Consider the following 57,671-nt stretch of genomic DNA (forward strand, 5'->3'; position numbering starts at 1 on the left):
ACTTTTATTCCATTACAGAATACAAAGTATACTTTGAATAGCAAACTTTTGAGATTTGTTCCAAACGTCAATTAAGTGCTAGGTACCCTTTCTTTTGAATAGGAGTCTGGCAGTCGACTACATGCGACCGCCATGGATGGCGGAAGGTAGAATAACGCAGGAGCAGTTATCGAGATGTAGGAGGTAGAGCGAAGCAGGATGCCAGAGCCGAGTGCGACCTACCTGAATGTAGGAAGTGCAGAAAAATGTCTGGAACATTTTCTGTCTACTCTCGCAGGAGGGAAAAGCGGGATTTTAGCTCCGCTTTTCAATGAGCCACGGATGGCGAGTTTGGTTGCATATCATCAGGGGTTAAATCGAAACTTTCTGGAGCATTGCTCCAGCGGTTTAACTAGCTTGGCATGGATGCCAAGGTTGGGTGCCGATCATCAGGGATGTGTATTTGACGACTTTACGTGATACTCACCCAACCGCCTGAATGAGAGGAGCTCTGCGACTGTCCGGGAATCCACTTCGTGATGGGAAAATGCCGTATTGAGACGAGCGCTGCTCGGCTAGGCATTTTCAATGAGTCATGGATGACGAATTTGGGTGCATCTCATCAGGGGTTAAATCGAGGCTTTCTGGAGCATTGCTCCAGCGGTTTAACAGCTTGGCATGGATGCCAAGGTTGGGTGAGCATCATCAGGGATGTGTGATTGACTACATTAAAAGTATCACAACTTTTCTAAGCTGCGTGTGTGGGAATAATCTGTTTCTTTAGGCACATGCGCCGCCTGATTAGTCATACGTGATACTCACCTAACCGCCTGAACGACAGGAGCTCTGCGACTGTCCGGGAATCCACTTTGTGATGGTTTATTGCTGGGTAGCATTGCGCGAATGCGCTTATACGAAAAAGCCCTGAGCGTTGTATGCTCAGGGCTTTTCGTGTAATTGGGAGTCTGGCAGTGTGCTACTCTCGCATGGGGGGAAGCGGGGTCTTTTAAGAGCGCAGCTCTTACCGCTGTAACGAGTCAAGCTATGCTTGATTCCGGGAATCCACTTCGTGATGGGAAAATGCCGTATTGAGACGAGCACTGCTCGGCTAGGCATTTTCAATGAGTCATGGATGACGAATTTGGGTGCATCTCATCAGGGATGTGTATTTGACTAATCTAAGTGATACAACTTTTCAATCCCCCAAAACGCAAAAAGCCACCTCGTTAAAGGTGGCTTCGTACTTAATTGGGAGTCTGGCAGTGTGCTACTCTCGCATGGGGAAACCCCAAACTACCATCGCCGCTAATGCGTTTCACTTCTGAGTTCGGAATGGGATCAGGTGGGACCGCATCGCTATGGCCGCCAGACATAAACTGTTATTTATCGAGTGTTAACTCAATAAATCAATATGTAAAAGCTGATGCTCTTGTCTCTCTTGTGAGAGGGAGCAAATAATCGAGGCTAAAAAGCTCTTTAGTCTTACTCTAATTTTTATGTCGTATCTTGTCACTCAACACACCAACTGCTTCTTATTCTATCTTTCCACTTTAGCGAGTAGGTAAATTGTCAGGAAGGTTTCCTTCCGTTTAAGCAATTTAACACGACTCGTTCGAAGAACGATTATATAAGGAAGCCACTTGGGCGTTGTATGGTTAAGCCTCACGGGCAATTAGTACAGGTTAGCTCAACGCATTGCTACGCTTCCACACCCTGCCTATCAACGTCGTAGTCTTCAACAACCCTTTAGGTACGTTAAACGTACAGGGATGACTCATCTTGGGGCTCGCTTCCCGCTTAGATGCTTTCAGCGGTTATCGATTCCGAACGTAGCTACCGGGCAATGCCTTTGGCAAAACAACCCGAACACCAGCGGTTCGTCCACTCCGGTCCTCTCGTACTAGGAGCAGCTCCCCTCAATCATCCAACGCCCACACCAGATAGGGACCGAACTGTCTCACGACGTTCTAAACCCAGCTCGCGTACCACTTTAAATGGCGAACAGCCATACCCTTGGGACCGACTTCAGCCCCAGGATGTGATGAGCCGACATCGAGGTGCCAAACACCGCCGTCGATATGAACTCTTGGGCGGTATCAGCCTGTTATCCCCGGAGTACCTTTTATCCGTTGAGCGATGGCCCTTCCATTCAGAACCACCGGATCACTATGACCTACTTTCGTACCTGCTCGACGTGTCTGTCTCGCAGTTAAGCTGGCTTATGCCATTGCACTAACCTCCTGATGTCCGACCAGGATTAGCCAACCTTCGTGCTCCTCCGTTACGCTTTGGGAGGAGACCGCCCCAGTCAAACTACCCACCAGACACTGTCCACATTCCCGATAAGGGAACAATGTTAGAACATCAAACCTACAAGGGTGGTATTTCAAGGTTGACTCCACATCATCTGGCGACAATGCTTCGAAGTCTCCCACCTATCCTACACATGTAGGGTCAATGTTCAGTGCCAAGCTATAGTAAAGGTTCACGGGGTCTTTCCGTCTAGGTGCGGGTACACAGCATCTTCACTGCGATTTCAATTTCACTGAGTCTCGGGTGGAGACAGCGTGGCCATGATTACGCCATTCGTGCAGGTCGGAACTTACCCGACAAGGAATTTCGCTACCTTAGGACCGTTATAGTTACGGCCGCCGTTTACCGGGGCTTCGATCAAGAGCTTCGCCGAAGCTAACCCCATCAATTAACCTTCCGGCACCGGGCAGGCGTCACACCGTATACGTCATCTTTCGATTTAGCACAGTGCTGTGTTTTTAATAAACAGTTCCAGCCACCATTTCACTGCGGCCGCCATTCGCTTAGGGAGTCAATCCCATCACAAACAGCGGCGTACCTTCTCCCGAAGTTACGGTACGATTTTGCCGAGTTCCTTCACCCGAGTTCTCTCAAGCGCCTTAGTATTCTCTACCTGACCACCTGTGTCGGTTTGGGGTACGGTTCGATATATCATAAGTTTAGAGGCTTTTCCTGGAAGCAGAGTATTTGCAACTTCAACACCGTAGTGTCTCGTCTCGTGTCTCGACCAATGTTATCCCGGATTTGCCTAAGATAACGGCCTACGCACTTTCACTCTGGACAACCAACGCCAGGCTTGCATAACTTTCTCCGTCCCCCCTTCACTGATATACCAAGTACGGAAATATTAATCCGTTTCCCATCGACTACGCATTTCTGCCTCGCCTTAGGGGCCGACTTACCCTGCCCTGATTAGCATGGGACAGGAAACCTTGGTCTTCCGGCGTGGGGGTTTTTCACCCCCATTATCGTTACTCATGTCAGCATTCGCACTTGTGATATGTCCAGCAAGCCTCTCAGCTCACCTTCAGCCACTTACACAACGCTCCCCTACCACTTGTACATAAGTACAAGTCCGCAGCTTCGGTATATTACTTAGCCCCGTTACATCTTCCGCGCAGGCCGACTCGACTAGTGAGCTATTACGCTTTCTTTAAAGGGTGGCTGCTTCTAAGCCAACCTCCTAGCTGTCTTAGCCTTCCCACTTCGTTTCCCACTTAGTAATATTTAGGGACCTTAGCTGGCGGTCTGGGTTGTTTCCCTCTTCACGACGGACGTTAGCACCCGCCGTGTGTCTCCCGGATAGTACTCACAGGTATTCGGAGTTTGCAAAGGGTTGGTAAGTCGGGATGACCCCCTAGCCTTAACAGTGCTCTACCCCCTGTGGTATTCGTCCGAGGCGCTACCTAAATAGCTTTCGGGGAGAACCAGCTATCTCCCGGTTTGATTGGCCTTTCACCCCCAGCCACAAGTCATCCGCTAACTTTTCAACGTTAGTCGGTTCGGTCCTCCAGTTGATGTTACTCAACCTTCAACCTGCCCATGGCTAGATCACCGGGTTTCGGGTCTATACCTAGCAACTGAACGCGCAGTTAACACTCGCTTTCGCTACGGCTCCCCTATTCGGTTAACCTCGCTACTAAATATAAGTCGCTGACCCATTATACAAAAGGTACGCAGTCACAGAACAAGTCTGCTCCCACTGCTTGTACGTATACGGTTTCAGGTTCTATTTCACTCCCCTCACAGGGGTTCTTTTCGCCTTTCCCTCACGGTACTGGTTCACTATCGGTCAGTTAGGAGTATTTAGCCTTGGAGGATGGTCCCCCCATCTTCAGTCAAGATAACACGTGTCCCGACCTACTTAATATGGCAATAATGACGCTTTGTGTACGGGGCTATCACCCTGTATCGCGTAGCTTTCCAACTACTTCCACTACTTCATTACTACTCGGCTGCTCCCCGTTCGCTCGCCGCTACTAGGGGAATCTCGTTTGATTTCTTTTCCTAAGGGTACTTAGATGTTTCAGTTCCCCTCGTTCGCCTCTTACCGCTATGTATTCACTGTAAGATAGTCCCTAAGGACTGGGTTTCCCCATTCGGACATCTGTGGATCAAAGCATTTTGTCGGCTCCCCACAGCTTTTCGCAGACTTACACGTCCTTCATCGCCTCTAACTGCCTAGGCATCCACCGTATACGCTTAGTCACTTAACCATACAACCCCAAATGACCTCTTTGTTACCGTAGTAACAACACGTTATGTTTGCTTGGTAGACAGTAACGGCCTCCAATTAACACAACTCGTCTCACCCCTTGGCCTTTTATCCAAGGTTAGGCATAACCTCGCGGTTATCGTTGTATGCGTGACAAGTACTAATCATAAAAATCAGATAGAGTAAGCTCTTAAAGAGTACTCTTTTTGTTTTCGATTACTTTTTTATCAGCTTTCCATATTGTTAAAGAACATTTAAGGTTTAAAAAACCCTAATCAATAAACATACTATTATGCGTATTGATTAAGGCTACTTAATCTTGTTGAGCAAATCACTTCCCAAAGAAAGTGGTGGAGCTAAGCAGGATCGAACTGCTGACCTCCTGCGTGCAAGGCAGGCGCTCTCCCAGCTGAGCTATAGCCCCTCAAATAGCTTGAGAGTGTGTATCTATTACCGTTAACACAACCTTCGTTATGCAATTCGCGTTCAGACAAGGCGAAGTAAGAGGACGTGTGGCTTTTCTACACGACGAATACTTCAACGCAGTATCAATGCGAATTTGGTAGGCTTGGGCAGACTTGAACTGCCGACCTCACCCTTATCAGGGGTGCGCTCTAACCAGCTGAGCTACAAGCCTTTCTTGCTTCTGCTTTTTGCCCTATGCGTCGCCTTTGTTTTTCGCTCACTCGGTTATGTACGACTTGTACACGCCCTCGCTCGCTCAAAAGTCAGCTCGCCTAGAACAAAAATCATCGCAATAAACTCGCGATGACTGCAGCGCTAAGAATTTGCTTGAATAACCCAAGCACTTCTTTTTGCTCTTTCTTATCAACAACAAAACAATCTGTGTGAACACTCAGCAAAGCAAGGCCTGCCGTAATAGTAAGGAGGTGATCCAACCCCAGGTTCCCCTAGGGTTACCTTGTTACGACTTCACCCCAGTCATGAAACACAAAGTGGTAACCGTCCCCCCGAAGGTTAGACTAGCTACTTCTTTTGCATCCCACTCCCATGGTGTGACGGGCGGTGTGTACAAGGCCCGGGAACGTATTCACCGCAACATTCTGATTTGCGATTACTAGCGATTCCGACTTCATGGAGTCGAGTTGCAGACTCCAATCCGGACTACGACGAGCTTTAAGGGATCCGCTTACTCTCACAAGTTCGCTTCCCTCTGTACTCGCCATTGTAGCACGTGTGTAGCCCTACTCGTAAGGGCCATGATGACTTGACGTCGTCCCCACCTTCCTCCGGTTTGTCACCGGCAGTCTCCTTAGAGTGCCCAACTTAAGGCTGGCAACTAAGGACAAGGGTTGCGCTCGTTGCGGGACTTAACCCAACATCTCACGACACGAGCTGACGACAGCCATGCAGCACCTGTATCAGAGTTCCCGAAGGCACCAATTCATCTCTGAAAAGTTCTCTGTATGTCAAGAGTAGGTAAGGTTCTTCGCGTTGCATCGAATTAAACCACATGCTCCACCGCTTGTGCGGGCCCCCGTCAATTCATTTGAGTTTTAACCTTGCGGCCGTACTCCCCAGGCGGTCTACTTATCGCGTTAGCTACGCTACTCACGAGTTAAACTCACAAACAGCTAGTAGACAGCGTTTACGGTGTGGACTACCAGGGTATCTAATCCTGTTCGCTACCCACACTTTCGCACATGAGCGTCAGTCTTTGGCCAGGGAGTCGCCTTCGCCACTGATGTTCCTCCAGATATCTACGCATTTCACCGCTACACCTGGAATTCCACTCCCCTCTCCAAGACTCTAGCCTGCCAGTTCTAAATGCTATTCCCAGGTTGAGCCCGGGGCTTTCACATCTAGCTTAACAAACCGCCTGCGTGCGCTTTACGCCCAGTAATTCCGATTAACGCTCGCACCCTCCGTATTACCGCGGCTGCTGGCACGGAGTTAGCCGGTGCTTCTTCTGTTGCTAACGTCACAGCTAGCAGGTATTAACTACTAACCTTTCCTCACAACTGAAAGTGCTTTACAACCCGAAGGCCTTCTTCACACACGCGGCATGGCTGCATCAGGGTTCCCCCATTGTGCAATATTCCCCACTGCTGCCTCCCGTAGGAGTCTGGACCGTGTCTCAGTTCCAGTGTGGCTGATCTTCCTCTCAGAACAGCTAGAGATCGTCGCCTTGGTGCGCCTTTACCACACCAACTAGCTAATCTCGCTTAGGCCACTCTTTGCGCGGGAGCAAAAGCCCCCTTTGGTCCGAAGACATTATGCGGTATTAGCTATCGTTTCCAATAGTTATCCCCCACACAAAGGCATGTTCCTAAGTATTACTCACCCGTCCGCCACTCGACATCATCTAGCAAGCTAGACATGTTTCCGTTCGACTTGCATGTGTTAGGCCTGCCGCCAGCGTTCAATCTGAGCCATGATCAAACTCTTCAATTAAATATATCGAAAATATGAATTTTTTTTGGTAGACACTCACTTCGTGAATGTCCACACAGATTGTCTTGTTATTAATTGTTAAAGAACAGTGTCATTTACATGACCGCTACCTCAGTAGCTGCTTCCGTAGAAGCGTCGCTTTAGATGCTGCCCGAAGACCCTCTTAAGCGGGAGGCGTATAATACTCGCTTCCGATTCGATGTCAACAAGTTTTTTAATTTAATTTCAAACTAACTAACTCGCTGCATCCCGCTAACCACAACACTCTCAGAGCATCGCAATGACAATATTTACTCTAGGTAAATCCTGTCTCGGTAAGCCGTTTTAAGTGGCCTCCCCGAAGCGAGATGCGCATTATAGAGATAACTTCCCTCACTGCAACCCCTTTTTTCAATTAATTTAAAAAAAGATTATTCTGCTCAAAATTAGCGCTAAAAGTTTAAAATAGCTGTAGTTAATGTAAATTTTTTGTTACGTTTGAACTTTACTGTCTAAAGTTGTCTTAGATCCAATGAGAAAGTTATTAGGTACACGTAGTATGAAGAGCATTTTAACATTGGCATTAGTTGTTAGTACCTTTGCAGCCACAAATAAAGCGTTAGCTGAGGATAGTACAAACAAAAATAGAACAAACCAGATTAATGAAAAATTTGTGCAGATGCAGCTTGAGCAAAATAGCTCCATTGGCCGAGCCATTAAGTCAATAGTAGGTCATTACCCACAACAAGCAGGATCGATAGTTGGTACCGCACTAGATCTCTATCCCGATAAATATAAAGAAATTATTCATTCTGCTATTTCAGCGCAGCCTACTTTGGCAAATGAGGTAGTTACAATAGCAATCGAAAAAGGAATAACCAGTTGTAGTGATATAGTAGAAACGGCAATTAGTGCCGATCCTAGTTATGTAGATTTCGTCGTTACTGCAGCCGCTCATTCAACTCCTGATGAGTTGTTAGAAATAGTTAGAATAGCTGTTATTACTGAACCGGACTCAGCCGATTATATTGTTCAGTCCTTAGCTATTGCTCATCCCAATAAGTTAGTTGAAATATTACAATCAGCAATCGGGGCCGTTCCATTTGTTGGACAATATGCTGTAGAAGCCCTATTAGCTATTTTTCCTAACGATGCAGAGCAGCTAATTTCGGCGGCTGTTCGAGAATCGAAAGCGCAAAGTGAAGATACAAGTAAGATAATACAGACGGCAAAAAACTCTGGAGTAAGTTTGGAGAATATCCAAACATATGCAGTTAGCGGTGGGGCAACAACTGAAGAAGTTGCGTTAGCACTAGACGGGAAATAACCTGAATCCTAGATAAGCCGAACCTCTCGAAAACGTTCTTTTTGTGTCTACTGACGTTCGATTGTTAAGGAATGACACGTTGTTACGTACAACAATCTGCCTTGCTATGCTATACACGAGAATTTCGTTACTGAGTCACACTTAGCTGAGGTTATTTAGACAAAAAGTATTGAATCACTGAACCATATTGATATTGTTTGGCTCAAACGTCTAATCGTGAACTCAGGTTAAATAGCTTTTTACTAGGCATAAAAAAGCCAGACTATTGCCTATGGCTTTTTTTATATCTTTCGATATTTATTCCGCTTCAGCTTCTTCAATCTCTTCGATTGCTTCAACTTCAGGGCGGTCTACTAATTCAACGTAGGCCATTGGAGCTTTATCGCCTGTACGGAAACCACATTTTAAAATGCGAATATATCCACCAGGACGTGCTTCATAGCGAGGACCTAATTCATTGAACAATTTACCAACAACTTCTTTATCACCAGTACGAGCCATAGCTAAACGACGATTAGCTACACTGTCTTGCTTAGCAAGAGTGATAAGAGGCTCTAGTACGCGACGCAATTCTTTCGCCTTTGGAAGAGTTGTTTTAATCAACTCTTGTTTCACCAAAGAACCAGCCATGTTTTTAAACATCGCTTGACGATGACTGCTGTTACGATTTAACTGACGACCACTTTTACGATGGCGCATAGTTTTATCCTTCTTTACAAATCAGTTTATTTAAAAACTAGATTAATCTTTTTCTGCGATTGACTCTGGTGGCCAGTTTTCTAGGCGCATACCTAGAGACAGTCCACGAGAAGCAAGTACATCTTTAATCTCGGTAAGAGATTTTTTACCCAAGTTAGGAGTTTTTAACAACTCGACTTCGGTGCGTTGTACAAGGTCACCAATATATTGTATGGCTTCGGCTTTTAAGCAGTTAGCTGAACGTACAGTTAGCTCTAAGTCATCAACAGGGCGAAGTAGAATCGGATCAAATTCCGGTTTCTCTTCTTTTTCAACTGGCTCTGAAATATCACGAAGTTCAACAAACGCGTCTAATTGTTCAGCTAAAATAGTAGCTGAGCGACGAATTGCCTCTTCTGGATCAATAGTGCCATTTGTTTCCATATCGATAATTAGCTTATCAAGGTCGGTTCTTTGCTCTACTCGAGCAGACTCAACATTGTAAGATATACGATCTACTGGGCTATATGAAGCATCCACCAATAAACGACCAATAGGACGATCATCTTCTTCTGAAGAGCGGCGAGTTGATGCAGGAACATAACCACGACCCATTTCTACTTTAATACGCATGCTGATATCAGCTTCGCCAGTTAGAGTACAAATTAGGTGCTCTGGATTTACAATTTCTACATCGCCATCATGCTGGATATCACCAGCTAATACTGGGCCCGCACCGGATTTCACTAGAGTTAGTGTTGCTTCGGTTTTGCCTTCAAGACACACGGCTAAACCTTTAAGGTTAAGCAATATCTCAATAACATCTTCTTGAACGCCCTCTTTGGTGCTGTATTCGTGTAATACACCATCGATTTCAACTTCTGTTACCGCACATCCTGGCATTGAAGACAATAGAATGCGACGTAACGCGTTACCTAGCGTATGGCCAAATCCACGCTCTAAAGGTTCAAGTGTGACCTTTGCGCGAGTTGACGAGACGTTATCAATTTCAACTAATCTTGGTTTTAAGAATTCAGTTACAGAACCCGACATTGTTTCCTCTCTTCTTTAAGCTTTACTTAGAGTAAAGTTCGACGATCAACTGTTCGTTAATTTCGGCAGATAAATCAGTTCTTTCAGGAACACGTTTAAATGTACCTTCCATTTTCTTACTATCTACTTCAATCCAAGTTGGTTTCTCACGCTGATCTGCAAGTTCAAGTGCAGCAACGATACGTGCTTGTTTTTTCGCTTTTTCGCGAACAGACACAACATCATCAGCAGAAACATTGAAAGAAGGAACGTTAACAACTTTACCGTTTACCAAAATGGCTTTATGGCTTACTAGTTGACGCGCTTCAGCACGAGTACTAGCAAATCCAATACGATATACTACATTGTCTAAACGCTGCTCTAAAAGCTGTAGCAAGTTTTCACCTGTGTTGCCTTTTAAGCGTGCTGCTTCTTTATAATAGTTACGGAATTGCTTTTCAAGAACACCGTACATACGACGAACTTTTTGCTTTTCACGCAATTGAATACCGTAATCAGATAAACGTCCACGACGGGCGCCATGCTGACCAAGGTGCATTATCAATTTTACATTTCGTGTCAATTGCACGAACGCCACTTTTAAGGAACAAATCTGTTCCTTCGCGGCGGCTAAGTTTGAGTTTAGGACCCAAATATCTTGCCATGATCTTTCTCCAACTGTCCGTCGATTAAACGCGACGTTTTTTCGGTGGACGACAACCGTTGTGAGGTATAGGTGTCACATCGGTAATATTAGTGATTTTATAACCTGCAGCGTTCAAAGCTCGGATCGCAGATTCACGACCTAGACATGGACCTTTAACGAACACTTCAATGTTTTTCAAACCGTAATCCTGTGCGGCTGTACCAGCGCGCTCAGCAGCTACTTGTGCAGCAAAAGGGGTAGATTTACGTGAACCACGGAAACCTGAACCACCTGACGTTGCCCAAGACAAAGCGTTGCCTTGACGGTCAGTAATAGTCACTATTGTGTTGTTGAAAGAAGCATGGATATGAGCCATACCATCAGCAACTTGACGTTTTACGCGCTTACGCGTTTTGGTTGGTGCTTTAGCCATAAAGTCTATCCCCCGCTTATCGTTTTATTGCTTTGCGAGGACCCTTACGGGTACGCGCATTAGTCTTAGTGCGCTGACCACGTAGAGGAAGACTACGACGGTGGCGAATACCACGGAAGCAACCTAAGTCCATCAAACGTTTAATACTCATTGATACTTCACGTCGTAGATCACCTTCAACGGTGAATTTAGCTACTTCATCACGCAACTTATCAATCTGTTCTTCATTAAGATCTTTGATCTTAGTATTCTCTGCAACACCAGCTGCTACACAAATGCTTTTCGCACGTGTAGAACCAACACCGTAGATTGCCGATAAAGCAATTACTGTGTGTTTGTGCTCAGGGATGTTAATGCCAGCGATACGGGCCATTAACAGTACTCCTTATAATTAATAGTCATCAGCCTAAAAAGCCCGATAGGATACTTACCCAACGACTAAATTGCAAATAAGGATTGAGGCGCTAGTGTATCTAGACGACCCCCAACCCAATCGATTAACCTTGCCTTTGCTTATGCTTAAGGTCTGAACTGCAGATCACACGCACAACACCGTTGCGCTTAATGACTTTACAGTTACGGCAAATCCGCTTGACGGATGCACGAACTTTCATTTCATCACTCCGTAAATCGCGAGCTTAATGGCTAGGTCTAACGACCATAGCCTTTAAGGTTCGCTTTTTTAAGAACAGACTCATATTGATGTGACATCAAATGGGTCTGCACCTGTGCCATGAAATCCATAATTACCACTACCATAATTAATAGTGATGTACCGCCGAAATAAAATGGAACATTCCAAGCGATAGTCATGAACTCAGGCACTAAACATATAAAGGTTATGTAAAGCGCACCAGCCAAAGTTAGGCGTGTCATTACCTTATCAACATACTTAGATGTTTGTTCATCAGGACGAATACCAGGAACAAAAGCTCCTGACTTTTTCAAGTTATCTGCCGTTTCACGAGGGTTAAACACCAACGCTGTATAGAAGAAACAGAAAAATATAATCGCCGCAGCGTAAAACATCACATACAAAGGTTGTCCAGGAGACAACATCAAAGCAACGTCTTGTAACCAAGACATTGACTCATTCTGACCGAACCACGTTGCAATGGTACTCGGAAACAAAATTATGCTTGAAGCGAAAATAGGAGGAATTACACCCGCCATATTCACTTTTAATGGTAAATGAGTACTTTGTGCAGCAAACACTTTACGACCTTGTTGACGTTTAGCGTAGTTAACAACGATACGTCGTTGTCCACGTTCAACAAATACAACAAAATAAGTAACCGCTACAACAATTAAACCCACTAACAACAAGAACAATAAGTTCAATTCGCCTTGTCTAGCTTGTTCTGCAATATTACCTAAAGCAGAAGGCAAACCAGATACAATACCGGCAAAAATCAGAATAGAGATACCATTACCGATACCTCTCTCTGTAATTTGTTCACCTAGCCACATTAAGAACATAGTTCCCGTTACTAAGCTTACGACTGCTGTAAAGTAAAAACCGAAACCGGGGTTCATTACCAAACCTTGCATTAGGTTAGGTAAATTTGTCGCTATCCCAACTGCTTGGAATGAGGCCAATATCAACGTAAAGTAACGTGTATATTGACTAATTTTACGACGACCCGCTTCACCTTCCTTTTTCAACTCCATCATTGGGGGATGCATAACTGTCAGCAACTGAATAATGATGGAAGCTGTGATATAAGGCATAATGCCTAGGGCTAGAACTGACGCGCGTTCAAGTGCACCACCGGAGAACATGTTAAACATTTCTACAATAGTACCTTTTTGTTGATTGAATAATTCAGCCAACACCGCAGCGTCAATACTAGGAATAGGCACGAACGAACCTAACCTAAATACTATGATCGCACCAAGTACGAACAACAATCTTGATTTAAGCTCGCTCAATCCGCCTTTAGCGCTTGAATCCGATCCTGGTTTAGCCATCTAGCCTATTCCTCTACTTTACCGCCAGCTGCTTGAATCGCTTCAAGGGCGCCTTTAGTTACCTTTAAACCACTAATCGTTACTGCACGTGTAATGTCACCACTTTTCATTACTTTAACGAACAACATTTCTTTCTTAACAAGACCTGCTGCTTTCAAAGTTTCAAGTGAAACCACATCGCCTTCAACCTTAGCAATTTCATTCAACGTCACTTGGTCAGAAACCAAAGATTTACGTGAAGTGAAACCGAACTTAGGTAGACGACGTTGGATTGGCATTTGTCCGCCTTCAAAACCAAGGTTTTACAGAACCGCCTGAGCGAGACTTTTGACCTTTGTGACCACGGCCACCAGTTTTTCCAAGACCAGAGCCCATACCACGACCCACACGTTTACCAGAATTTTTCGCTCCAGGTGCAGGAGCAAGAGTATTAAGTCTCATCTGTTACTCCTCCACTACTTCAACCATGTAAAATACACGGTTGATCATGCCACGGACAGAAGGGGTGTCTTCTAGCTCACGAACATGACCGATACGACGTAAACCTAAACCTGTAAGCGTAGCTTTGTGCTTAGGTAGACGACCGATAGAGCTTTTCGTTTGCTTTACTTTAATCATCTTAGTCATGATCAATTACCCCAAAATCTGCGATACAGACAATCCACGTTTCGCTGCAACTGACTCAGGCGAATTCATTTCTGTCAACGCGTTGATAGTTGCACGAACAACGTTAATTGGATTGGTAGATCCGTAACATTTTGAAAGTACGTTTTGTACACCAGACACTTCAAGTACTGCACGCATCGCACCACCGGCAATAATACCAGTACCTTCAGATGCAGGCTGCATGTAAACTTTAGAGCCTGAGTGACGACCTTTAATCGGGTGCTGTAGCGTGTTGCCATTAAGATCAACAGTCACAAGATTGCGACGTGCTTTTTCCATAGCTTTTTGGATAGCAGCAGGCACTTCACGTGCTTTACCGTAACCAAAACCAACACGACCATTACCGTCACCTACTACTGTCAATGCAGTAAAGCTAAAGATACGACCACCTTTAACTACTTTAGATACACGGTTTACAGCGATTAGTTTTTCCAACAAGTCACCTTGTTGTTGAGCTTCTACTTTAGCCATAATTAACTCCTAGAACTGAAGACCAGCTTCGCGAGCTGCATCAGCCAATGCTTTAACACGACCATGATACTTAAACCCACTACGATCAAAAGCAACTGACTTGATGCCTTTTTCGATAGCGCGTTCTGCGATCGCTTTACCAATAGCTGCTGCTGCCGCTGAATTACCAGTGCCTTTAAGGCTGCTAGCGATTTCAGTTTCAACTGTTGAAGCCGACGCCAATACTTCAGAACCGCTTGGAGCGATTAACTGAGCATAGATGTGACGCGGGGTGCGATTAACAACCAAGCGATGCGCGGCCAATTCACTAATTTTTTTACGTGCACGAGTAGCGCGACGTAAACGAGCTGATTTTTTATCCATCGTACTGACTCCTACTTCTTCTTAGCTTCTTTACGACGCACAACTTCATCTGCGTAACGAACACCTTTACCTTTATAAGGCTCTGGCGGACGGTAAGCGCGAATGTTAGCTGCAACCTGACCTATCAACTGCTTATCAACGCCTTTGACGACGATTTCAGTTTGACTAGGAGTTTCAACAGAAATACCTTCAGGCATTTCATATGCAACAGGATGTGAAAAACCTAATGTTAAATTTAGTTTTTTACCTTGAGCTTGCGCACGGTAACCAACACCATTCAATAATAATTTTTTCTCAAAACCTTCAGCTACACCAACTACCATGTTATTCAACAAAGAGCGTGCTGTACCTGCTTGAGCCCAACCATTTACTGCACCTTCACGAGGAACAACAGTTAATTGTGCGTCAGCTTGTACGACTTCTACAGCTTCGTTAAATACACGAGTTAGCGTGCCGTTTTTACCTTTAACTGTGATCTCTTGACCAGCGATAGTAATTTCTACGCCAGATAAGACATCAACAGGAGCTTTTGCTATACGTGACATTTTATTCCCCTTACGCTACGTAGCCGATGATCTCACCACCCATGCCCGCTTTACGCGCTGCACGGTCAGTCATCACACCTTTAGAGGTAGACACGATAGCTACACCTAAACCACCCATAACTTTTGGCAACTCATCTTTTTTCTTATAGATGCGAAGACCAGGGCGACTTACGCGCTCAATGCTCTCGATTACTTTTTTGCCTTCGAAGTACTTTAACGTCACTTCTAAAACAGGCTTAACGTCACCAGAAACAGCGAAGTCTGCGATATAACCTTCTTCTTTAAGAACAGCTGCAATTGCAACACGAACTTTAGAAGACGGCATAGATACAGATACTTTACTAGCTAACTGGCCGTTACGTACGCGGGTAAACATATCCGCGATTGGATCTTGCATACTCATATCAGCTACCCCTTACCAACTGGCTTTTTTCAAGCCAGGCACTTCACCGCGCATCGCTGCTTCACGCAACTTGATACGACTCATGCCAAACTTGCGTAGGAAACCATGTGGACGACCTGTAATGTTGCAGCGGTTACGCTTACGACTTACAGATGAGTCACGTGGTAGTTGTTGTAGCTTAAGAACAGCGTCCCAACGATCTTCGTCAGAAGAGTTGACATCGCTGATAGTTGCTTTAAGTGCAGCGCGTTTTACCGCGTACTTAGCAACTAGCTTGGCGCGTTTAACTTCGCGCGCTTTCATTGATTCTTTTGCCATAACCCTACACCTTACTTTTTAAACGGGAAGTTGAACGCGCTTAATAAAGCGTGTGCTTCCGCATCGGTTTGTGCGCTGGTAGTGATAGTGATATCCATACCGCGGATCTTATCTACCTTATCGAAATCGATTTCTGGGAAGATAATTTGCTCACGAACGCCCATGCTATAGTTACCACGACCATCGAATGACTTAGGATTTAAGCCACGGAAATCGCGGATACGAGGAATTGCAATTGAAACTAAACGCTCAAGGAATTCCCACATACGTTCACCACGTAGGGTTACTTTACAGCCAATCGGATAACCTTCACGGATTTTAAAACCCGCTACAGATTTACGGGCAACAGTGACAATAGGCTTTTGACCTGCAATTGCTTGCATGTCAGCCGTGGCATTTTCTAATACCTTCTTGTCTGCTACCGCTTCACCTAAACCCATGTTTAGAGTGATTTTATCAATCCGAGGGACTTGCATGACGCTTTTGTAACCGAACTGCTTAGCAAGTTCGGCAACAACTGAGTCTTTATAGAAATCATGCAGTTTCGCCATCGTACTCTCCAATTAATTAAACTAGTTCGCCGTCTGATTTGAAGAAACGTACTTTCTTCTCACCTTCAAGACGGAAACCTACACGATCTGCTTTACCCGTTTTCGAGTTGTAGATCGCTACATTTGATACGTGAATTGATGCTTCTTTCTCAATTACACCGCCCGCTTCACCCAACTGAGGGTTTGGCTTTTGATGCTTCTTGATAAGGTTTACACCTTCAACGATTAGACGGTTAGCCGCAGGAATAACTTTAAGCACTTTGCCTTGTTTTCCTTTGTCTTTACCAGCCAATACGATGATTTCATCATCACGACGAATTTTATTAGCCATATCGTGACTCCTTATAGTACCTCAGGGGCTAACGAGACAATCTTCATGTTATTAACACGAAGCTCACGAGTAACCGGACCAAAGATACGCGTACCAATCGGTTGCTGGTTTGCATTAAGCAAAACAGCCGCGTTGCTGTCAAAACGGATCGAAGATCCATCTGAACGACGTACGCCTTTTCTAGTACGCACCACCACTGCAGTTAGCACATCACCTTTTTTTACTTTACCGCGAGGAATTGCTTCCTTAACAGTAACTTTGATGATGTCGCCAATATGTGCATAACGGCGATGCGAGCCACCAAGAACCTTAATACACTGAACCCTGCGAGCTCCCGAGTTATCGGCAACATCCAGGTTAGTTTGCATTTGGATCATGTTAGTGCTCCGCTGTTAAATTAAGACTCTCACGAGTCGTTTATACTGTAAAAAAACAACACTTTGCTGCTTTTTTATACATACCCCTGTCAAAAGGGCGCGAAATACTAACAGAAAACTAATACGAGGGATAGCTTAATTTCAAAATAAATGAATAATCTCGGCTTTAAATTACAGGTGTCAATTAAATTAAATTTTCCTACAAAAAATTCAATTACTTACATACCGACATTAAACTTGGTCAGCCGAAAACTAGCTGCCTAGCATACTTTTTGTTTTGGACAATTCGTAGGAAGCTTTCAATAAGCTGCTACAAGGAGAAAACCAATGCAACTAGACGCATGCTTATCTTTATCTCGATAAAATGGCTTCGTGTTGTTTTACGGCTTTACAACCATACCTAGTATAAAATTCAGTGCAGGTTATGCATTCGTTGCTAGGATACAAGTTAATCGGCGATATATCGATTAACTTTTTGCCATCTCAAATATTGTGAATGCTTTATTGTCTAGCAATTTTTCCTTCTAACTGGCTATTGATAAACTCAGCATACTTTTCTTCAAGGGTATGCCTTTTTACTTTTAAAGTCGGGGTTAGCAAGCCATTATCTACTGTCCATTCATCTTGCATAATCACCAGTCTATCTAACGCGGCATGACTTTCTATACTGGCATTCACTTGATCTAAGGTTTTTAGAAGCTCTGCCTCGACTTGCTGGGTAGGTGATTTTCGAGCTTCTTCTGAAAGTACAATAAGCGCAATTGGCTGCTTTAATTGCGCGCCAGTTACACAAACTTGTTCAATCATCGAATTAGCCATGAGTTTGGCTTCAATTGGAGCTGGTGTAACATATTTACCTTTCGCTGTTTTAAAAATTTCCTTTAAACGTCCAGTAATTCTGATGTATCCGTCACTATCGATGACGCCTTTGTCACCGGTACGAAAATAGCCATCTTCGGTATGAGCTGCGGCGGTTTTCTCCGGTTCTAAGTAATACTCCTTCATATTACAAACACCTTTAATTTGGATCTCGCCATCATCTTCAGCAATCCGCAAATCGATATTATCGTAAGCTTTCCCAATACTACCAACCTTGTCTAGCCTAAAGGGTACACAGGAAGCCCCATAAGCACAGTTTTCAGTCATCCCCCAGCCCTCAGAAATATTCACGCCAATTTTATTGAACCAAAGAATCGTTGACTCAGAAATAGGCGCTGACCCACTGGCACACAACCGTGCATGCGCTAACCCTAGCTTTGCGCGAATTTTTTTGCTAATCAAGTTACCAACAAAAGGGATGGCCAGAAGAAAACTTAATTTTTCTGGGGCAAACTAGCTAATACGCCCATTTGAAAGCGGGTCCAAAGCCTTGGAGACCGAAATAAATAAGGTCGGCTTGGTATGTATTATGTCACGAGAAAACGTGTCTAATGATTCAACAAATGAAATGTTGCAACCAGAATAAAAACTGGATATTTCTACAAGCACTCGTTCGGTAATATGCGCTAGAGGTAGGTAACTCAATATCCTATCTTTATTATCTATTGATAAGGCACGCAAAAAGTTCGCACCTGAAAAACTTACCGAACGATAATGATGTACTACGCCTTTGGGATTACCTGTACTGCCCGAGGTGTATATAATAGTCATGATAGAATCTAAACTAGGCACTGGCTTGCCCTGATAAGGCTCGATATTCAAAACTTCAGCCCATTGTTTGTCTGCGGGAATATTGGGGTAAGGCATAGCCAAGCTCACTACGCCTTCACCAATCGCTGCCATTTGCTCCTCTGTCTTATCTAACTTACCAACAAATATGACGGGACATTCGGCGTGCTCCAAGACATAACGAATCGTTTCTTTACCGGCTGTAGAATATATAGGCACCGATACATGGCCAGCTAACATTATTGCTAAGTCGGTAATAAACCACTCTGCACAGTTTTTAGATAAAATGGCGATATGACTACCTTGGGGTAGATTCATCGACAAAAGATGAGCTGCGACTTTTCGAGCCAGTTGGGCAACCTGTCCCCATGAGTATTTATCTACTCTTCCATTAACCGGTTGTGTTAAATAATGTGAGTCAGGTGCTTCCTCTTCCCAGTAGTAAAGCATTTCTAGTGGGGTTTTTAATGACATAGATGATCCTAAGTGTGTGAGGATTGACAGATTAGTATTGTTAATAACCTTTGATAATATTACAAGTATTTAACAAGCATGTTGCAAAATCATTGTCACTAAATAACCTGAATCCTAGATAAGTCGAATCTCTCGATAACGCTCTTTTTGTATCTAGCGGCACTGAACTGTTTAGTAATAACACGTTATGACGTACAACGATCCACCTTGCTATACACCAAAAATTTCGTTACCGAGTAACATTTAGCCGAAGTTATGTAGAGAAATAATATATTAAGCCATTGAATTATATTGATATTACTTAGCGCAAACTAGTGTTTCGCTTAAACGATACTTATTCTCTAGAAATCAGGCTAAATACTTTTACCTATGGCATTTGAGTTAGCGTGACAGCTCTAAGATTCTGCGATGCTGGCGTTGCTAGAAGACTTGGAGATAATCTGCACAGCGGCGATGAAATTGCCTAGTACGCTTAATATCAATGTTCGCAAGAATCAAAGCAAAGTCACCATGCTGATAGCGTGATAGTTACAAAACAAATCTACCTGTAGTAGCGCACTAAAGACAGCGTAGTATACACAACTTGATGCTCAAACTAGTTGAGGGATGACTGGCTCATTAATGAATCAAGCATAAGCCCACCTTAATCCTACTACGCAAAGCCCTAGTCTAGTGTTGTGATTGCAACGCCTCAGGCGCTAAGATAGTTTACGAGCTTTGAATTTTCGGCCTTTCAGTTTACCTTCATTGAACTGTTTTAAGGCACGTTTCACGCTACGAGTTTTCACGGCCACATATGTGTGTGTAGCCGTAACGTTGATTTTTCCAACATCATCACCGGCAATATCGGCATCTTTCGTTAATGCACCTAAAATATCATCTGGACGAATTTTAGATTTTTTACCACCATCAATGCAAATAGTCGCGTACTCAGGTTGGACCAACCGATTAGCATGAAAACGAATAGACTGGATGCCCGTCCACTTAATCTTTGCCTTTTGGTAATCTTCTATAGCATTGGCTCTAGGCATTTCTTTTGGGGTACATAAGGTGAGTGCTAAGCCTTTTGCCTCGGCGCGGCCAGTACGACCAATTCGATGAATATGCACTTCAGGATCAGGCGTAATCTGATAACTAATTACGGCATTCACTTCTTTGATATCCAAACCTCGTGAAGCAACGTCTGTGGCAATTAAAACCGACACGCTGCGATTAGCAAAGCGGGTCAATACTTGTGTTCTATCACGCTGCTCTAAGTCACCATGTAAAGCTAGAGCCGATACTCCCAAACGAGTTAGCTCATCAGCCACTTCTTGGCAGGCAATTTTAGTGTTGCAAAACACAATGGCCGACTCAGCTTGATAGTGACTCAACAAGGCCGCTACTGCTTTTATTCTATGAGGTTCTTCGACTTCAAAGAATATTTGTTCAATACTGCTTGTTTCGTGAGTGGCTTCAACACTGACTTCAATCGGGCTACGTTGCACGTCTCGGCTAATTTGCGCAATAGTATCTGGATAGGTCGCAGAAAATAATAAGGTTTGACGATCAAGGGGAACGGCCTCAATTACCTTTGCCATTTCTACTTCAAACCCCATATCTAACATGCGATCGGCTTCGTCTAACACCAAGGTATTCACCTCAGATAAATCTAGCCTTTGCCTAAATAGATGATCCATAATTCGCCCGGGCGTACCAACAATGATGTGGGCTCCATGTTCTAACGAACCAATTTGTGGCCCCATAGGGGTTCCGCCGCATAAAGTCAGAACTTTTATGTTATGAATACCGCGGCCTAATTTGCGGATTTCTAATGCAACTTGCTCGGCAAGTTCACGTGTGGGACACATTACTAAGGCTTGCACACGAAAACGTTGAACATTGAGGTTGTGTAACAGCCCCAAACCAAAAGCTGCGGTTTTACCACTGCCGGTTTTTGCTTTAGCTACCACATCTTTACCGTCGATAATTGCCGGTAAACTCATCGCTTGAATGTCAGTCATCTCCTTAAATCCCATAGATTCTAGGTTATCTAACAACGCATTTTTCAAGCCAAGTGAAGCAAATTCTTTATTCAAAACTATCTCAATATTTATCTAGTTAAAACGCGTTACAATTAACTGGCGTCTTTTAGGATGGATTCATCTAACACTTGCAACAAGGTTGCCCGTGCTTTTAATTTGGTTTGCCTATGTGCTGGCATATCAAGGGTGGTCATAGCTAGCGCAACACCAGTTACCGTGGACAAAAGTTCAGATTCGTCCACTACCTTATCTAAATATCCGGCCGATAGGGCTTGCTCTGGCGATAACATTTCGGCCAACAATACGCAGCGGTTGAAGTACACAGCCGTTAACCTAGACCGCGCTAATTCGATTCCTGCATAGTGCATGGGTATACCAATGGCAACTTCATTCAAACCAATCTTAAAATCACCCGCTATACCAATACGATAATCGGCTGCTAGTAATAAAAAGCTCCTTTTGCCACCGCATGGCCATTGCAGGCGGCCAATATTGGGGTAGGAAAAGCCAACATACGTCGGGTCAATTTTGATCCTTGCTCAACCAATTGCTTAGCCGCTTGCCAACTTTTTCGCATCACCTGCAAGTCGTACCCCGCAGAAAACATGCCCGCATGCCCAGTTAATACTACCACCGCATTATGCTGTTCGGCTTTGTCTAAGGCGAGATTAAGTTGCTCAATGACTGCATGAGAAATAGCGTTAGCCTTACCATTTTGCAAAACGATAGTAGCAATGTTATTTTCAATCTGACAACTTACAAGTTGGCTCATAGTTATTCTCTTTTATCTACAACGATCATCGAACAGTATACTTAACAGGCCCACTATCATACAGAGGAGCAAGCGATAGGCGAATATATTCTAACCTTTTTGTTTGCTTTATCAGTTAACGTTATTGGCTACTAATGAAATTAAATCTAGGGATTGAAAGTTAAGCTAGTTTTCAGCATAGCATCAAGCTCCCCAGAGCGTTTTAACTGAGCAATAACTTGATTCACCTCGGACATTCTTCCCCGCCACTTTTGATTAAACATAAGACTCAAATCAGCGTCTTCAAGAGATAAGTCAGAACGCCAAATTTTGCGTTTCAGATTTAACCGTTGACTCATCCATAGTAACACGATACTCATCGGAGTAAAGTAAGTCACAACGACCTTTTCTAAATAAATTCATCATAGGTGTTTGGCTTGACACCTCTATTGGGTGCGCTATTTTTTTATCAAAAAATGGTTTTAACGAAGGGTATTGATAGTCTTGTCTAACACATACTGATTTATTATCTAACCAGTCAGATATGCCTTTGCTGCTATCAAAAGGTACAAAACTAAATAGAAATTCTCGATGCACTAATATGGGATCAGAAAAAATAAAGTTTGCATCTTGAGTATTTTTCACCCAATTCGGAGATAACCATGTTAAATCTGCCTTGCCTTCTGATATAAGCTCTTCTAGACCATTCCTCGCAGTAGGTACATAAATCAACTGCAACCCCATTTCTCGCCCCAAAGCTTGTGCAACTAATGGATATATACCCTTATATTCCTGATTTTCGTCGGTATAGATATACGGCGGGACTTCAATATGAATCACCGCCAAACGCAGACTTTTATCGGTTGCAGTTGGTTCTTTTGCTAGCGCACTATTCGCTAACAATATTGCCCAGCATAACTGGGCTACAGCAAACATACACTTCACTCTGAAACAAGACGAATTCATATCATAATTTTACACACGGTGCGTGCCAAATAACTTACGCTATTTTCCAATTAACGGTTTGCCCAGCAAAAAAGGGCACAATGGCTTCACCACTTTTTAAACTAACTGAATCAGGTACTTGCCAACTTTCTTTAACTAAAGTTACCGTCCCCGTATTAACCGGTAAGCCATAAAAGTTAGCGCCGTGAAGACTAGCGAAACCTTCCAACTTATCTAATGCATTCAAATCATCAAACACCTGAGTATAAAGCTCTAACGCGCTCCAGGCACTATAACATCCAGCGCAACCACAAGCTGATTCTTTAGCATGTTTTGCGTGAGGCGCAGAATCTGTACCCAAGAAAAACTTAGCCGAACCTGTCGCAACGGCTTGGCGCAAAGCATGTTGATGAATGTCACGTTTTAAAACCGGCAAACAATAATTATGAGGTTTTACTCCCCCAACCAATAAGTCATTTCGATTCAACAATAGATGTTGAGGAGTAATAGTGGCCGCTACAAAATCAGAGCTAGACGTGACAAACTCAGCTGCTTCGCAAGTAGTGATATGCTCAAACACTATCTTCAAACTAGGGAAGGCCGTGACAATTTTACTCAAATACAAATCGATAAATATCTTCTCTCGGTCAAATATATCGATATGAGATTGGGTAACTTCTCCATGAATAAGTAACAGTAGCCCCTGCTTTTCCATCTCTGCAAAAACTGGATACATAGCTTCAATCGCACTAACCGCTTGCTCAGAATTAGTCGTGGCGCCAGCCGGATATAATTTAGCGGCAATTACGCCAGCTTGTTTTGCTTCAGCTATATCTTGAACGCTTGTTTGATTGGTTAAAAACAAGGTCATTAATGGTTCAAACTCACTACCATCTGGTACTGCTGACATAATGCGTTTTTTATAATCTACAGCCATTTTAGCATTGGTAACCGGTGGCACTAGATTAGGCATGACTATCGCTCGGGCAAAACATCTAGCAGTAGCCGGTACTGTTTCGTTCAGTAATTCGCCATCTCTAAAATGTAAATGCCAATCGTCAGGTGTGGTGATAGTAATTTGTTGCATGTGTACCCCTTTAAAAAACGTGTAGCCTAAAGCTAAAGTAATTATTTGTTATTATGCCTCAATTTCCACCACAAAATAACGAGTGCTTGGAGTATTTTTGTATATTTACCTGCAACCCGGATAAGCCGAACCTCTGGATAACGCTCTTTTTGTGTCTAGCGGCGTTGGATTGTTTAGCTTACACGATACTTCTTATCCAAAACAAAGGTCTGCCCATCTAGCAAGCCCAGAGGTAACCGATCCAACATAGTCACCATTCGCAATGGGCACATCCCCAACAACCGATTTAATAGTCTCTCTTACAATAGGCGAGCGAGCCGAACCACCGGTAATAAAAATTTCATCCGGCTGAGTTGCAGCTTGAGCGAGCGTTTCTTTGACAAGCTTTTGTATTTTGCGAACAGGCCAGTAAATCGACTTTTCCATCTGTTGCAAAGAGACAGGAATAGAAAGGCTGTCGGATGGCAATTGGATAGTCGCAGTATAATTACCACAATCTGACAGTGCTATTTTCACTCGTTCGGCTTCAGCCACAATACTGTGACCCAGCGTGTTTTGGTAAACTTCAATCAACCTAGCCAATTTATCAGGTTGCGTTGCCGAGGACTGCATAGCCTTGAGAGTCCGCAAATTTGACCTTGAATAAAATGTTTTTTGCGCTACGACGTCATTAATAGCAATACACTCCCAAAATGGCATATTGGGCATAGGTAATCCTGATTTTGAGTTTGTGTCTTTACCAAATTCAAACATAAAACTCTGGCTTGCAAGGTTGATATCTAGATCGTTGCCGCCCACAAAACTACCTGCATGCCCCAACAAAGACTCCGAGCGTTGTTGTTTTCCTACCCAACTTGGTCCCATTCGAATTAATGAACAGTCAGAGGTTCCTCCACCAATATCGACCACCAGTACGTTTTTGTCAGAGGTTAAGTTGGCCTCGTACTCCAAACCTGCTGCAACTGGTTCAAATTGAAACTCTATATGTTTAAAGCCCGCTCTACTTGCCGCCCTACGTAGAATATTTTCAGCTTGAATATTCGATTCTTCTCCGCCTTTGCTATGGAAATTGATTGGCCTGCCAATCACGGTTTCATCCACTTGTTTATTTAACGACGCTTCAATATTTTGTTTTATATTGGCCATCATGGCACAAACGATATCTTCAAATATCGTATAGCGAATATCATCTAAACCTAGAATTCCCAAGAAAGACTTAGGAGATTTCACATAATAGTAATCGGTAGGATCTTCTAAATACAACGCCGTTGCTTGCCTACCAAATCGAATATCATCTGGGATCAGATCAAGACCTTCCGTTTTGTTTTTGTTGATCGAGCCCCGCAGCAATTTGTCCCCTACTTCACTCATTGGGGAAATATTTAGATGTCGATACAAATATTCTGTTATCGCCTCTCTACTTGGCGCACATAATGTAGAAGGAATAAATATTTCTCCCTCGTTCAAAGCAATAGACCGAACCTTATTTTCTACAACATGTGACACGGAACACGTCGCCGTGCCAAAATCCAATCCAACAGACATTTTAACCTCTTTAATATTTCTGTATTAGCGCTGTTAATTTCAATTTTTATCAACTCGAATGTATACAGGCAATGAAGACTCAAGAATATAAAGCGGGGGATAAACATAAACAGCTAAAGCGTCGTTATATTAACACTTTCCGGTCAATTATTGAATTTTTACTATACTACTGAAATCTTATAAAACAGCTGAGCACTGTGAGAAAGCTGCAGACAACAATAGGAGATAATCCAAATGAGAGTCTTTAACTTCGATTTTCTAATCCTTCAAATTTTTGGTCGCAAACTGTTAGTGACACCTATCAGGTGGGGCTTAATCGTATACATGGCCGCAATCAGCCACTTATCCTCAGCTAAGACCACTGCCGACCTATCAGAACTTATTCAAAATCCGCATTTTGATGTGTTACGTATTGCTGAAAAAGCCAGCATTCCCAGTAGCAAGAAAATCTATGTAAGCCCAGTTGAAGCAAATTTTTCGAGAAGCTGGGAGCGAGAATTTAAGGGCGTCACCACAAAAGCCTATCGAAAAAGAGTGATCCGAGACTACAGTCAAGCACTCGAGGAACGTATTAAACAACAACTAAAAACATCAGGATGGCAAGTATTTGAAAGCCCAGAGGAAGGCATATTAATGCTCTCTGCAAAGATAACTGATTTATATATCTACGGACCGCAAAAACTAAGCAGAGAGCATACCTTAGTTAAACAAATTGGTCAGTCTTCCCTCGACCTCGTACTGCAAGGAACTGATAGCCTTACTATTCTCGAAATTCAAGACATAGGTATTGCAGGCGGCATAGGGAACCATTTCATTGAAACCGACAACGCAATTAACTTCAGTCGCTTTGATCGTCTAATGCAAGCTTGGGCAACCCACTTTGTATCTTATGCCGACATGTTAATTAAAGTGTAATCCCCATTTAGCCCGTCTAACCAAGATGAGTATCAACTAAGCTCAATTGAACTTTATGATACTCATCAAATACAGTATTTTTGCCTTAAGTGGGCAATAAAAAGCTGAATTTCCCTGTCAATTAAAGCAAACTAACAATACTGAATATTTCCGGAAAACGTTTATGCCTGCAGCTATCAGCCTGCTGAATTTAGTACCAAACAATAAAAAGAACCTTTTCAACACTCTATTATTGAAGCTACTGGATCGCATCTTAGCCATTAAAAAACTTGATGATCTTTACACTGAAAACAACTTACATGGGTTAGATCGAACAACTTTTGCTAAACGCCTGTTAGATGGACTCAATATCCAACTCGAAGGCTTAGAAGAATTACAACATAAAATTCCTAAAACGGGGCCTGTAGTGCTCGCTAGCAACCATCCCTTTGGCGGCATTGAAGGCGTAGCATTAGCCTGGGCAATCGAACAAGTTCGGCCAGACATAAAAGTTATGGCCAATAAAGGTTTAAGAATATTTGCAGAACTACAAGACTACTTTATTTTCACCAACCCTTTGTCTGAGAATGATCCTGAAAATGCCCCGTCAATTCGTCAATGCTTAAAACATGTCAAGCAAGGTGGCGCACTACTAATTTTCCCCGCCGGCAGTGTGAGTCACTATCAATCAGACTCCAAGCGCATAGTCGACGAATCTTGGAATCGACTGGTGGCCAGTATTACTAGCCGGGCTCTGGCCAGTTATGTCCCCATTTTCGTTAGTGGTCACAATAGTCTTCTGTTTCATCGATTAGGTCGCATTTATTACCGCTTACGTATGCTGATGTTGCCGCGAGAGTTACTCAATAAGCGCAATGCAAGCGTTACCATTACCGCTGGTTATCCCATTACTGCTAAGCATTATGCAAAAGGTATTGATACAAAAACCCAAACAGAAATATTACGCGCGAATACTTATTTGCTTGCACCAGAATATAAAAGAGATTGGGCCCCAGACCCTGTCACTCATTTACAGCCGCTGGCTCCAGAAGTGAACGGCGAAGTGATTTTGCAAGAAGTCGCACAGCTGCCTACAGAGCAACACCTTCTTGACCATAAAGGTTTGTCTGTATACTTTGGCTTTCAACATCAGCTACCACAAACAGTTAATGAGATTGCTCGGTTAAGAGAACAGGTATTTAGAGAGCACAATGAAGGGAGTGGTGAACCGCTAGACACAGACAAATTTGATGCAACTTACACTCATTTGTTCGTGTTTAAACAAGACACTGGGCAAATTATCGGAGCCTATCGAATGGGCCAAACCGACCGATTATTGGCCGACGGTAAGTTAGAAAACTTATACCTACATAGAATGTTTAATTTTACGGCTGATTTTATCAATCGGCAAAAACCTTGCTTGGAAATGGGCCGGTCTTTTTTAATCCCGGAATATCAAAGAAGCTTTCAAGGTCTATTCTTATTATGGCGAGGCATCGGTGCCTTTGTCTGCAAATTTCCACAATATCGAACACTATATGGCACGGTCTCTATCAGCAAATTATACGATATGCGAAGTGTCGCTATCATCGAAAAAGCAATGATCACCCCGACCAATACAGTAACCTGTCGACACCCGTTCGATTATGACTTCCACCCTGAGTTTACTGATCTAGCCAATAAACATAACCTAAAAGAGCATGTCACTGCATTGCTTAAAAGCCTAGAAGCTGACGGCAAAGATGTACCAATTTTACTAAAGCACTACAACAAGTTGGGAGCGGTGTTCCATAGTTTAGGCTTAGATAGAAACTTTAACGACACACTATAGGCTTGTTACTCAGTGTAGATTTACCTTCCGCTCCAGATAAACTACTCAAACTGTATTTAGCCGAAGGCTGGCAGAAATATAAAGACGCAGTATAGAAACCGGATTATTTGTCACAAGTGAGAGAATGAAGCGAGCATTATTTACACTAATAATACTCGTTTTATCTTAGCTTCTAGCTTCTGAGCAGTCGCTAGAAGCAAGGTGTTGATCCTATACTTTTTTCACAAAGATAGATTTTAATTTCATAGCACCAATACCATCAATTTTACAATCTATGTCGTGATCGCCATCCACTAATCGGATGTTTTTAACTTTAGTGCCCACTTTCACCACTGACGACGAGCCTTTTATTTTCAAATCTTTAATGACTGTAATAGTATCGCCATCTTGCAAAATATTGCCATTTGCGTCCTTAATAACTTTCTCATCTTCATCCAATTCCCCTGATTGTGGCCATTCATGCCCACATTCTGGGCAAATAAACATATCACGATCTTCATAGGTATAGACTGAATCACATTGTGGGCAATGGGGTAAATCACTCATAGGGAGTTTCCTTAGGTAAATCGCAGCAGAGTACGATCGGTAAAGCACAGCAAAATTTTGCCCAGTATTATCTGTTTTTTAACAACAAATTACCAGCCGTCTGCCACCAAACTAGCTAAACGAAGAATTTCGAATAGCTAGAAAATATGGGGGCTAAGCTTGTTTTCGTAGGTATGTAGCTGTGCTTGGCGCGACACCAAATTGGCTATTGGTTTTACTACCAAATATAGAACTCATCACGGCCAGCAAAGAAAAATGATGTATCGCATGGCTTGACACAAATACCAATTCACGAGCAAGCGTTGACTGTGAATGACTATTTTGTGTTTGATTTACCGATGTTTCACAAACAATGGTTAAAGACATATCAGCATTTTCTAAAGCCATATCAGTTAGCCACGCACCTATTTCTTGCCAAGCTTCTAAAGCCGCTTGTGGGCTAGTTTCAATATTAGAGTGACGATGACGTTTATTGTAGTTAACAACATTACTCGCAACGCCATCTTTTAACGCCAAATAGTGGTCAATGATATGTCGCATATGTGCCCCGGCACTACTTGAAAAATGCGGTGCAATGACTGTGTTATATTGCTTTTCATCTAGCGCTAGCAAAAAGCTTTTCGCTTGATCAACTGTTTCTAATAAGCTACTTAGCTCTATGTTATTCTGGGGCATCTGTTACCTGTTTTTACTCATAATTATCATTGCTCTTTGCTAGACCATTTTAACGTCGAATTAATTTCAACTAATTTAACACAAAGCATAACCCCTACATATTACACGATTTAAGTGACAGAACTATTACTTCAAAACAGTTCGTTGTTATCAACTTTTGTAGCGCAACGGCCCCTTTATTCAAAAGTATCCAGAGGTAACTTATCGCTGGCGACAGCACATTTGCTCCCCCTCATGTATTCTGTAACCCCACGGCCCTGCCCCGAATCGTGTGCTAACTCAGGCAATTCACTGCCTATATAATTCACAAATAGTGGTTATATGAAACAGTGTTAGCTACATTAATACCTATCCATACTGTTTGGTATAGGTAAGAGATTTCGTAGAATTGTGGTAAACTACTATCCCTTTATCCCTTAGCGGAGGGCTCACTCTGATGCGCAAGTTGATTATCGTATTTATTTTGTTTTGGCATTTTCCAGTTAACGCCGAAAAGTACATTGTTGCCTCCCAAAATTTCAACTATTACCCTCATTACAATTTTAAGTCCAGCACACATAAGGGCCTGATCCACACTATTTTACAAGAGTTCAGTGCATTCAGTGGACATCAATTTGAATACCGTCCCATGCCTGTTCTTAGGTTACAAAGAGAGTTAGAAAAAGGCCGCATAGATTTAATCTATCCAGACAATCCCTTATTTAATAATCAAGATATTTTTGCCAAAGGAAAATATTATAGTCACACCATAGTACGCACAATAGGCGGTACTATGGTGAATAAAGCTGATTTGAGAAAGGACGCAGCCAATATCAAACGCTTGGGGGTTCTTTGGGTTTTACACCACAACTAGGATGGCAAGACGCCATTGATGCAAATGCACTAACACTGATTCCGGTGGCAACGCTTAAAGCACAATTGCAACTTTTGCTCTTAGGTCGAGTAGATGCCGCTGAAGTTGATTATTATGTCAGCCGTAATCAACAACAAAGCACTCCTGAATTTAATACCTTAGTATTTGACCCAACACTGCCCCACTCAGTAGTTGAATTCAAGTTATCAACCATCAAGCAAATAAAGCTTGTTGAGCAAATTAACCATTTCATACTGACCCACCCTTCTTTAGTCAAAACAATAAAGTTGCGCTATGGATTAACTGAACCAGAAGCGGTTTTACAGCAATTGACCCAAAGCGGAGTTAATAAAAGCTGACTGTTGAATACCTAACGACTTACTACCAGACCGGTTCACAGCTAACTTTTTTGAATGCTCATCCTTAGGACTACGCCTTTTCGTTACTCCATATACCAATTTTATTAAATGTAAAATCTGTGCAATACGCCATATCAGCGATTAGTTGCAAATTTTCATTGACTACCAGCGAATAAAGCCTAAACTTTCAGAAATTACTGAAACTTCAAAAGAAACGTAACTATGACCATGACACCTATGATCGAAACCTTTGTCATGCATTTTGGCGAAATGGGCAGCCGTTGGGGGTTTAACCGTACCGTAGGGCAAATGTATGCATTATTGGTAGTTAGCAAAGCGCCGGTTAGTGCCAATCAAATTGCCGAAGCACTGAGTATTTCTCGCGGCAATGTGAGTATGGGCTTAAAAGAATTACAATCCTTAGCAACTCATACAAACTCATCATAAACCAGCTGATCGTAAAGACTACTATCATACTAGTGGCAGTATTTGGGACATGGCTAACAGAGTATTTGAAGAGCGCCGCAAACGCGAAATGGACCCCACCTTGTCGCTACTCAGAGATATTTTGTTAGATACCCCAGCCAATGAAGATGAGCAACATGCTCAAGCTAAACTACAAGAGGTGCACGACTTACTCGAGGGAATAACCAAATGGTCCAGTGAGTTGCAGCGCCTGAGTCCAGAAAAACTAAATACGCTAATGAAGCTAGGCTCAGGTGTCGGCAAGGTGCTAGATATAAAAGAAAAACTGCTCAAACGAACTAATGAATGATTAGGTAGCCCTGGCTTTACCTTCACCATTCGCAAGCTTACTCAATCTTCTCAAAGAGGTATCACATGGATGACGTTTTTCTGTTGTCTCGCATACAATTTGCAGCCAACATTAGTTTTCACATTTTATTTCCAAGTATCAGTATCGCTTTAGGCTGGTTTTTATTTTACTTTAAAGCGCGCTTCAACCTCAGCGGTCATCCGGTCTGGATGCGAACCTATCGCTTTTGGGTCAAAATATTTGCACTCACCTTTGCCATAGGCGTGGTCAGTGGCATTACTATGTCATTTCAATTTGGCACCAATTGGCCAGGCTATATGGAACGCGTCGGCAATATCGCCGGGCCTCTCCTAGGGTACGAGGTGCTTACTGCATTTTTCTTAGAAGCTACATTTTTAGGGATAATGTTATTTGGTATTCACCGTGTCCCCAACTGGGTGCATACCTTAGCGACATTGCTAGTGGCGGTAGGCACCACCTTGTCAGCGTTTTGGATCCTTGCCTTAAATTCGTGGATGCAAACACCGGCAGGCTATGAGATACATGATGGCATAGTACATGCCAGCAATTGGTGGGATGTTATTTTCAATCCATCATTTCCCTACCGACTAAGCCATGTATTACTGGCCTCTGGACTCACCACAGCTTTTCTAATTGCTGGCGTGTCGGCATACCGCGTACTTCATGGCGACAATAAAAAAGCCCCTCGCTTAGCCTTAAAGACTGCGATTTATGCGGCATCTATTCTAATCCCGCTACAAATATTCGTTGGCGACCTGCACGGTTTAAATACCCTCAAACATCAACCTCAGAAAGTGGCTGCTATGGAAGGAATATGGGACACCAAGCAGGGAGTGCCACTATTGCTATTCGCCATACCCGATGAAAAAACCGGACCAATCATTTTGAACTTGCTCTGCCCAATGTCACCAGCCTAATCTTAACCCACGACCCCGAAGGTGAGGTGCAAGGATTAAATGACTTTGTCGGTGAGCATCCTCCCGTTGCTCCCGTATTTTTTGGCTTTCGGGTGATGGTAGGTATAGGCATCTTAATGTTAGCCGTGGCTTGGTTTACTTGCTATCGCCTCGCTCGGAAAAAACCTCTGCGCAAAGGGCTATTGTACACCTTAGTTGGAATGACATTCTCTGGATGGCTGGCGACACTAGCGGGTTGGTACGTGACAGAAATTGGCCGTCAACCTTACCTAGTATCAGGCATTTTAAAAACTTCAGAAGCAGTCACCGACATCGCACCAGAAAATGTCGTTGTTAGTTTAGTTATGTATTTATCCGTCTATTTCATATTGTTTTGTGCCTATTTACATACCTTATTTTTAATGGCCCGCAAAGCGGTTCAAATTGAAGAAATACAAGATGATGAACACCGAGGAAAATCGCGCCAACAACTTAATCTTGAGCCCCAAACACAAGAAGGAGCATAACAATGTTTGCCGACCAAAGTTTACCTGTTATTTTTGCTGGTCTTATGGCCCTATCTGTTATCGTATACGCCATACTTGATGGTTACGATTTGGGAGTAGGTTTGCTATTGCCATTAGACAATGATCAGCAAGCGGACCAAATGATCGCATCAATAGGCCCATTTTGGGATGCCAACGAAACCTTGGCTTGTACTTGCGATTGGCTTGTTGTTGATTGCCTTTCCTAGCGCCCATAGTGCCATTCTAAAAGTCTTATACATTCCCACTGCAATCATGTTAATTGGACTAATATTGCGCGGTGTAGCTTTTGACTTTAGGGCCAAAGTCGCACTAGTGAATAAACACAGATGGAATCAAATATTTAAGCTCGGATCGTTTATAGCCAGTGCCAGTCAAGGTTATATGCTGGGCTGTTTTGTCATGGGCTTTGAATCCTCACTGACAGCTTATTTGTTTGCCGGATTGAGCGCGCTTGGTGTGACCTGCGCTTATGCCTTGATTGGTAGTTGCTGGTTAATTCTAAAAACCACAGATCAATTGCAATTAAAAGCAATTAGGTGGGCAAAAATAACTGGCAAAGTCAGTTTCTTAGGAATTTTAGCTGTTTGTATCGTCAACCCTTTAATTAACCAATTTGTGTTTTTACGCTGGACTACCGCACCGTTTGCCTATTTTGTCGCGATCATCCCAGTGGTTAGTTTTGCCTTGTTATATCTAGGGCATACAGTACTTAAACAACTGCCGCTAAAAGATGACTCAGGTTGTTGGTTACCGTTCTTAATCATTGTATTTGTTTATATATTTTGTTTCTGCGGATTGGCATTTAGTTTTTACCCCTATGTGGTTCCCGGTAAATTGACTATCTGGCAAGCGGCTAGTGCTCCTGAATCACTGCGCTTTATCTTATATGGAGCGATCATCGTTATTCCATGTATCCTAGCTTATACGGTGTTTTCTTATCGAGTATTCTGGGGCAAAGTAGAAGCTCTCAGATATTACTAACATTATTTTCGCCCAAACTATCTCACGCTCCCCTATACGCGGCCTGAGGTAGTTTAGGCGTTGCAATACACTTTTGTAACAACACATGCATTTTTCCATTTCACTGTCATAAAGCGATCATTTTTATATCACAGAAGTGTCACGCTATTTTCATATGCTGTTCATCAAACTACTATCAGCATGAGGAAATACTTAAGTGACAAAGTTCAATTTTTACCGTAAAACAGCTATTGCGTTAGCAATAAGTTTATCAATTACCGGATGTGCGTTAGAAGGGGATGATGGACAAGACGGAATAGCAGGCGCAAACGGACAAGATGGCGCACAGGGCCCTAGTGGTGCAGACGGACAAGACGCTAACGCCGGTATTAGCTTGAGTATTGTTGGCCGCATTCAACTTAACCCTAGCGACCCTGAAGGGGCCGCAGAAATCGTTCAGTATCACGCTGCTACTAACACCATATACGCTATTAACAGTGCGGCAGATGACCCCACAGTTGAAATAATTGACGCAAGTAATATTAGCCAAGAAGCAATACTCGATCCACTGACAGCAGACAACCTGACCACAACAGCATTAATATTACCCACGGACATTTCCGGGGTCGATTTAGATGGACCGACTAGTATATCTGTGTCTGGAGACTTAATGGCCATAGCCGTGCCAGCCGAAGACAAAGCAAGTAATGGATATGTACTATTTTATGATGGCGTCAATTCTACCACTCCTACTTTTGTCAAAGCGGTTGAAGTAGGAAATTTACCAGACATGGTAACCTTTACTCCCGACGGCAGTAAGGTACTAACGGCTAATGAAGGTGAACCAAGTGGTGACTACAGTATTGACCCAGAAGGATCGGTATCTGTTATTACCATTACTGACGGCACCCCAGCCGATTCGGCCACAGCTATAAGTTTTGCCGCATACAATGGCAAACAAGTAGAACTTGAAGCGCAAGGCATGCACTTTCCCAATCCAAGTGGCCGTACAATTAATGGCAACCTAATTGACACGACAGTAGCCCAAGATCTCGAACCTGAATACATTACCACTACTGATCAAATGGCCTACATTACCCTGCAAGAAAACAACGGTTTAGCCATTGTTAACCTAACTGACAACAGCGTAAAAATTATAGGTTTAGGATACAAGGATTGGAGCAACTATCAAATTGACAGTATGGAAGATGGCGCAGTTAGTTTTGGTCAATACCAAGATTTATACGGTTTGTACATGCCAGATACAATTGCCTCTTTTCAATGGAAAGACGCCAACTTTTTAGTCACAGCTAACGAAGGTGATGCCCGAGAGTACTTTTTCGACACGCTGAATGCCGATGGAGAGCAAGACGAGGATTTATGTGAAGCGGCAGGTGGACAAGACTTCGATGAAGATGATGGTTGTTTGTCATATACAGACGAAACCCAAGCACGAAAGCTTGACTATGCAGCAGGTTCAAATCTAGCTGCGATAGCCGGCGATGACCCGGAAGATTTCGATTTTACCGCCTACCCTCTTGGTCGACTAACGGTCACCAGCGAATTAGGTGACACAGATGATGATGGTGAGTACGAAAGTTTATACGCTTACGGAGCCCGTTCATTCACTATTTGGGATAACAATGGCTTAGTGGTATTTGATTCGGGAGATGACTTCGAACGCATTACTGCTTCTATTCACGGTGATCTATTTAACAATAACAATGACGAAAACGAAGGTGACGCTCGCTCATCAAATAAAGGCCCAGAGCCAGAAGCATTAACTGTGGGTAAAGTTGGCGATAAAACCTATGCATTTATTGGACTTGAGCGAATGGGCGGTATCTTTGTTTATGACATTACCAATCCCTACGATAGCCAATTTGTAGACTACGTGATTAATCGTGATATTACTGAAGGTGGCGATATTATTGGCGACAGCGCACCAGAAGGCATGGCTTTTGTGAGTGCTGAAAATAGTCCTACTGGCGTTGCTTTGTTAGTAGTAGGTAATGAAGTAAGTGGTACGGTTTCTGTATGGCAGGTAACTGAAAAATAATACCCACTTCAATAACTAAAAACGCCGTTACTTTTTAAGTGCATACTTAAGTAAGTAACGGCTTTTTTATATAGTGATATGTTCAACGAGTCACCCGTCGTTTGCTACCCTAGATATCGTATTTGTCTTTCATCAAATAGGCGAACGCTGTATTGAATGCCGTTTCCTGAAACATCTTAAGTCCTGTTTCAGCCATTGGCACATGCACAGGATTACGTTTTAATGATTCTTTTATAGCGGTGGGAGATAACACAATCACCTCAACGTTATCTAATAACTCAATGGCAGCTTCAAGTTTAAATCCCACAGCACCACCAGCAAACTTACCTTTCATTGGACGCTGGCGAATAATGATCTTATCAATTTTATAATCTTCTACTAACTTGGCAAAAGTCGAATAAAAATACTTAAGGTCACCAGCGTCTGCATCTTTCGGATGCGTTAATTTACGCGCACGGCAATCTGGAATTTGAAACACTTCATCTGCCAAAGATAACAAACATATATTTGCATCATTTCCACTTAACTCAACACCACATACACGCATCACATTGCCCTCATAATTAATTGCGCCGATTATAGCGTAAATAGAATTTTCTGTCGGTGCATTTTAACGTAACTTACCTTGCTAAATTCAGCACTATATTTAACCTCGGCCAAAACTTTCTCAGAAGTGCAACAAAGAAAAGGTATATAAAATCATACATACGGATGAATACTCCTTAAAAAATGTCGAAATGATTCATTTAATTGCCATACCATTCTATAAGCTTTTTTAAAACATCAGCTTATGAACAAAGTATGTGTAATTGTTAATATGGAGCGCTTGGTACAAGCGGCATTGGCATTATGCTGTAGTTACAACAGGGTTTACCTGAAAGCCGCTTCGTAAAGATGAGTCATCTCTTTTAACGAACATATAAGGAAATATCATGAGCTTAACGACCAATTCTGAATTTAGTTGTCCTTATTGTATGGAAGTCAATGACATCGAAGTTGACTTAGACAACGACATCAATCAACAACTGATTGTTGATTGCCAAATCTGCTGTTGTCCTATTGAAATAACCATCACCACTGGTTTACACGATCCCATCAACATCATCGCCACCACCGACTCAGAATGACAAATTCCACAGTAACCAGATAAGTGCTATCTTATTTTTTAGATCCACTTATTAGGTTTTTTTCTGTTGGCTAAACAAGTTATTCGGTTAGTAATAGTGCTCACTCTGTTTTGCTGCAACTCGAGCGGCAATGCGAGCCAGCTTGTCTTTAATACGGAAACAAAAAAAGGAGAAATGCTTTTCAACTATCAGTGGCAAGGCCTGCAACAACAGATTCAGCAGCTATCATTTTCATTGCCACTGCAAGAAGTTAATCGTAAGCACCATAAGAAGTTTGTGGCCAACTCGGCCAACCAGTATGTCTATATTGAATTGTACAAAGCAGCACGGAAAATTAACCCCAAAGATGCCAGAGTGAATATTTATCGACAAGGGCAAGATATTGAAGTTCAAGTCACTAGCCGCTCACCCGAGCAGCTTGAAAAATGGCAACGCACTATTCAGCGTAGCTCAAGCGCAAGCGTACCAACAATACTTAGATGACAATTACCTTAGCTATCTGCAAACCCATGTTGGCCAACAATTTATTAAACCCGATCATTTACGCTATATTGAAGAGGGCAAGGCATCACTGTCTCCAGCGGCTCAAGCGTTAAACAAGAAAATTTCAGCCACGAACAATACTCAATCATTCGTCAATCTGTTATTGAGTTGGGTACAAAGTATTCCTTACAACACTTTGCAAGATAGACAAACTACAAATGGTGCAGGATACCTGCCACCATCCTTGGTATTGTCAAACAACCAAGGGGATTGCGATAGTAAGTCTGTCCTAGCGGCGAGTTTAATTCGCTCAGTACTACCCGAGGTTAAAATGGTCATGTTGTATTTACCCAAACATGCTCTTTTGGGTATAAATATTAATAATAACCGTCGCGGACGAAGACTCGACATTGAAGGAATTAACTACACTTTAATGGAACCCACGGGGCCAGCAGAATTAAAACTGGGTAACATTGCCCGCTCTAGTGAACAAGCCATTGCCAGCAAAAAGTACAGCTATGAAATCATTCCATAAGATTGCACCATTTTTGAATTATTTCTCGCAAAGCACGCAAGATTAAGCTATTCCCCACCGCGATTGCATATCTCAAAAACGACCATCCGGTCTAATTTTTTAGCTATGGTGAACATCAGCTATGGTCCACTCGGCTAGAAACATCGAGCGAATAACGATCCATAGCTCCAATACGATTTTTGTTACAAAAACACATTTACATACAAAAGAAAAAGGTGTGGTTATTGCTTTACGTGACTAATCCATTAAAAATAGCATGGTTTGACTACTACTTTAGTCTAATACCAGTGCGTCACCGTTTTATAAATTTAACATCCTAAAAAAGGTTTCTTCATGTCTAAAGGAAAAATACTTTCGCCCATTCTCATTGCGTTGATTTTGGTTAGTGGCTTACTAGTTTATTTATACTTGCCAACAGATGAGCAACAGCAAAAGCAAACGTCGACGACAACGCCTGTCAGAACCTATACCGTTGTAGAGCAGGAATTTCCTGTTACGGTCGAAGCGCTAGGTACCGCAAATGCAAATGAGTCCACTACCATTACGGCACAAACCTCAGACATAGTGCAGAGTATTTATTTTGATGATGGCGATATTGTTAAAAAAGGCCAACTACTTCTAAAGCTGAATGATCGCGAAGAACAAGCAAGACTCAATGAGCTAGACATAAATTTGCAAGAAGCTAAACGCCAATTAAAACGAATCGACAACTTAGCCCAACTCAGCGTAGCCTCAAAACAATTGTTAGACGAACAAGGCGCTAGAGTTAAGGCATTAAAAGCACAACTTGAAGTCGCTAAGACGCAGCTCGACGAGCTTGAACTGCGGGCACCTTTTGGGGGCCTTTTAGGTGTGCGTAATGTCAGTGTGGGAGCCTTAGTTGAACCGGGCGACTTAATTGTCACTTTAGACGATATGAGCTCAATAAAGGTAGATTTTACCATCGCTGAACAACACTTACCTAGCGTACACAGCGGTCAAACAGTATCTGCAACATCCGTCGCTTACCCTGGAGAAACCTTCACCGGCAAAATATCTAATATCGCCTCTAGAGTCGATCCCATCACCCGAGCCATTCAAATTCGTGCCGTGGTTGATAACAAAGACCTAAAATTGCGCCCTGGTATGTTGTTACAACTTAATGTGCAAAAACAAGTTTTGCGTACCTTAGTACTACCAGAAAGTGCCTTAGTACCAATCGAAGATAAACAATTTGTTTTCCTTTTGAAAGACAACATAGCCGAGCAAAGAGAAGTTACAGTAGGGTTACGTAAACCTGGTATTGCGCAAATTACCGAGGGTATAACTGAAAATGACCAAGTAGTAGTCGAAGGCGCATTGCGCTTAAAAAATGGCTCACAAGTTAATGTATTATCTTCAGTCACGATTAAGGATTAGGGGACGTTATGTTGTTATCTGACTTATCCATAAAGCGCCCCGTTTTTGCCTCGGTCATCAATTTACTGTTAGTCGTATTTGGTATAGTGGCAGTAACGATGCTCTCGCTGCGAGAATATCCCGACATTGATCCGCCAATTGTATCAATTAGTACTAACTACACGGGCGCCTCTTCATCAATCGTCGAAACTCGTATCACCCAACTCATTGAAGATCGTATTAGTGGCATTGAAGGTATTAAAAGTATCACTTCTACTAGTAGCAATGGTAGGTCTTCTATCAGCATCGAGTTTCATTTATCGCGAGATATAGACGCGGCTTCTAACGATGTACGCGAGCGTGTCAGTCGAGCACTGAATAACTTACCCGATCAAGCGGATCCTCCTGAAATATCTAAATCTAGCTCAGACGAAGATGTCATCATTTGGTACAACCTACGCAGCGACAGCATGAGCGTTATGGAGCTTACAGACTACGCTGACAGATTTGTAGTTGATAAATTATCGGTAGCAGAAGGCGTGGCCCGTATACGTATAGGCGGAGGCCGAAGTTATGCCATGAAGGTTTGGCTAGATCGCAACGCTATGGCATCTAGAGACATTACCGTAAACGATATCGAACAAGTGATTCGTGCTGAAAATGTAGAATTGCCGGCAGGGGAAGTAGAGTCAACCCAGCGTGACTTTGAAGTACGCGTTGCCCGTAGCTACTTAAACCCTGATGATTTTGCTAAATTAGCGATAAAAATGGGCGCAGATGGTTACCTGGTCAGATTAGGTGATGTTGCTACTGTCGAATTAGGCGCAGAAGACGATCAAAACGAGTTTAGAGGTGACGGAGTAAACATGATTGGCCTTGGTATTATCAAGCAATCCAAAGCCAACACCTTAGAAGTCGCCCGAGCATCTAGAGCCGCCATTGAACAAATAGAAAAAACACTACCAGACAACATTTTCATTGTACCAAGTTATGACTCTTCGCAGTTTATCGAGGCGTCTATTGATGAAGTGTATAACACCTTAGCCATCGCTATGTTAATGGTGGTATTGGTGATCTATATTTTCTTGGGGAACATACGTGCCACCCTCATTCCAGCGATAACCGTGCCTGTTTCTTTAGTGGCAGCCTTCACCATTATGTATGCGTTAGGTTTTTCGATTAACTTGCTAACCCTTTTAGCGATGGTTTTGGCAATTGGCTTAGTAGTAGACGACGCCATAGTAGTATTAGAAAACATATCAAGACGTATCGAAATGGGCGAACCTAAATTACTTGCAGCCTATCGAGGCACCAGAGAAGTGGGTTTTGCCGTTATAGCCACAACCTTAGTGTTAATCGCCGTATTTATGCCTTTGGTTTTTTTACAAGGAAACATAGGCCGTTTATTTACCGAATTTGCCTTAGCCATTGCCGCAGCAGTGGCATTTTCAAGTGTGACCGCTTTAACCCTAACGCCTATGCTCAGCTCTAAACTGCTAAAAAAGAGTGAGCGAAAATCTGGCTTTGGCGCATGGATGGACAAAACCTTCAAAAAACTTGAACATGCTTATTTTAGAGTGCTGGGAAAAACCATTCATCAGCCTATTTTGATGACGTTACTCGTTATTGTCAGCATTGCCGCTTTAGTTAGACTTGCCGAAATCATACCCAGTGAGTTTGTACCTAAAGAAGACAGACGAAATTTCTTTATCATGATGCAGTCTGCCGAAGGCGCTAGCTTCAAAGAAAATAGTAAGCATTTAGCGCAGGTCGAAGAGCTATTACTGCCCTACTTAGAGTCTAATGAAGTGAGCAGAGTACTAGTCAGAACCCCAGGCTTTGGTGGCAGCTCAGGTATTGCCGTAGTGGGCACACCGATTCAAGATGATGGCTTGGAAAACCGCCGTTCATCATTTGAACTAATGAATGAAATTACACAAAAACTCTCGGTTATTCCTGATATTCGCGCCTTTGCGGTAATGCGTAGTGGCATTGGTGGCCGTGGTGTAGGTCGTCCAGTGCAGTTTGTATTACAAGGCGATACTTACGAAGACTTAGTACAATGGCGAGACAAGCTATTGTCAGTTGCCCAAGAAAATCCAAAACTAATAAGACTAGACACCGATTACAAAGAAACTTGGCCACAGCTTTTGGTGGATATTGACACAGAGCGTGCTGCCGACTTAGGCGTGTCAGTTAGTGATATTGGCCGAACCCTAGAAACAATGTTAGGCCAGCGCAAAGTATCAACCTTTTTAGACCGAGGGCAAGAATACGACGTAATATTAGAAGGTTTTAGAGCAGACTATCGCAGTCCACAAAGTATCGATAATTTGTATGTTCGCTCGCAAACCACCGGCAAACTGATCCCAATGGCCAACTTGTTAACCATCAAGGAGCGCGCGACCTCTTCTAAACTCAATAGGTTTAATCGGATGCGCAGTATCACCATTAGCGCTAGCTTAGCCGAAGGGTACACAATCGGCCAAGCACTCGAGTATTTGAATCACATTGTGGATACTGAATTGCCTGATGGCGTATCGGTAGACTACAAAGGTGAGTCACAGCTCTATCAAGAAGCGGGAAATTCGGTACTGTTTATATTTCTAATGGCACTGGCTATTGTCTACCTAATATTAGCTGCCCAGTTTGAAAGCTGGGTACACCCATGGGTGATCATGCTTACCGTACCACTGGCGCTAGTGGGCGCATTTATTGGCTTGTATTTCGCGGGGATGACCCTAAATATATACAGCCAAATAGGCCTAGTTATGTTGATAGGCTTAGCAGCCAAAAATGGTATTTTAATTGTCGAATTTGCCAATCAACTACGAGATGCTGGTACCGAGTTCGAACTAGCGTTGAAAAAGGCCGCCATGTTGCGCTTACGTCCCATAGTCATGACTGGCTTTACCACAGTATTTAGCTCACTACCTTTAGTCTTGGCTACAGGCCCGGGGGCAGAAAGCCGCACAGTAATTGGTATGGTCATTTTTGCAGGAGTTTTAGTATCAGCAATATTAACACTGTTCATCATCCCTACTGCATATTACTGGTTAGCCCGAAACACAGGCTCACCCTTAGCCATTAGCCAAAAACTTGATAAGTTACAAAAAGACATCCCCTACCAAAAAGGAGAAGACTTCTAGGTCTGGCTTAAATAACTATTCAGCATAAGTAGAATGTTAAAGCACCGCAGGAAACTGACGGTGCTTTTTTATTTAACCTGACTCGGGATGATACCTATCGTTTTTATTAAATTTTCATACCATACCGTCGGTTAAGAATACACCAAATTGTATTATGGTAAGGTTTATAAGAGTGCTAGGTCTATTTATGATAGCAAGAAGCTCTATCCGTGAATCACCTAGAAAATATACTTAACAATTTGTATTAGTTCATGGAAGATGCGCCTTAGCAGTGATGAGTTTTGTGGGTGCCTAGATAATTTTTTGGTAATTACGAATAGTAAACTGACTAATAAAACCTAAGTTTTTATAAAGTGGCAAGCCTAGTTCTGAAGCTTGAAGAACCATATATTTATTTCCCCAATCACTACTTAGTTGGATTAACGCTAACATTAAATTTTTAGCAATACCCTGTCCTTGCGCCCTTAGGGTGTACTCCAACTTGATGCACACCAATCACATCAGCAGTTTTAAACAATAAGGCAGTTGCAACGGCTTGCCCACCAAATTTGACTAACAAGATTTGCACATCCTCAGCCCCTATCAACCTTTGAATAACAGTCTCATCAACTTGGTAACCAAAGGCTTCGCTGGTAACCTGAACCCAGAGCTTAAGAGTATGAGTATGTGTGACTTGTTCAATCTCAAATTTACTATTAAATGCGCTCTGTTCTCTCACTTTACCTGATAGAGGTAAATACATAGCCGTTTGCCCAAAACTAAAGTGCCAGTTTTGACTTAGTAAGCTTGCCTCAATTTCGTAAACTTGTTGATTAACCTTTTGAGTTCGAGCTTGGCTAGTCTTTTGACAAATGGGTAAAATAGTTGATACAGGCAAGGTGCTTAACCAAGCTTCATCCAAAGAGCCTTGGATGAGATTTTCAGTCAGTGGCTCTGCCCATGCGCGAAAGGGCCATCTATTATTTAGGTAACATTGCTCCCCCTGATTGGCCATTAAACTCGCACCATATCTTTTCCATAAACGGGTTAAATTATCTAGATTAGCTTTATTCAAGTTCATGGCTCACCTCGTCAACTATCACGGGAGTAGTTTCCGCCGAATGCCAATTAATTAGAAATACCCCACTCACTAGCATTAATAGACCAATACATTTAAACCAATCCAGCTGCTTGATAGGTAACTCAAACCATCCAAAGTGGCTAGCAAATATCGCCACACATAATTGCCCGGTTAGGGCAAAAGACATTACAGCACCCACACCCATCTTAGGGATCAAGAAATAAAACATACCCACTCCAAAAGCCGCTAATGCTCCGCCGCTAAACCACAAATAAAAAGGGACATTGCCTAGATCACTTAATTGAGGATACCTATGAGTAGTGGCGATAGTGACCAACACCGCAAACCCAAAACTCACCATAAAAGCGATACTGGTTGCCAGCATAGAACTTTTTAGCAGCATCCCAAGCTGAGCATTCATACTGGCTTGCAGAGCAATTGCCGCGCCAGCCAGTACAGCTAATAGTGCAAAAACCAACATATTAAAGCTCCAGCACTAACTCATTAAAATCGAAGCGGACCTTGGTCAGAGTAGCTTGGGGATCTTCCTGATCTCGATAACCAATTGGACAAATAACCGAGGAGGTCAAACCTAACTGATCTAAACCTAGTACTTGATCATAACCTTTAGACTCAAACCCTGTCATAGGACAAGTATCAATTTGCATGCTTGCTGCACTAGTTAATAAAGTACCCAGTGCAATATAGGCCTGTTGATGAGCCCATTCTTGTTTTTGCAATAAAGATTTAGCCGCTAAAGCAGACTTCATATGATCTGAAAACTTAGCCAAGTCCTCCACCGGTTTATTGTTAATTTGAGCATACTTTGCAATAAAGCGATCGACCGTTTGATCACCAATTTTCTTCTCTGCCGCCAGTATTATTAGGTGAGAACAATGCACTATTTTTTCCTGACCAAAAGAATAAGGCAAGAGTTGCTCTCGTCGTTTTTTGGCCGACACCACTAAAATTTTATAGGGCTGTAAACCATATGATGAGGCACTTAACCGGGTGGCATTTAATAAATCATCAAGTTGCTGTTGACCAACTTGTCTATCTGAAAAACTCTTCACCGCATAACGCCAATTTAAAGCAGCCAAAATATTCATTTAATTACTCCTATTATTTATCTATACGTCACTAACACTGGCTAGTGACAAACGCAGGATAATTAATCGCAGCAATTAGCTCATTTACATAGGTTGATAAACTACAGTTTTTTTCGAATTCGGCTTAATTGAGTAGGCGTAATACCGAGATGTGAAGCGATATGGTACTGGGGCAAGCGTTCAACTAACTGAGGATACCTCTCAATAAAACTAAGGTACCGCTCAGTGGCTTCTTGTTGCACTATCTGAATTTCCCGCTCGTCCTTTGCCAATAGCCAATTTTGTTCTAAATAATAAATCTGAAATAGTTTTAGATCTTCTTTTTCTAACAATAATTTTCTATAACTAGCAAAGTGGATTTCAACGAAGCTGATATTTTCAATGGCCTCAAAGGCTAGTATAGAGGGCGATGCCTTAAGCAATGCCGTCATGGAGCCAGTGAAACATACCTTCTTCAAAAAAAATTTTGTTGTATTCATTGCCCTTCTCGTCAGACACAAAACAACGAACTAACCCCTTTACTATATAAGAAAATGATTTAGGTATCTCGCCAGCTCGGTATAAAACCGACTGGCTAGGTAACGATTTAAAGGTACAAATTTGCTTAAAAAACTGCCAAGTCTCGTTGCTTAGAGGCGAATAAGTTTCCATAGAGCGACGTAATGCCAAAAAAGCTTGCTCTTGAGTCATGATGTAAGTTCCAAAAACTATGAAGTGTAAGTCAAGATTAAACAAATTAGATAAGTTTGAACTAAATCTGTCAAAAATACTTTATTGGCCTCAGCATCACCCATTCCCGAATAAACTTATCCTACCCAAAAAAGACCCGATAACCAAAGGTTACCGGGTCTAGTTAATTTTCACTGCCTGTATTAAGGGCGCTTATCAGGACACCCTCGTTAACTCTGTAGTTTTATGGGTGTCTCAATTGGGGAAGTTCTACTACGCTTGGATGCTCAACTTTGCAAGAGACCAGCCCTCTGATTGCAAAATTGCGGTCAAAGCCCGTCATTCCTGCATGTAGTTAGCAGGAATCCAGCTTTCGCTTATCAGGACGCTTATCCGCTTATCAGCGCTTATCAGGACACCCATGTTAACTCTGTCGCTTATCAGCGCTTATCAGGACACCCACGTTAACTCTGTAGTTTTATGGGTGTCTCAATTGGGGAGGCGATGTTAGCACTAAGAAGTACGGGGGCAGATCTACATACGGGTTGCCATCTGCTAGTAACAAAAGAGACCCGATAACCAAAGGTTACCGGGTCTAGTTAATTTTCACCGCCTGTATTAACGGCTCCCAAAACTAAACAAGTGGTTGTTCCCTTCCAAATACCGAGCCCAAGGGCAAAAGCCGCTAGGGCATTCCTTTTAGGCGAGTTTTAAATTCGCTTGCTCTGTGTTACTTGAACTCACAAGAACGATGGCTCTTTTTAATAACGAGTTATTCATTCAAACAGCTCAGCCTTGAATAAGCTTATGTAAACCCTCCCTGAGTGGCTACTTATTATTACGTATTGGCATTAGTTGTCTGGCAGGCTAAACACATAGTCTTGCGCGATCTGTATACCACTTTCTGAACGAAATCCTTCTTTTTTCAAAATAATGTCAGTGGATGGCTCATACGAGCTTAGGAACATGGCGAACGTTGTTTTGTCTCGCCATTGAGCTGAAGTAGGTACGTAACTCCCCTCGGTACTGTATCCTTCTTGCATATTTTCTGAAAACTTGACCACCAACACTCCACCACTTGCATCACCAATCATTCTAATGTCAGTTACATAAGGCACATCTTGGCTAACATCTGGCTTAGAATCGGAGTTTGTTTTGTTTGCTAAAAAGGATTTCGCCGCATCATAATCTGTAAGAAAATATTCATTCTTTTTGGTTTTATTGATGTTTTGTAAATCACTTGTCCAAGCTAATTCTAAATAGTCATTGGTTGCCGATACAACGTTGATATATTCAACGCCGTCGCCTTCAAAAGAGTTAAATTGAATGTAGCCCTGAGGTGTTATGCTGTAATTCGTTGAATAAACGGTGTCTGGTTCCCCGTCTACATAAGCTGTCATTTGGTTGCCGTTAAAATTAAAAACGGCCAGTAACCAATTTTCAAGCCCATTTTCGTAATGTACGTTATAAAGTGTACGACCGTTCAAAAAATCATTAGAGAACTTATCCACATCAGCTAACGCAAGGCTAGATTTGGGTCGAATAATAATCTGTATACTATCACTCGACTTTTTACCTTGATTATCGGTGGCAACGGCTATCAGGTCTATTTTCTCAGCGTTACTTACGTCTGGAGCAATAAAGGTAAGGTTTTCACCTTGGCTATCGTAATTAATTGAATGGGAGGGTAAAATGTACCATTCAATACTTACCGAGCCATCTGCATCTGTAGCTATGGCCGATATATCCACTTCTGTTCCGGCACTAAAACTGGTGTGGTGGTTAGCGTCAATGGTAATAGTGGGAGCTAAGTTTAATGCCTCTCTTTTGAGCGAGAGCTTTCTAGTGTTAGTACTCGTTCCTTTGTGCTTAAACTGTATTTGATAATCAATTTCTTGAGCACTTCCGGCATAAGTAAACTCAACATCAATGACACTGACTTCACCACCATATAAATTCACGGCGTTGACCACTCTGTAGGTTAAACCCGATAGATCGTCTTGGCAAAAAAAGCATTTTTTAGGTAATGAACTAATATGAAATTCAGGTTTAAAAGTACTAATATAGTGATCATCCCCTTCCGCTTGCAAAGTGAAACTCAGGACAAAACTTTGGTTAGGTATCGCTGAAACTACAACGTCACTATCGTCCCATTTACTTTCGAAACTAACTTCATTTTGGTTGTCCTGCTGATAAGACTGCATATAGAAGCCATTGACTGGTACTTCAATATTTTCTAGTTCGATGGCGGCATCTAATAATGCCTTTAGACGGGAATTCTGCACATTAGCGCTTTCACTTTTGAGATACAAACCTTCAACCATTTCCCAAAAATTATCGGGTATAGAGCCTGCTGGGGTTAGATCCCCTGCGTAAAACCAGCCATTCACTAATCCTTCACCTGCGTCATCGACAAAGTCACCATTGCGCATCTGTTGCAATAAAAAACTAGAAGAATAATACTGGCGCAGTAAAAAATAAGTTTGAATTTGTTTATTAACAGTTATTGCACTAAAGTCTGATACGATTTGACCGCCAACTGAGAGCAACTTTTCTTTATATAGATTCAATAATTTACTGATTAAATTGGTTTCGCTTATATCCGCAGGAAATCTATCCGAAAAAATACCATTCACTCTGTCACTGGCCTCACCTGCGTTGCCTGATGCACTTTTAAATGCCAGATAAGCCCGGGTTAAAGTTGGGTGTTTGAAGAACTGCTTTTCAGCTTCTTCTAACAACATGTCAAATGGTGACTCAATCATTTTCTGCGCAAAATCCCACTCTGCTAACACACCACCCTGAGGGGTTGCGCTAACACCATACATTTTTTCAAAAGCACCAACATAACCTTGATAGGCTCCTCCCAACACAGTAGAAGATTGTCCATTTCGATCTATTTCACTCTTAATAGCTTCGCCTGTTACTACTGACTGATACGCATCGAACACAGTCAAGGCTGTATCATCACCGCCAACACTGGCAATTTCTGTAGACAAATAATTCAACCAGTCGCTATTCGACAATCCAGAATATTCGCTGGGGAAACGATCTTTGATATCTGTGACAATACTTTTCAAAAGTGGGTCACCATAGCCATCGGTCAGGGCGTCTTCTATGTCTTTATTAATTACCACATAACTGCTGAAATGATCGGTTTCAAAATAAACCAATGATTCTTCTGCATCAAACTTAATTGGGCTTAAGTAATCAATCACGCCATTTTCATCAGTTCGCGCGATGCGCAAGTTGCTTACATCCATTCCATCTACATTTTCAAATACTGGCATGCTAACCGTAACAGCTTGCTCAAATTGCAAACCTGCTGGCTCAAAGGTGATCACAGGACTAGAAACACCTTGTGTACTTGGAATAATAGCAGCACTGTTTTTATTTATGCGAATAGCTTGCTCTGTACACAAAGCACCAGCAGGCACGATGATCTTTGTGCCGGCTAATGTGTCTGGTGCATTATCTAAATCAAGTGCGATAACGCCTCCATCAGTAGCAGTGATAACTTTTTCAGCGACGACTTCAGTACTAGTACGCCACCAAGAGTTTATCGACAGTAGTGACTAACTCATCATCATTGAAAAGCTTAACCGTAAGTAGCTTACTGCCTGCTTCGGTTATTGCTAGCTCACTATCAGGCTCTACCATTTCACCATCTACTAACCATTGGGTCGTCAAAGCTTGTGGGTAATTTGACAACTGTCCTTTTAATGTAAATGGCACTTGCTGAAAAGCGCCACCATCAATAGTTACTGTAGGGGGTAAAAGACTGACTAAATCAAAAAGTTTATGACTTAAGTCAGCACCGTTGTGAATGCTGTCAATGTAGCCATTAAGCAAGTCTGTATAACTCACTTTTACCCTGCTTTGATTTTCTAACGGATTAAATAGTAATAAATCAAGGCTGTTTACAAGCCCATCATTATTAATATCTTGAATTAAACTAGCGGCTATATCATCTAACAACGAAGGTTCGCTCAGCTCATATCCATCAACCTTTGAGGTGACAAAAAGAGCTTGAATATCAGATAATGCCGTGACTCTTATTTGGTTCTCAATCAGTTGATCACCTTTAGCAATCGCGCTGACTTTACCAGCTATATCTATTACTTCACCCTCAACTACCACACCATCGTCATTAGGATCCGTATCTTGGCCACCACTGACCTCAATAAGATAAAAACGCTCATCTCTTATGGCAACGCCATCAAACGTAAATTCCCCATAGGTCTCGCTTAAAATAGACGTGGTTGTTTCTGCCAATTGTAACTTTTCCGGTAGCTCATACAGTTTCACATTTGCTCCCGAAATCAGGCCCAATTGAGCAACGCCAGAAATATTACTGGTTGGGATAAATCTGACACTGACCTCGCAGTGAGTGCTAATACTAGCGGTCACATAGGTACTGCCTGTTAGCGTACCACCACAACCGGTAACGCTGTCTAGCTGGTAGTCACTGTTGGCACTTAAGTTAAAACTTGTCGTATTTCCATCTTCTACACTCACCGTTGTTGGCGATATTGTCCCGCCAGCTGTTACCTCAGTAGTGATGCTAAAGTGAGTCTTTTTGGGGGACGTATCGACGTCTTTGGAACTACCGCCACCTCCGCCACAAGCAGTTAAAAACAAAAGTGTTAGGGTTGATGTGAAAATACGTATGTTTGTCAAAATGAGGGTTCCTATACTGCAGGGTTAGATTGAATTAGAGCATTTATTGCACTTAAAATCTTTTGAAATTTCATTTATTTATTAAAAGATTTTATATTAAACAATGACTTGAGAGTTTATTCCGATAAATATCTAGTGTTGTTGGTGATCTTACTAAGTCCAGTGCAAATAAGGGTCAATCCCTATTGAACGAATATGTGATCATCAAGATACCCACGTTAACTCTGTAGTTTTATGGGTGTCTCGATTGGGAAGGCGCTGATTGTAAAATTACGGTCAAAGCCTGTCATTCCTGCATGTCGTTAGCAAGAATCCAGCTTTTTGATCTAACTGCCGAACTGGCATCCGCCATAGAAAATATATTTCCCTTACTACAGTAATTTTCCAAGCCCCTCTAATTTTTGCGGGCAGGTTTATGACCGTAGGGTAATACACTAAAGGCATGGATTCCGGCTAAAAAGCATACCGGAATGACCAGAGTGATATTAGAGTGTTTTTTAATGAACTATTTCACTTATTGCTTATCAGGACACCCACGTTAACGCTGTTAGTTAAACCCGCAGGTTTTATGGGTGTCTCAATTGGGAAGGCGCTGATTGTAAAATTACGGTCAAAGCCTGTCATTCCTGCATGTCGTTAGCAGGAATCCAGCTTTTTGATCTAACTGCCGAACTGGCATCCGCCATAGAAAATATATTTCCCTGACTACAGTAATTTTCCAAGCCCCTCTAATTTTTGCGGGCAGGTTTATGACCGTAGGGTAATACACTAAAGGCATGGATTCCGGCTAAAAAGCATACCGGAATGACCAGAGTGATATTAGGGTATTTTTTAATGGACTATTTCACTTATTGCTTATCAGTGCTTATCAGGACACCCACGTTAACGCTGTTAGTTAAACCCGCAGGTTTTATGGGTGTCTCAATTGGGAAGGCGCTGCTTATTGCTTATCAGTGCTTATCAGGACACCCACGTTAACGCTGTTAGTTAAACCCGCAGGTTTTATGGGTGTCTCAATTGGGAAGGCGCTGATTGTAAAATTACGGTCAAAGCCTGTCATTCCTGCATGTCGTTAGCAAGAATCCAGCTTTTTGATCTAACTGCCGAACTGGCATCCGCCATAGAAAATATATTTCCCTTACTACAGTAATTTTCCAAGCCCCTCTAATTTTTGCGGGCAGGTTTATGACCGTAGGGTAATACACTAAAGGCATGGATTCCGGCTAAAAAGCATACCGGAATGACCAGAGTGATATTAGAGTGTTTTTTAATGAACTATTTCACTTATTGCTTATCAGGACACCCACGTTAACGCTGTTAGTTAAACCCGCAGGTTTTATGGGTGTCTCAATTGGGAAGGCGCTGATTGTAAAATTACGGTCAAAGCCTGTCATTCCTGCATGTCGTTAGCAGGAATCCAGCTTTTTGATCTAACTGCCGAACTGGCATCCGCCATAGAAAATATATTTCCCTGACTACAGTAATTTTCCAAGCCCCTCTAATTTTTGCGGGCAGGTTTATGACCGTAGGGTAATACACTAAAGGCATGGATTCCGGCTAAAAAGCATACCGGAATGACCAGAGTGATATTAGGGTATTTTTTAATGGACTATTTCACTTATTGCTTATCAGTGCTTATCAGGACACCCACGTTAACTCTGTAGTTTTATGGGTGTCTCAATTGGGGAGGAGATCTTAGCGCTACGATCCAAGAGTTTCACTTATCAGGACTCCCATGTTAACGCTGTTAGTTAACCCGGCAGGTTTTATGGGTGTCTCAATTGGGGAGGCGGAGCCAAAAGTGCTAAGAGCCACGGGGGCAGTTCTGCATGCGGTTTACCATCTGCTAGTAACAAAAAAGACCCGACAACCTGAGGTTATCGAGTCAAAGTGGGGCTAAGGCAATCTTATAAATGATTGCGCTTAATTTTCTAGCAGGTAAACCTAAAAAGCGTAGTTCAAACGAGCGTAGTAGTAACCACCTTGCCAGTCAACCATGTTGCCAGACCAGTAAACAGCACCACAACATTCGTCGCCTTCATCTTCGTCTGGGTAGGTATCAAAGATATTCCTTGCACCGGCCGCAACGCTGATATTATCGCTAACTTGATAGTTCATTTCTAAATCAAATAACACACTTGGGTCATACTCTTGAGTCGAGCTTGCATCAGATGCTATAGCATTCTCGTAAGCCCCGTAGAAATTAGCTCTGATTACCAAGCTCAACATATCGAAGCTGTGTTTTGCTGACAAGACAGAACGCCATTCAGGAATCGCATTTTCAACATCAAATTGTGCTTCACCATTTAACGCATCAGATGCTTTATCGATTTCAGTTGAATTATAATTCACTGATCCGGTTAAGACGGTGTCACCCATAGTGTAGGTGGCCACAAAATCAAAACCTGTGGTCGTAGTATCAAATGCATTTTGGAAATATCTTACGCCACCGATAGTATTCGCCCCCACAACACCAGCTGCATCAAGCGCTAAGTAGTTGTCGTAAGCTTCGCCAGATGTCGGATCGGTAGATACATCTAACGTTGATATCGCATAAAAACGATCTTCCAAAGCGATACTGTACATATCGAAAGTGATATTTAAATCGTCAATATTTCCGGTGAAACCCAGGGTGTAGTTTAGTGACGTTTCAGCTTTTAACGGGTCCGCCCCTAGCGCTTGACCTACGGCACTGCTGGCGGGGAACAAGCCTACAGCAACCGGGAAACCATCCGGTAAGGTAGTGGCAACGTTAGTCGTACCTTGCTGGCCGGGAGTAGGTGCACGAAATCCAGTGCCAAGCGAGCCTCGCATATTAAAGTCTTCAGATATGCTGTACTTAAAGGCTACCTTACCAACTAGCTCAGAACCAAAATCTGAATAGTCTTCGTAGCGCATTGCTGCTTGCATATAAAGTGAATCACTTAAGTCCGAGCTTACATCTAAGAAAATACCTGCCATATCTCGCTCATACTTTCCAGAATACTCACTTGAATAACCAGGAAACCATTTGAGCCCACGCCTACTGCGGTATACACCGGATCACTGCTATCAGCACAATTTAAAGTAGAGCCAGTAGCGATAACCGCCAACCCAGCTGCCGTGGCTACTTCATTGTCACAAAATCCCCAAGGATCAGGAAGCGAATATGGACCATCAGTGTACGACGCTTCATCACCACCAGTTAACTCATAAGTCTCTTCCATGTAAGTTAACCCAAAGGCGAATAAAACATCAGAATATAATCCAAGATCAACGTACTGAGTGAAGTCTGCAGAAAACTGTAGTTCTTCATTAAGCAAATCACCTAGTGTAAAAGAAGTAGGTGAATCAGAGCCCATTGATGGGTTAATAGTGTTTTTTAAGGTATATGAAATTTCGTTTGAACCAAAGCGTCCACTAAAGTCATAGGTCATTTCGTTAGCAAATTCGCCTTCAATACCACCTACAAACGAAATGTCTGTAATATCACCAAAGAAACGCGGAGTAAAACCACCCGGGAATTTTTCAAGAGGACTATAAATTGAGCCGTCTTCTTCTCGAATATCTTCTATGGTGCCGTTACCTGGGTATCGATAGTAAAAACTACCATCGCCTTCACTCGCTGAGTAATTACCAAAGGCATACAGTTTAGTCGTATCACTTATTTCGTAACCGGTATTGAAGAAAATACGAGTACCTGAGGTGTTTGGCTGTCCCCAAGGTTGTACAACATCTTCTCCGCCTAAGTTTGCATCGGCTAAACCGTCAATAAATCCCTGTTCTGTGTAACCCGATACAGAGGTATCTAAACCATTTAAAAAGTCGGGACTATTTACATCTACACAAGCCCAGCTTTCACAGTATTGTTCACCGCGGTTAGTAGAATTAGCGTCTGAGTATTCCGCTGACACACTTAAGAAGCCTTTTGTACCCAATGCAAAACCTAGGTTACCTGCCATGGTGATTTGCTCACCATCCCCTTCGTAAAATTGGCCTGTACTAATAGAGAATGAGCCTCCTTCATCATTGTCTTTTAACACAAAGTTGATAACCCCAGCTATTGCATCTGATCCATACTGCGCCGCTGCGCCGTCACGTAAAACTTCTACGCCTTTTAGAGCTGATGAAGGAATGGTAGCGACATCAGGGCCTTGTGTTCCAGAGCCCGAAGTTTGCACTAAAGCCGAACGGTGACGACGTTTTGAATTAACTAAAACCAGAGTTTTATCTGTTGGCATACCACGTAAAGTAGCTGGACGTATAAAAGAAGCGCCATCTGAAATAGGCTGCCTGCCTAATGAATATGAAGGAACGAGAGTTTTCAAAACGTCATTCGTATCGGTAAAAGGCACGGCCGCTAGGTCTTCTTCGCTGAAAACATCAATTGGAACCGGTGAATCGGTAATTGATCTAGGTGCGCCACGTGAGCCTGTTACGGCAATTTTTTCAACAAATTGATTCTCTTCTACTTCTGCTGTTGCTGCATCTTGAGCATTCGCGGTAGTTAGGCTAACCATGCTGATTGAACAGGTAGCAAGACCGGCTTTTATTGCTTTGCTGAGCGTTTTTTGCTTAAGCATAGTTTTCCCCTTAGTATGTTTAAATTTGTATTTTTTTGACTAGGTATTTATTTTTTGACTACGCGCTGCTGACTAGCCTCCAGCAGCACAGAGTATTGTTATTCAGGTTTGGCAATAACCATTTCAATTTCGATCAACATGTTTGGACCACCAGCTAAGCCTGCGATTTGAAAAGCTGAACGTGCAGGTTTGTTAGGCTGTTCTTTGGTACCAAAATATTTCACGTATGCTTTCATAAAGCCGCCAAAATCCATTTTTCCGTCCATAGTCGGATCCCCCACCATGAACACTTGCATCTTGATTACGTCACCAAAATCCACACCCAATTCTTTAAAAGAGGCTTCGAAACGTTTAAACACGTTCAATGCTTGTGTTTCGGTATCACCATAATATTCACGGCTTCCTCTCTCAGCGTCAGCGTTCACTGGGCCTGGCACCATGCCGCTATGAAAAATCAAAGTCGTGTCAGGCGTTACTTCAACCGCTCGAGAAATTGGGAAAGTACTGTTGTTCGGTAAAGCATGACGCGTGACGTCAGCCATAGTGCTTGCTGCAAATAAACTCGTTGCTGCAGCTAATAAAATACGTTTTTTCATGAAAATACTCCTAAGGTTTACTTTAATTGGTGGACATATGCCGCCAGGTTGGCTGCATCTTGTTCAGAGGTGACGACACTACTGGCAGCTTTCATTTGCTGACCATAAATGTCTTTTTCTTTAGTTCCGCGAATTCCAAGACGAAAATGGTTAAGTTGGGTCAGGATGTACCAATCGTTCAAACCACTTAATTTTGGGGCTCCCATTGCTTTATTTCCTTCGGCATTAGAGCCATGGCAAGCCGCGCAGCTTTGATACAACTTTTCTCCCTCGCTCACATCAGCGACTAAGCTAGCGCTCGGTTTTTCTGAGGCAGTTGTGGTAACCCATTGAGCGATGTCAGATAATTGTTGTTTTGATAAATTTCCCACCATACGCATCATTTCTTCACCCGTTGCATCTTCAGGATGGGAGCCGCGTATGCCGTTTTTGAAGTTGTTGAGTTGACGTTCAACATACCATTGGGATAATCCTGTCAACCTAGGCGCGCCGATATTAACGTTGCCTTTTAGCTGGCTACCATGACACACAGTGCAGTATTCTAGACCTTCTGGTGTCATAGCTTCTTTGGTGCCAGCGTGGCTTATAAAACTGGCCAATGCCAAAAACGCTGCAATAAACTTAACTGACATGAGAAAGTCCCCCTTGAATAATGTTTGCACCCAATAATTTATTTAACTGTTGTAACGCTTGCTCACTTGATGCCAACGCCCCTTCTTGCCAACCGCTGTGATGGCTAATTTGATCACCTATCATGAAATGACGGCCTTCGGGTTTTTGTAAGAAGTGATAATATTGCTCGAAATCTTCCGGGCTCATTCGCATCCCGCATCCCATTTGGTGGTTCATTTTGGCCCAAGGGATCGAGATACCATTCTCAATATATTTACTAAAACCTGGATGGATTTTTTCAGCAGACATAGCGCCTACTTTTAAACGTTCTTCTGGAGACATATTCTCAAACATGGTGCTGACTTTTGTATTCCAGGTGTATGCACCTAACAAAATACCTTTGGCTGCATGAATGTCGTGAGAGGGGTACCAAAGTTGTGCGATGGGCTCGGAGGTGTAACTAATACCGCCATAAATCCCATCTTTTTCCCAAAACCTTTCTTTCATTTGATAAGCGATTTTAAACAGGTGACCACGTTTGATACTGTTAAGTGCGGTTTGATAGTGCTCAGTAAAGTTGTTCTCGATGCCCGCCATGAAATATGCGGGAATGTTATTGAAGCAATAATCAGCTTGCACGGTGTGCATTTGACCACCTTGCTCATACGTCACTTCTACCCCTTTATCTCGGTTGTAGATTTTCCTCACTTGAGCATTCAATACAGGTTGCGAGTCAAGATTTCTTAAGAACCCTTTTACTACAGCATCCATACCACCAACGGGTTCCATTAACGGCTCGCACCAATCGTATAGTTCTGCTCCTAACAGCCCGCCGTACCAAAAACTACTGTCTAACATTTCTTTCAATTCGATTGGAGCGTGGGGAACTGAGTGCTCTAACATACGATCAGTAGTTGAACCAGCTCTTCCACTACCTCGGTACTTACCATTCTCGGTCAAGTCACCGTATGCACGAGAGAACTTCATTAACTTCGCTACGTCGTCTTCACTCAACAGTTGGTCAAATTGATTGGCATCGGCAGATTTCCAAAGCAACTCAGACATTAATCCACGTACATCAGTGTGATATTCAATAATACGTTTAGGCTTACCACCTAAGGATTTATCGTCATGAAAGTACGCCATCTTGCTGCTGTTAGCTTTGACCTGCAATGGCACATTCAGTGTTCTGCAATAGTGCAATAGGCGCCTATGATGACCGGGAATTCGTGCAGGACCGCAATTGAAAAGAGATTATCTTGCTTATCAAAGTTACATATTTGCGGATTACCCATTTCGTCAATTTTATCACCGTGGCGCACGGTTAAGTTACGGCCCCCAGGACGAAATGACGCTTCTAAGATGGTGCAGTGATAGCCCGCTTTCTCCAGCTCCAAAGCAGTAGATAAACCCGCTATCCCCGCTCCTAAAATTAATGCCGTAGGTTTGTTACCTGCAGTTGCGGGTTTAACCTGAACAGGCCCCGCATAGCTGTCTTCAGGCATCATGCCCAGAGCCAAGCTCGTTTTTAATAAAGCCGAAGAACCACCGGCGGCACCCACATATGATAAAAATTGTCGTCTAGTAATGTTAAGCATAAATTCTTTTTCTAGTTCCTAAATTGGTATCCATACACACTTCAAATCAGGACTTTATGCTATCCAAACTGAATACTACGCAGAACGCATATTAATATTGTGCAGTACTACATTTTTTATATGGCTCCTATAAATACTGGCCTCCCGTCAAATTTTTTCGTTAATTTTTTCAATCTATGGCATCAATATT

At 42.6% G+C, this 57,671-nt stretch carries 45 protein-coding genes, 2 tRNA genes, 3 rRNA genes and 9 pseudogenes; 14 read left to right on the forward strand and 45 right to left on the reverse strand.

Annotation, left to right across the window (positions count from 1 at the left end):
• Window positions 1–1,233 precede the first annotated feature (1,233 nt).
• The 5 genes from rrf to RS130_RS00780 all read right to left on the reverse strand — a co-directional run bounded on the left by rrf (window position 1,234) and on the right by RS130_RS00780 (window position 6,922).
• A 5S ribosomal RNA gene (gene rrf, locus RS130_RS00760) occupies window positions 1,234–1,349 on the reverse strand.
• Between the two features lie 281 nt (window positions 1,350–1,630).
• Window positions 1,631–4,508, reverse strand: a 23S ribosomal RNA gene (locus RS130_RS00765).
• 347 nt (window positions 4,509–4,855) lie between these two features.
• Window positions 4,856–4,931: transfer RNA gene (locus tag RS130_RS00770), tRNA-Ala, on the reverse strand.
• Window positions 4,932–5,067: 136 nt separating this feature from the next.
• A tRNA-Ile gene (locus RS130_RS00775) sits at window positions 5,068–5,144 on the reverse strand.
• Between the two features lie 246 nt (window positions 5,145–5,390).
• Window positions 5,391–6,922: ribosomal RNA gene (locus tag RS130_RS00780) — 16S ribosomal RNA — on the reverse strand.
• The 16S, 23S and 5S rRNA genes sit together here with 2 tRNA genes alongside, the layout of an rRNA operon.
• A 538-nt stretch (window positions 6,923–7,460) precedes the next feature.
• On the opposite strand from RS130_RS00780, the gene RS130_RS00785 reads away from it, so the two are divergent.
• Window positions 7,461–8,228, forward strand: coding sequence for a hypothetical protein (locus RS130_RS00785; protein ID WP_316024360.1), 768 nt, complete (start codon window positions 7,461–7,463; stop codon window positions 8,226–8,228).
• Between the two features lie 297 nt (window positions 8,229–8,525).
• Here RS130_RS00785 and rplQ read toward each other — a convergent pair whose 3' ends face one another.
• The 24 genes and pseudogenes from rplQ to yegD form a co-directional block, all read right to left on the reverse strand.
• Window positions 8,526–8,927: a 50S ribosomal protein L17 gene (gene rplQ, locus RS130_RS00790; protein WP_316024361.1), complete on the reverse strand. Its 402-nt coding sequence runs from the start codon at window positions 8,925–8,927 to the stop codon at window positions 8,526–8,528.
• 42 nt (window positions 8,928–8,969) lie between these two features.
• Complete coding sequence (locus tag RS130_RS00795) at window positions 8,970–9,959, reverse strand: DNA-directed RNA polymerase subunit alpha (RefSeq protein WP_158971289.1); 990 nt, start codon at window positions 9,957–9,959, stop codon at window positions 8,970–8,972.
• A 22-nt stretch (window positions 9,960–9,981) separates the two neighbouring features.
• Window positions 9,982–10,603, reverse strand: a pseudogene (gene rpsD, locus RS130_RS00800) (30S ribosomal protein S4).
• A 24-nt stretch (window positions 10,604–10,627) separates the two neighbouring features.
• Window positions 10,628–11,017, reverse strand: a complete 390-nt coding sequence (gene rpsK / locus RS130_RS00805; protein WP_316024362.1) for a 30S ribosomal protein S11 — start codon at window positions 11,015–11,017, stop codon at window positions 10,628–10,630.
• 16 nt (window positions 11,018–11,033) lie between these two features.
• The gene (gene rpsM, locus RS130_RS00810; RefSeq protein WP_235313407.1) at window positions 11,034–11,390 is read right to left on the reverse strand and encodes a 30S ribosomal protein S13; all 357 of its coding nucleotides are present in this window, start codon (window positions 11,388–11,390) and stop codon (window positions 11,034–11,036) included.
• 124 nt (window positions 11,391–11,514) lie between these two features.
• Window positions 11,515–11,631 (reverse strand): 50S ribosomal protein L36, encoded by a 117-nt coding sequence (rpmJ, locus tag RS130_RS00815; protein WP_158971295.1) that lies wholly within the window; start codon window positions 11,629–11,631, stop codon window positions 11,515–11,517.
• Between the two features lie 37 nt (window positions 11,632–11,668).
• The gene (gene secY, locus RS130_RS00820; RefSeq protein WP_316024363.1) at window positions 11,669–12,988 is read right to left on the reverse strand and encodes a preprotein translocase subunit SecY; all 1,320 of its coding nucleotides are present in this window, start codon (window positions 12,986–12,988) and stop codon (window positions 11,669–11,671) included.
• Window positions 12,989–12,993: 5 nt separating this feature from the next.
• Window positions 12,994–13,429: pseudogene (gene rplO, locus RS130_RS00825) on the reverse strand (50S ribosomal protein L15).
• A gap of 3 nt (window positions 13,430–13,432) precedes the next feature.
• Complete coding sequence (gene rpmD, locus RS130_RS00830; protein WP_199271760.1) at window positions 13,433–13,618, reverse strand: 50S ribosomal protein L30; 186 nt, start codon at window positions 13,616–13,618, stop codon at window positions 13,433–13,435.
• A gap of 3 nt (window positions 13,619–13,621) precedes the next feature.
• Window positions 13,622–14,125 carry a 30S ribosomal protein S5 gene (gene rpsE, locus RS130_RS00835; RefSeq protein ID WP_158971303.1) on the reverse strand — a complete coding sequence of 168 codons (504 nt, stop codon included), beginning with the start codon at window positions 14,123–14,125 and terminating at the stop codon, window positions 13,622–13,624.
• A 9-nt stretch (window positions 14,126–14,134) separates the two neighbouring features.
• On the reverse strand, window positions 14,135–14,488 hold the full coding sequence (gene rplR / locus RS130_RS00840; RefSeq protein WP_316024364.1) for a 50S ribosomal protein L18: 354 nt from the start codon (window positions 14,486–14,488) through the stop codon (window positions 14,135–14,137).
• 11 nt (window positions 14,489–14,499) lie between these two features.
• Window positions 14,500–15,033: a 50S ribosomal protein L6 gene (gene rplF / locus RS130_RS00845; protein ID WP_316024365.1), complete on the reverse strand. Its 534-nt coding sequence runs from the start codon at window positions 15,031–15,033 to the stop codon at window positions 14,500–14,502.
• A 10-nt stretch (window positions 15,034–15,043) separates the two neighbouring features.
• Window positions 15,044–15,436 (reverse strand): 30S ribosomal protein S8, encoded by a 393-nt coding sequence (gene rpsH / locus RS130_RS00850; protein ID WP_316024366.1) that lies wholly within the window; start codon window positions 15,434–15,436, stop codon window positions 15,044–15,046.
• Window positions 15,437–15,448: 12 nt separating this feature from the next.
• Entirely contained in the window at window positions 15,449–15,754 is a 306-nt protein-coding gene (gene rpsN / locus RS130_RS00855; protein WP_316024367.1) for a 30S ribosomal protein S14, read from the reverse strand.
• Window positions 15,755–15,765: 11 nt separating this feature from the next.
• Window positions 15,766–16,305, reverse strand: coding sequence for a 50S ribosomal protein L5 (gene rplE / locus RS130_RS00860; protein WP_316024368.1), 540 nt, complete (start codon window positions 16,303–16,305; stop codon window positions 15,766–15,768).
• 16 nt (window positions 16,306–16,321) lie between these two features.
• The gene (gene rplX / locus RS130_RS00865) at window positions 16,322–16,636 is read right to left on the reverse strand and encodes a 50S ribosomal protein L24 (protein ID WP_316024369.1); all 315 of its coding nucleotides are present in this window, start codon (window positions 16,634–16,636) and stop codon (window positions 16,322–16,324) included.
• 11 nt (window positions 16,637–16,647) lie between these two features.
• Window positions 16,648–17,013 (reverse strand): 50S ribosomal protein L14, encoded by a 366-nt coding sequence (gene rplN / locus RS130_RS00870; protein WP_316024370.1) that lies wholly within the window; start codon window positions 17,011–17,013, stop codon window positions 16,648–16,650.
• Window positions 17,014–17,514: 501 nt separating this feature from the next.
• On the reverse strand, window positions 17,515–18,018 hold the full coding sequence (locus RS130_RS23640) for an acyl-CoA synthetase family protein (protein WP_428982840.1): 504 nt from the start codon (window positions 18,016–18,018) through the stop codon (window positions 17,515–17,517).
• Window positions 18,016–19,155, reverse strand: a pseudogene (locus tag RS130_RS00880) (AMP-binding protein); the annotation flags it as partial. The pseudogene RS130_RS00880 and the gene RS130_RS23640, both read right to left, overlap by 3 nt.
• Window positions 19,156–19,853: 698 nt before the next feature.
• A complete protein-coding gene (gene dbpA / locus RS130_RS00885; protein WP_316024372.1) occupies window positions 19,854–21,233 on the reverse strand; it encodes an ATP-dependent RNA helicase DbpA in 1,380 nt (459 codons plus the stop codon).
• A gap of 38 nt (window positions 21,234–21,271) precedes the next feature.
• Window positions 21,272–21,951, reverse strand: a pseudogene (locus RS130_RS00890) (crotonase/enoyl-CoA hydratase family protein).
• Window positions 21,952–22,245: 294 nt separating this feature from the next.
• Window positions 22,246–22,866, reverse strand: coding sequence for a substrate-binding periplasmic protein (locus tag RS130_RS00895; protein ID WP_316024373.1), 621 nt, complete (start codon window positions 22,864–22,866; stop codon window positions 22,246–22,248).
• Window positions 22,867–22,930: 64 nt separating this feature from the next.
• Window positions 22,931–23,962 carry a dihydroorotase gene (gene pyrC / locus RS130_RS00900; RefSeq protein WP_316024374.1) on the reverse strand — a complete coding sequence of 344 codons (1,032 nt, stop codon included), beginning with the start codon at window positions 23,960–23,962 and terminating at the stop codon, window positions 22,931–22,933.
• A 192-nt stretch (window positions 23,963–24,154) separates the two neighbouring features.
• Window positions 24,155–25,507 (reverse strand): molecular chaperone, encoded by a 1,353-nt coding sequence (gene yegD / locus RS130_RS00905; protein ID WP_316024375.1) that lies wholly within the window; start codon window positions 25,505–25,507, stop codon window positions 24,155–24,157.
• A 234-nt stretch (window positions 25,508–25,741) separates the two neighbouring features.
• Between yegD and RS130_RS00910 the strand changes: the two genes are divergently transcribed.
• A complete protein-coding gene (locus RS130_RS00910) occupies window positions 25,742–26,422 on the forward strand; it encodes a hypothetical protein (protein ID WP_316024376.1) in 681 nt (226 codons plus the stop codon).
• A 163-nt stretch (window positions 26,423–26,585) separates the two neighbouring features.
• Window positions 26,586–28,327 (forward strand): annotated as a pseudogene (locus RS130_RS00915) (bifunctional lysophospholipid acyltransferase family protein/GNAT family N-acetyltransferase).
• 115 nt (window positions 28,328–28,442) lie between these two features.
• On the opposite strand, the gene RS130_RS00920 reads toward RS130_RS00915, so the two are convergent.
• Window positions 28,443–28,778: a zinc ribbon domain-containing protein YjdM gene (locus tag RS130_RS00920; protein ID WP_316024377.1), complete on the reverse strand. Its 336-nt coding sequence runs from the start codon at window positions 28,776–28,778 to the stop codon at window positions 28,443–28,445.
• A 153-nt stretch (window positions 28,779–28,931) separates the two neighbouring features.
• Window positions 28,932–29,453, reverse strand: coding sequence for a hypothetical protein (locus tag RS130_RS00925; RefSeq protein ID WP_316024378.1), 522 nt, complete (start codon window positions 29,451–29,453; stop codon window positions 28,932–28,934).
• A gap of 436 nt (window positions 29,454–29,889) precedes the next feature.
• On the opposite strand from RS130_RS00925, the gene RS130_RS00930 reads away from it, so the two are divergent.
• The 6 genes and pseudogenes from RS130_RS00930 (at window position 29,890) to RS130_RS00955 (ending at window position 35,924) form a co-directional block, all read left to right on the forward strand.
• Window positions 29,890–30,306, forward strand: a complete 417-nt coding sequence (locus tag RS130_RS00930) for a type 2 periplasmic-binding domain-containing protein (protein ID WP_316024379.1) — start codon at window positions 29,890–29,892, stop codon at window positions 30,304–30,306.
• Window positions 30,285–30,665 carry a hypothetical protein gene (locus RS130_RS00935; protein WP_316024380.1) on the forward strand — a complete coding sequence of 127 codons (381 nt, stop codon included), beginning with the start codon at window positions 30,285–30,287 and terminating at the stop codon, window positions 30,663–30,665. The genes RS130_RS00930 and RS130_RS00935 overlap by 22 nt, the downstream gene beginning before the upstream one ends.
• Before the next feature lie 222 nt (window positions 30,666–30,887).
• Window positions 30,888–31,440: pseudogene (locus tag RS130_RS00940) on the forward strand (GbsR/MarR family transcriptional regulator).
• 65 nt (window positions 31,441–31,505) lie between these two features.
• Window positions 31,506–32,884: pseudogene (locus RS130_RS00945) on the forward strand (cytochrome ubiquinol oxidase subunit I).
• Window positions 32,885–32,886: 2 nt separating this feature from the next.
• A pseudogene (locus RS130_RS00950) lies at window positions 32,887–33,886 on the forward strand (cytochrome d ubiquinol oxidase subunit II).
• A gap of 196 nt (window positions 33,887–34,082) precedes the next feature.
• Window positions 34,083–35,924, forward strand: a complete 1,842-nt coding sequence (locus RS130_RS00955) for a choice-of-anchor I family protein (RefSeq protein WP_316024381.1) — start codon at window positions 34,083–34,085, stop codon at window positions 35,922–35,924.
• A gap of 109 nt (window positions 35,925–36,033) precedes the next feature.
• Here RS130_RS00955 and RS130_RS00960 read toward each other — a convergent pair whose 3' ends face one another.
• Window positions 36,034–36,471, reverse strand: a complete 438-nt coding sequence (locus RS130_RS00960) for a DUF3010 family protein (protein WP_316024382.1) — start codon at window positions 36,469–36,471, stop codon at window positions 36,034–36,036.
• A gap of 385 nt (window positions 36,472–36,856) precedes the next feature.
• Here RS130_RS00960 and RS130_RS00965 point away from each other — a divergent pair, with 385 nt between their 5' ends.
• The 5 genes from RS130_RS00965 (at window position 36,857) to RS130_RS00985 (ending at window position 42,595) form a co-directional block, all read left to right on the forward strand.
• On the forward strand, window positions 36,857–37,051 hold the full coding sequence (locus tag RS130_RS00965; protein ID WP_316024383.1) for a zinc ribbon domain-containing protein: 195 nt from the start codon (window positions 36,857–36,859) through the stop codon (window positions 37,049–37,051).
• 174 nt (window positions 37,052–37,225) lie between these two features.
• The gene (locus RS130_RS00970; RefSeq protein ID WP_316024384.1) at window positions 37,226–37,534 is read left to right on the forward strand and encodes a hypothetical protein; all 309 of its coding nucleotides are present in this window, start codon (window positions 37,226–37,228) and stop codon (window positions 37,532–37,534) included.
• On the forward strand, window positions 37,470–38,069 hold the full coding sequence (locus tag RS130_RS00975; protein WP_316024385.1) for a hypothetical protein: 600 nt from the start codon (window positions 37,470–37,472) through the stop codon (window positions 38,067–38,069). Before RS130_RS00970 ends, RS130_RS00975 begins: the two co-directional genes overlap by 65 nt.
• A 333-nt stretch (window positions 38,070–38,402) precedes the next feature.
• Window positions 38,403–39,467 carry an efflux RND transporter periplasmic adaptor subunit gene (locus tag RS130_RS00980; protein ID WP_316024386.1) on the forward strand — a complete coding sequence of 355 codons (1,065 nt, stop codon included), beginning with the start codon at window positions 38,403–38,405 and terminating at the stop codon, window positions 39,465–39,467.
• An 8-nt stretch (window positions 39,468–39,475) separates the two neighbouring features.
• The gene (locus tag RS130_RS00985; RefSeq protein WP_316024387.1) at window positions 39,476–42,595 is read left to right on the forward strand and encodes an efflux RND transporter permease subunit; all 3,120 of its coding nucleotides are present in this window, start codon (window positions 39,476–39,478) and stop codon (window positions 42,593–42,595) included.
• 291 nt (window positions 42,596–42,886) lie between these two features.
• Here RS130_RS00985 and RS130_RS00990 read toward each other — a convergent pair whose 3' ends face one another.
• The 13 genes and pseudogenes from RS130_RS00990 to RS130_RS01050 form a co-directional block, all read right to left on the reverse strand.
• Window positions 42,887–43,027, reverse strand: a complete 141-nt coding sequence (locus RS130_RS00990) for a hypothetical protein (protein WP_316024388.1) — start codon at window positions 43,025–43,027, stop codon at window positions 42,887–42,889.
• A gap of 7 nt (window positions 43,028–43,034) precedes the next feature.
• Window positions 43,035–43,655 carry a hypothetical protein gene (locus RS130_RS00995; protein WP_316024389.1) on the reverse strand — a complete coding sequence of 207 codons (621 nt, stop codon included), beginning with the start codon at window positions 43,653–43,655 and terminating at the stop codon, window positions 43,035–43,037.
• Window positions 43,642–44,136, reverse strand: coding sequence for a DMT family transporter (locus RS130_RS01000; RefSeq protein ID WP_316024390.1), 495 nt, complete (start codon window positions 44,134–44,136; stop codon window positions 43,642–43,644). The genes RS130_RS00995 and RS130_RS01000 overlap by 14 nt, the downstream gene beginning before the upstream one ends.
• Before the next feature lies 1 nt (window position 44,137).
• Window positions 44,138–44,764, reverse strand: coding sequence for an NAD(P)H-dependent oxidoreductase (locus RS130_RS01005; protein ID WP_316024391.1), 627 nt, complete (start codon window positions 44,762–44,764; stop codon window positions 44,138–44,140).
• A gap of 101 nt (window positions 44,765–44,865) precedes the next feature.
• Window positions 44,866–45,195: a cyclic nucleotide-binding domain-containing protein gene (locus RS130_RS01010; protein WP_316024392.1), complete on the reverse strand. Its 330-nt coding sequence runs from the start codon at window positions 45,193–45,195 to the stop codon at window positions 44,866–44,868.
• On the reverse strand, window positions 45,179–45,454 hold the full coding sequence (locus tag RS130_RS01015; RefSeq protein ID WP_316024393.1) for a cyclic nucleotide-binding domain-containing protein: 276 nt from the start codon (window positions 45,452–45,454) through the stop codon (window positions 45,179–45,181). Before RS130_RS01015 ends, RS130_RS01010 begins: the two co-directional genes overlap by 17 nt.
• Window positions 45,455–46,284: 830 nt before the next feature.
• Complete coding sequence (locus RS130_RS01020; protein ID WP_316027945.1) at window positions 46,285–49,002, reverse strand: hypothetical protein; 2,718 nt, start codon at window positions 49,000–49,002, stop codon at window positions 46,285–46,287.
• Window positions 48,974–50,113, reverse strand: a complete 1,140-nt coding sequence (locus tag RS130_RS01025) for a hypothetical protein (RefSeq protein ID WP_316024394.1) — start codon at window positions 50,111–50,113, stop codon at window positions 48,974–48,976. Before RS130_RS01025 ends, RS130_RS01020 begins: the two co-directional genes overlap by 29 nt.
• Before the next feature lie 1,944 nt (window positions 50,114–52,057).
• Window positions 52,058–54,675: pseudogene (locus RS130_RS01030) on the reverse strand (TonB-dependent receptor plug domain-containing protein).
• 98 nt (window positions 54,676–54,773) lie between these two features.
• Window positions 54,774–55,271 (reverse strand): RidA family protein, encoded by a 498-nt coding sequence (locus tag RS130_RS01035; RefSeq protein ID WP_316024395.1) that lies wholly within the window; start codon window positions 55,269–55,271, stop codon window positions 54,774–54,776.
• A gap of 17 nt (window positions 55,272–55,288) precedes the next feature.
• Window positions 55,289–55,903, reverse strand: coding sequence for a c-type cytochrome (locus RS130_RS01040; RefSeq protein WP_316024396.1), 615 nt, complete (start codon window positions 55,901–55,903; stop codon window positions 55,289–55,291).
• A complete protein-coding gene (locus tag RS130_RS01045; protein ID WP_428982717.1) occupies window positions 55,893–57,029 on the reverse strand; it encodes a flavin monoamine oxidase family protein in 1,137 nt (378 codons plus the stop codon). Before RS130_RS01045 ends, RS130_RS01040 begins: the two co-directional genes overlap by 11 nt.
• A gap of 35 nt (window positions 57,030–57,064) precedes the next feature.
• Complete coding sequence (locus RS130_RS01050; protein ID WP_316024398.1) at window positions 57,065–57,481, reverse strand: FAD-dependent oxidoreductase; 417 nt, start codon at window positions 57,479–57,481, stop codon at window positions 57,065–57,067.
• Window positions 57,482–57,671 lie beyond the last annotated feature (190 nt).

Origin of the sequence: Paraglaciecola aquimarina (assembly GCF_032464635.1) — a bacterium.
Classification (GTDB): Bacteria; Pseudomonadota; Gammaproteobacteria; order Enterobacterales; family Alteromonadaceae; genus Paraglaciecola; species Paraglaciecola aquimarina.

Coding starts and splice junctions, on each gene's coding strand:
- RS130_RS00785 (WP_316024360.1), top strand. CDS start 7,461: ATGAAGAGCATTTTAACATTGGCATTAGTTGTTAGTACCTTTGCAGCC.
- rplQ (WP_316024361.1), bottom strand. CDS start 8,927: ATGCGCCATCGTAAAAGTGGTCGTCAGTTAAATCGTAACAGCAGTCAT.
- RS130_RS00795 (WP_158971289.1), bottom strand. CDS start 9,959: ATGTCGGGTTCTGTAACTGAATTCTTAAAACCAAGATTAGTTGAAATT.
- rpsK (WP_316024362.1), bottom strand. CDS start 11,017: ATGGCTAAAGCACCAACCAAAACGCGTAAGCGCGTAAAACGTCAAGTT.
- rpsM (WP_235313407.1), bottom strand. CDS start 11,390: ATGGCCCGTATCGCTGGCATTAACATCCCTGAGCACAAACACACAGTA.
- rpmJ (WP_158971295.1), bottom strand. CDS start 11,631: ATGAAAGTTCGTGCATCCGTCAAGCGGATTTGCCGTAACTGTAAAGTC.
- secY (WP_316024363.1), bottom strand. CDS start 12,988: ATGGCTAAACCAGGATCGGATTCAAGCGCTAAAGGCGGATTGAGCGAG.
- rpsE (WP_158971303.1), bottom strand. CDS start 14,125: ATGGCTAAAGTAGAAGCTCAACAACAAGGTGACTTGTTGGAAAAACTA.
- rplR (WP_316024364.1), bottom strand. CDS start 14,488: ATGGATAAAAAATCAGCTCGTTTACGTCGCGCTACTCGTGCACGTAAA.
- rplF (WP_316024365.1), bottom strand. CDS start 15,033: ATGTCACGTATAGCAAAAGCTCCTGTTGATGTCTTATCTGGCGTAGAA.
- rpsH (WP_316024366.1), bottom strand. CDS start 15,436: ATGAGTATGCAAGATCCAATCGCGGATATGTTTACCCGCGTACGTAAC.
- rpsN (WP_316024367.1), bottom strand. CDS start 15,754: ATGGCAAAAGAATCAATGAAAGCGCGCGAAGTTAAACGCGCCAAGCTA.
- rplE (WP_316024368.1), bottom strand. CDS start 16,305: ATGGCGAAACTGCATGATTTCTATAAAGACTCAGTTGTTGCCGAACTT.
- rplX (WP_316024369.1), bottom strand. CDS start 16,636: ATGGCTAATAAAATTCGTCGTGATGATGAAATCATCGTATTGGCTGGT.
- rplN (WP_316024370.1), bottom strand. CDS start 17,013: ATGATCCAAATGCAAACTAACCTGGATGTTGCCGATAACTCGGGAGCT.
- RS130_RS23640 (WP_428982840.1), bottom strand. CDS start 18,018: ATGAAGGAGTATTACTTAGAACCGGAGAAAACCGCCGCAGCTCATACC.
- RS130_RS00895 (WP_316024373.1), bottom strand. CDS start 22,866: ATGTTTGCTGTAGCCCAGTTATGCTGGGCAATATTGTTAGCGAATAGT.
- pyrC (WP_316024374.1), bottom strand. CDS start 23,962: ATGCAACAAATTACTATCACCACACCTGACGATTGGCATTTACATTTT.
- yegD (WP_316024375.1), bottom strand. CDS start 25,507: ATGTCTGTTGGATTGGATTTTGGCACGGCGACGTGTTCCGTGTCACAT.
- RS130_RS00910 (WP_316024376.1), top strand. CDS start 25,742: ATGAGAGTCTTTAACTTCGATTTTCTAATCCTTCAAATTTTTGGTCGC.
- RS130_RS00920 (WP_316024377.1), bottom strand. CDS start 28,778: ATGAGTGATTTACCCCATTGCCCACAATGTGATTCAGTCTATACCTAT.
- RS130_RS00925 (WP_316024378.1), bottom strand. CDS start 29,453: ATGCCCCAGAATAACATAGAGCTAAGTAGCTTATTAGAAACAGTTGAT.
- RS130_RS00930 (WP_316024379.1), top strand. CDS start 29,890: ATGCGCAAGTTGATTATCGTATTTATTTTGTTTTGGCATTTTCCAGTT.
- RS130_RS00960 (WP_316024382.1), bottom strand. CDS start 36,471: ATGCGTGTATGTGGTGTTGAGTTAAGTGGAAATGATGCAAATATATGT.
- RS130_RS00965 (WP_316024383.1), top strand. CDS start 36,857: ATGAGCTTAACGACCAATTCTGAATTTAGTTGTCCTTATTGTATGGAA.
- RS130_RS00970 (WP_316024384.1), top strand. CDS start 37,226: ATGCTTTTCAACTATCAGTGGCAAGGCCTGCAACAACAGATTCAGCAG.
- RS130_RS00980 (WP_316024386.1), top strand. CDS start 38,403: ATGTCTAAAGGAAAAATACTTTCGCCCATTCTCATTGCGTTGATTTTG.
- RS130_RS00985 (WP_316024387.1), top strand. CDS start 39,476: ATGTTGTTATCTGACTTATCCATAAAGCGCCCCGTTTTTGCCTCGGTC.
- RS130_RS00990 (WP_316024388.1), bottom strand. CDS start 43,027: ATGTTAGCGTTAATCCAACTAAGTAGTGATTGGGGAAATAAATATATG.
- RS130_RS00995 (WP_316024389.1), bottom strand. CDS start 43,655: ATGAACTTGAATAAAGCTAATCTAGATAATTTAACCCGTTTATGGAAA.
- RS130_RS01000 (WP_316024390.1), bottom strand. CDS start 44,136: ATGTTGGTTTTTGCACTATTAGCTGTACTGGCTGGCGCGGCAATTGCT.
- RS130_RS01005 (WP_316024391.1), bottom strand. CDS start 44,764: ATGAATATTTTGGCTGCTTTAAATTGGCGTTATGCGGTGAAGAGTTTT.
- RS130_RS01010 (WP_316024392.1), bottom strand. CDS start 45,195: ATGACGGCATTGCTTAAGGCATCGCCCTCTATACTAGCCTTTGAGGCC.
- RS130_RS01015 (WP_316024393.1), bottom strand. CDS start 45,454: ATGACTCAAGAGCAAGCTTTTTTGGCATTACGTCGCTCTATGGAAACT.
- RS130_RS01035 (WP_316024395.1), bottom strand. CDS start 55,271: ATGAAAAAACGTATTTTATTAGCTGCAGCAACGAGTTTATTTGCAGCA.
- RS130_RS01040 (WP_316024396.1), bottom strand. CDS start 55,903: ATGTCAGTTAAGTTTATTGCAGCGTTTTTGGCATTGGCCAGTTTTATA.
- RS130_RS01045 (WP_428982717.1), bottom strand. CDS start 57,029: ATGGCGTACTTTCATGACGATAAATCCTTAGGTGGTAAGCCTAAACGT.
- RS130_RS01050 (WP_316024398.1), bottom strand. CDS start 57,481: ATGCTTAACATTACTAGACGACAATTTTTATCATATGTGGGTGCCGCC.